General features: G+C 63.9%; 49 protein-coding genes (2 of these 49 running past the window's edge). 34 read left to right on the top strand and 15 right to left on the bottom strand.

The window, feature by feature from the left end; genetic code table 11:
• The 8 genes from pabB to ribA form a co-directional block, all read left to right on the top strand.
• Nucleotides 1-1,012: the 3' portion of an aminodeoxychorismate synthase component I gene (pabB, locus tag D2V17_RS13235; RefSeq protein WP_119593276.1), read on the top strand. The gene continues 788 nt to the left of window position 1, outside the view; only the last 1,012 of its 1,800 coding nucleotides appear in the window; its start codon lies off the left edge, out of view; it ends in the stop codon at nt 1,010-1,012.
• Complete coding sequence (locus tag D2V17_RS13230) at nt 1,009-2,187, top strand: pyridoxal phosphate-dependent aminotransferase (RefSeq protein ID WP_245978712.1); 1,179 nt, start codon at nt 1,009-1,011, stop codon at nt 2,185-2,187. Before pabB ends, D2V17_RS13230 begins: the two co-directional genes overlap by 4 nt.
• Nucleotides 2,188-2,289: 102 nt before the next feature.
• The gene (locus D2V17_RS13225; RefSeq protein WP_119593275.1) at nt 2,290-2,940 is read left to right on the top strand and encodes an RluA family pseudouridine synthase; all 651 of its coding nucleotides are present in this window, start codon (nt 2,290-2,292) and stop codon (nt 2,938-2,940) included.
• 4 nt (nt 2,941-2,944) lie between these two features.
• On the top strand, nt 2,945-3,349 hold the full coding sequence (arfB, locus tag D2V17_RS13220) for an alternative ribosome rescue aminoacyl-tRNA hydrolase ArfB (RefSeq protein ID WP_119593274.1): 405 nt from the start codon (nt 2,945-2,947) through the stop codon (nt 3,347-3,349).
• Nucleotides 3,350-3,485: 136 nt separating this feature from the next.
• Nucleotides 3,486-3,653 carry a 50S ribosomal protein L33 gene (rpmG, locus tag D2V17_RS13215; protein WP_119593273.1) on the top strand — a complete coding sequence of 56 codons (168 nt, stop codon included), beginning with the start codon at nt 3,486-3,488 and terminating at the stop codon, nt 3,651-3,653.
• Nucleotides 3,654-3,731: 78 nt separating this feature from the next.
• Nucleotides 3,732-4,397 (top strand): LolA family protein, encoded by a 666-nt coding sequence (locus tag D2V17_RS13210; protein ID WP_119593272.1) that lies wholly within the window; start codon nt 3,732-3,734, stop codon nt 4,395-4,397.
• A 289-nt stretch (nt 4,398-4,686) separates the two neighbouring features.
• Nucleotides 4,687-5,490 (top strand): exodeoxyribonuclease III, encoded by an 804-nt coding sequence (locus D2V17_RS13205; protein ID WP_119593271.1) that lies wholly within the window; start codon nt 4,687-4,689, stop codon nt 5,488-5,490.
• Nucleotides 5,439-6,551 carry a GTP cyclohydrolase II gene (gene ribA / locus D2V17_RS13200; RefSeq protein WP_119593270.1) on the top strand — a complete coding sequence of 371 codons (1,113 nt, stop codon included), beginning with the start codon at nt 5,439-5,441 and terminating at the stop codon, nt 6,549-6,551. The genes D2V17_RS13205 and ribA overlap by 52 nt, the downstream gene beginning before the upstream one ends.
• Nucleotides 6,552-6,557: 6 nt before the next feature.
• On the opposite strand, the gene D2V17_RS13195 is transcribed toward ribA, so the two are convergent.
• The 5 genes from D2V17_RS13195 to recQ all read right to left on the bottom strand — a co-directional run bounded on the left by D2V17_RS13195 (nt 6,558) and on the right by recQ (nt 11,045).
• The gene (locus D2V17_RS13195) at nt 6,558-6,821 is read right to left on the bottom strand and encodes a DksA/TraR family C4-type zinc finger protein (protein ID WP_119593269.1); all 264 of its coding nucleotides are present in this window, start codon (nt 6,819-6,821) and stop codon (nt 6,558-6,560) included.
• Between the two features lie 204 nt (nt 6,822-7,025).
• Nucleotides 7,026-8,009, bottom strand: a complete 984-nt coding sequence (locus D2V17_RS13190) for a right-handed parallel beta-helix repeat-containing protein (protein WP_119593268.1) — start codon at nt 8,007-8,009, stop codon at nt 7,026-7,028.
• A 67-nt stretch (nt 8,010-8,076) separates the two neighbouring features.
• Entirely contained in the window at nt 8,077-8,271 is a 195-nt protein-coding gene (locus D2V17_RS13185) for a type II toxin-antitoxin system antitoxin (RefSeq protein WP_119593267.1), read from the bottom strand.
• A gap of 4 nt (nt 8,272-8,275) precedes the next feature.
• Nucleotides 8,276-9,181, bottom strand: coding sequence for an SPFH domain-containing protein (locus D2V17_RS13180; protein WP_119593266.1), 906 nt, complete (start codon nt 9,179-9,181; stop codon nt 8,276-8,278).
• Nucleotides 9,182-9,254: 73 nt separating this feature from the next.
• Nucleotides 9,255-11,045 (bottom strand): DNA helicase RecQ, encoded by a 1,791-nt coding sequence (recQ, locus tag D2V17_RS13175; RefSeq protein WP_119593265.1) that lies wholly within the window; start codon nt 11,043-11,045, stop codon nt 9,255-9,257.
• Nucleotides 11,046-11,163: 118 nt separating this feature from the next.
• Here recQ and D2V17_RS13170 point away from each other — a divergent pair, with 118 nt between their 5' ends.
• Both D2V17_RS13170 and D2V17_RS13165 read left to right on the top strand, forming a co-directional pair.
• Nucleotides 11,164-11,481 carry a hypothetical protein gene (locus D2V17_RS13170; protein WP_119593264.1) on the top strand — a complete coding sequence of 106 codons (318 nt, stop codon included), beginning with the start codon at nt 11,164-11,166 and terminating at the stop codon, nt 11,479-11,481.
• Nucleotides 11,481-11,720: a hypothetical protein gene (locus D2V17_RS13165; protein WP_119593263.1), complete on the top strand. Its 240-nt coding sequence runs from the start codon at nt 11,481-11,483 to the stop codon at nt 11,718-11,720. Before D2V17_RS13170 ends, D2V17_RS13165 begins: the two co-directional genes overlap by 1 nt.
• Here the strand turns inward: D2V17_RS13165 and D2V17_RS13160 are convergent.
• The 3 genes from D2V17_RS13160 to D2V17_RS13150 form a co-directional block, all read right to left on the bottom strand.
• A complete protein-coding gene (locus D2V17_RS13160; RefSeq protein ID WP_119593262.1) occupies nt 11,678-12,523 on the bottom strand; it encodes an undecaprenyl-diphosphate phosphatase in 846 nt (281 codons plus the stop codon). The two genes, D2V17_RS13165 and D2V17_RS13160, sit on opposite strands and share 43 nt — an antisense overlap.
• Before the next feature lie 113 nt (nt 12,524-12,636).
• Entirely contained in the window at nt 12,637-14,751 is a 2,115-nt protein-coding gene (locus tag D2V17_RS13155; protein ID WP_119593261.1) for a M13 family metallopeptidase, read from the bottom strand.
• 123 nt (nt 14,752-14,874) lie between these two features.
• Nucleotides 14,875-16,677 carry an ABC transporter transmembrane domain-containing protein gene (locus tag D2V17_RS13150; protein WP_119593260.1) on the bottom strand — a complete coding sequence of 601 codons (1,803 nt, stop codon included), beginning with the start codon at nt 16,675-16,677 and terminating at the stop codon, nt 14,875-14,877.
• A 179-nt stretch (nt 16,678-16,856) separates the two neighbouring features.
• Here D2V17_RS13150 and D2V17_RS13145 point away from each other — a divergent pair, with 179 nt between their 5' ends.
• Complete coding sequence (locus D2V17_RS13145; RefSeq protein WP_119593259.1) at nt 16,857-18,086, top strand: polyhydroxyalkanoate depolymerase; 1,230 nt, start codon at nt 16,857-16,859, stop codon at nt 18,084-18,086.
• An 8-nt stretch (nt 18,087-18,094) separates the two neighbouring features.
• On the opposite strand, the gene D2V17_RS13140 is transcribed toward D2V17_RS13145, so the two are convergent.
• Both D2V17_RS13140 and D2V17_RS13135 read right to left on the bottom strand, forming a co-directional pair.
• Nucleotides 18,095-19,453 carry a putative O-glycosylation ligase, exosortase A system-associated gene (locus D2V17_RS13140; RefSeq protein WP_191229186.1) on the bottom strand — a complete coding sequence of 453 codons (1,359 nt, stop codon included), beginning with the start codon at nt 19,451-19,453 and terminating at the stop codon, nt 18,095-18,097.
• Complete coding sequence (locus D2V17_RS13135) at nt 19,446-19,628, bottom strand: hypothetical protein (RefSeq protein ID WP_119593257.1); 183 nt, start codon at nt 19,626-19,628, stop codon at nt 19,446-19,448. Before D2V17_RS13135 ends, D2V17_RS13140 begins: the two co-directional genes overlap by 8 nt.
• Nucleotides 19,629-19,696: 68 nt before the next feature.
• Between D2V17_RS13135 and D2V17_RS13130 the strand changes: the two genes are divergently transcribed.
• From D2V17_RS13130 to D2V17_RS13115, 4 genes are all read left to right on the top strand, one after another.
• Nucleotides 19,697-20,965, top strand: coding sequence for a TIGR04063 family PEP-CTERM/XrtA system glycosyltransferase (locus D2V17_RS13130; RefSeq protein ID WP_245978711.1), 1,269 nt, complete (start codon nt 19,697-19,699; stop codon nt 20,963-20,965).
• 49 nt (nt 20,966-21,014) lie between these two features.
• Nucleotides 21,015-22,388, top strand: a complete 1,374-nt coding sequence (locus tag D2V17_RS13125; protein ID WP_119593256.1) for a hypothetical protein — start codon at nt 21,015-21,017, stop codon at nt 22,386-22,388.
• Between the two features lie 182 nt (nt 22,389-22,570).
• The gene (gene gltB / locus D2V17_RS13120; protein ID WP_245978710.1) at nt 22,571-27,232 is read left to right on the top strand and encodes a glutamate synthase large subunit; all 4,662 of its coding nucleotides are present in this window, start codon (nt 22,571-22,573) and stop codon (nt 27,230-27,232) included.
• A 12-nt stretch (nt 27,233-27,244) separates the two neighbouring features.
• Nucleotides 27,245-28,681 (top strand): glutamate synthase subunit beta, encoded by a 1,437-nt coding sequence (locus D2V17_RS13115; RefSeq protein ID WP_119593255.1) that lies wholly within the window; start codon nt 27,245-27,247, stop codon nt 28,679-28,681.
• Nucleotides 28,682-29,225: 544 nt separating this feature from the next.
• Here D2V17_RS13115 and ung read toward each other — a convergent pair.
• The gene (gene ung / locus D2V17_RS13110) at nt 29,226-29,918 is read right to left on the bottom strand and encodes a uracil-DNA glycosylase (RefSeq protein WP_119593254.1); all 693 of its coding nucleotides are present in this window, start codon (nt 29,916-29,918) and stop codon (nt 29,226-29,228) included.
• Nucleotides 29,919-29,998: 80 nt separating this feature from the next.
• On the opposite strand from ung, the gene D2V17_RS13105 reads away from it, so the two are divergent.
• The 14 genes from D2V17_RS13105 to D2V17_RS13040 all read left to right on the top strand — a co-directional run bounded on the left by D2V17_RS13105 (nt 29,999) and on the right by D2V17_RS13040 (nt 43,926).
• A complete protein-coding gene (locus D2V17_RS13105; RefSeq protein WP_119593253.1) occupies nt 29,999-30,628 on the top strand; it encodes a ribonuclease D in 630 nt (209 codons plus the stop codon).
• Between the two features lie 24 nt (nt 30,629-30,652).
• On the top strand, nt 30,653-31,309 hold the full coding sequence (locus D2V17_RS13100) for an LPS export ABC transporter periplasmic protein LptC (protein WP_119593252.1): 657 nt from the start codon (nt 30,653-30,655) through the stop codon (nt 31,307-31,309).
• 40 nt (nt 31,310-31,349) lie between these two features.
• On the top strand, nt 31,350-31,898 hold the full coding sequence (locus D2V17_RS13095; RefSeq protein ID WP_119593282.1) for an LptA/OstA family protein: 549 nt from the start codon (nt 31,350-31,352) through the stop codon (nt 31,896-31,898).
• 118 nt (nt 31,899-32,016) lie between these two features.
• Nucleotides 32,017-32,910 (top strand): glucose-1-phosphate thymidylyltransferase RfbA, encoded by an 894-nt coding sequence (gene rfbA, locus D2V17_RS13090; protein ID WP_119593251.1) that lies wholly within the window; start codon nt 32,017-32,019, stop codon nt 32,908-32,910.
• Complete coding sequence (gene rfbC / locus D2V17_RS13085) at nt 32,907-33,452, top strand: dTDP-4-dehydrorhamnose 3,5-epimerase (protein ID WP_119593250.1); 546 nt, start codon at nt 32,907-32,909, stop codon at nt 33,450-33,452. The genes rfbA and rfbC overlap by 4 nt, the downstream gene beginning before the upstream one ends.
• Nucleotides 33,449-34,297, top strand: coding sequence for a dTDP-4-dehydrorhamnose reductase (gene rfbD, locus D2V17_RS13080; RefSeq protein ID WP_119593249.1), 849 nt, complete (start codon nt 33,449-33,451; stop codon nt 34,295-34,297). The genes rfbC and rfbD overlap by 4 nt, the downstream gene beginning before the upstream one ends.
• A complete protein-coding gene (gene rfbB / locus D2V17_RS13075; RefSeq protein WP_119593248.1) occupies nt 34,290-35,345 on the top strand; it encodes a dTDP-glucose 4,6-dehydratase in 1,056 nt (351 codons plus the stop codon). The genes rfbD and rfbB overlap by 8 nt, the downstream gene beginning before the upstream one ends.
• Nucleotides 35,346-35,412: 67 nt before the next feature.
• Nucleotides 35,413-37,086 carry a glycosyltransferase family 2 protein gene (locus D2V17_RS13070; RefSeq protein WP_119593247.1) on the top strand — a complete coding sequence of 558 codons (1,674 nt, stop codon included), beginning with the start codon at nt 35,413-35,415 and terminating at the stop codon, nt 37,084-37,086.
• A 9-nt stretch (nt 37,087-37,095) separates the two neighbouring features.
• On the top strand, nt 37,096-37,896 hold the full coding sequence (locus D2V17_RS13065) for a DUF5672 family protein (RefSeq protein ID WP_245978709.1): 801 nt from the start codon (nt 37,096-37,098) through the stop codon (nt 37,894-37,896).
• 236 nt (nt 37,897-38,132) lie between these two features.
• Nucleotides 38,133-39,296: a KpsE/RkpR family capsule polysaccharide export protein gene (locus tag D2V17_RS13060; RefSeq protein WP_119593245.1), complete on the top strand. Its 1,164-nt coding sequence runs from the start codon at nt 38,133-38,135 to the stop codon at nt 39,294-39,296.
• Nucleotides 39,297-39,299: 3 nt separating this feature from the next.
• Nucleotides 39,300-40,082 carry an ABC transporter permease gene (locus tag D2V17_RS13055; protein ID WP_119593244.1) on the top strand — a complete coding sequence of 261 codons (783 nt, stop codon included), beginning with the start codon at nt 39,300-39,302 and terminating at the stop codon, nt 40,080-40,082.
• A complete protein-coding gene (locus tag D2V17_RS13050) occupies nt 40,079-40,726 on the top strand; it encodes an ABC transporter ATP-binding protein (RefSeq protein WP_119593243.1) in 648 nt (215 codons plus the stop codon). The genes D2V17_RS13055 and D2V17_RS13050 overlap by 4 nt, the downstream gene beginning before the upstream one ends.
• Before the next feature lie 30 nt (nt 40,727-40,756).
• Entirely contained in the window at nt 40,757-41,173 is a 417-nt protein-coding gene (locus tag D2V17_RS13045; RefSeq protein WP_119593242.1) for a hypothetical protein, read from the top strand.
• A 47-nt stretch (nt 41,174-41,220) separates the two neighbouring features.
• Complete coding sequence (locus D2V17_RS13040) at nt 41,221-43,926, top strand: glycosyltransferase (protein WP_191229184.1); 2,706 nt, start codon at nt 41,221-41,223, stop codon at nt 43,924-43,926.
• 10 nt (nt 43,927-43,936) lie between these two features.
• Here the strand turns inward: D2V17_RS13040 and D2V17_RS13035 are convergent, their stop codons facing one another.
• Both D2V17_RS13035 and D2V17_RS13030 read right to left on the bottom strand, forming a co-directional pair.
• Entirely contained in the window at nt 43,937-45,514 is a 1,578-nt protein-coding gene (locus D2V17_RS13035) for a class I SAM-dependent methyltransferase (RefSeq protein ID WP_119593240.1), read from the bottom strand.
• A gap of 109 nt (nt 45,515-45,623) precedes the next feature.
• Nucleotides 45,624-46,238, bottom strand: a complete 615-nt coding sequence (locus D2V17_RS13030; protein WP_191229183.1) for a hypothetical protein — start codon at nt 46,236-46,238, stop codon at nt 45,624-45,626.
• A 243-nt stretch (nt 46,239-46,481) separates the two neighbouring features.
• Here D2V17_RS13030 and D2V17_RS13025 point away from each other — a divergent pair, with 243 nt between their 5' ends.
• Both D2V17_RS13025 and D2V17_RS13020 read left to right on the top strand, forming a co-directional pair.
• The gene (locus tag D2V17_RS13025; RefSeq protein ID WP_119593239.1) at nt 46,482-49,154 is read left to right on the top strand and encodes a glycosyltransferase family protein; all 2,673 of its coding nucleotides are present in this window, start codon (nt 46,482-46,484) and stop codon (nt 49,152-49,154) included.
• Nucleotides 49,155-49,265: 111 nt separating this feature from the next.
• On the top strand, nt 49,266-50,726 hold the full coding sequence (locus D2V17_RS13020) for a hypothetical protein (protein ID WP_119593238.1): 1,461 nt from the start codon (nt 49,266-49,268) through the stop codon (nt 50,724-50,726).
• On the opposite strand, the gene D2V17_RS13015 is transcribed toward D2V17_RS13020, so the two are convergent.
• Complete coding sequence (locus D2V17_RS13015) at nt 50,723-52,411, bottom strand: glycosyltransferase family 4 protein (protein WP_119593237.1); 1,689 nt, start codon at nt 52,409-52,411, stop codon at nt 50,723-50,725. The two genes, D2V17_RS13020 and D2V17_RS13015, sit on opposite strands and share 4 nt — an antisense overlap.
• 10 nt (nt 52,412-52,421) lie before the next feature.
• Between D2V17_RS13015 and wecB the strand changes: the two genes are divergently transcribed.
• Together wecB and wecC are read left to right on the top strand one after the other, a co-directional pair.
• Entirely contained in the window at nt 52,422-53,747 is a 1,326-nt protein-coding gene (gene wecB / locus D2V17_RS13010) for a non-hydrolyzing UDP-N-acetylglucosamine 2-epimerase (protein WP_119593236.1), read from the top strand.
• Nucleotides 53,748-53,771: 24 nt separating this feature from the next.
• Complete coding sequence (wecC, locus tag D2V17_RS13005; RefSeq protein ID WP_119593235.1) at nt 53,772-55,028, top strand: UDP-N-acetyl-D-mannosamine dehydrogenase; 1,257 nt, start codon at nt 53,772-53,774, stop codon at nt 55,026-55,028.
• A gap of 23 nt (nt 55,029-55,051) precedes the next feature.
• On the opposite strand, the gene D2V17_RS13000 is transcribed toward wecC, so the two are convergent.
• A complete protein-coding gene (locus D2V17_RS13000) occupies nt 55,052-56,746 on the bottom strand; it encodes a glycosyltransferase family 2 protein (RefSeq protein WP_220474119.1) in 1,695 nt (564 codons plus the stop codon).
• Nucleotides 56,747-57,006: 260 nt separating this feature from the next.
• Here D2V17_RS13000 and D2V17_RS12995 point away from each other — a divergent pair, with 260 nt between their 5' ends.
• Nucleotides 57,007-57,671: the 5' portion of a polysaccharide biosynthesis/export family protein gene (locus tag D2V17_RS12995; protein ID WP_119593233.1), read on the top strand. The gene runs 457 nt beyond the window's last position; the window shows 665 of its 1,122 coding nt (coding positions 1-665); its start codon is at nt 57,007-57,009; its stop codon lies beyond the right edge, outside the window.

The following is a 57,671-nucleotide window of genomic DNA, read 5'->3' as shown; positions in this document are numbered from 1 at the left end:
CCATCCGTTCGAAATCGAGAGCTATCCGACCGTCCACACCATGGTCTCCACCGTGCATGCGCAGCTGCTGCCGGGCAAGAGCGCCATCGACCTGCTTAACGCCGTCTATCCCTGCGGCTCGATCACCGGCGCGCCGAAGATCCGCGCGATGGAGCTGATTGACGCCGTCGAACGCGACGCGCGCGGGCCTTACTGCGGCGCAATCGGGCGCATCGGGCCCGATGGCGATGCCGCCTTCAACGTCGCCATCCGCACCGTGCGGCTGACCCCCGGCGAAAACCAGCGCCACAAGGCCGTGCTCGGTGTGGGCGGCGCCATCGTCGCCGATAGCGAGGCCATGTCCGAATGGCGCGAATGCCTCGTGAAGGGCGCCTTCGTGCGCGGCCCGGCGGGCGGGCACGATCTGCTCGAATCGATGCACTTCGACCCCGAAAACGGTATCGAATATCTCGACCTGCATATCGAGCGGATCGGAGCCAGCGCCAGGGCGCTCGGCTTCGCGTTCGACCGCCACGAGGCGCGCAACCGCATTCAGGCGCTGTGCTTCGACCTCGATACTCCGGCCAAGCTGCGTATGTTGCTCTCGCGCGGCGGAGCGCTCGCGTTCGAGGCGCAGGCGCTGAGCACCACCGCCCCAGCCGATCCGCAACTGTGCGTGGCGCTGCCGCTGCCCGTGGTGACCGGCGACTGGCGTCTGCGCCACAAGACCACCGACCGCGGCTTCTACGAGGAAGCGCGCCGGGTCGCCGCCACCGCCGGGGCGCACGAGGCGCTGTTCGTGCGTGACGATGGGCTGGTCACCGAAGGCTGCTTCTCCAACATCTTTGTCGAACGCAATGGCCGGTTGCTCACCCCGCCGCTGCACCTCGGTCTGTTGCCCGGTGTCCTGCGCCGCGCGCTGATCGAGCAGGGCCGCGCCAAGGAGGCCGAACTGACGCTCGACGACCTCGCGGATGGATTCCTGCTCGGCAATTCGGTGCGCGGGCTGATGAAAGCACAACTTCACGCATGACCAAGCCCTCGCTCAGCGCCGCGCTTTCGCGGATCGAAGCCTCACCCACCACCGCCATGACCGACCGCGCGATGGAACTGCGCGCCGAGGGCCGGGACATCATCTCGCTCTCGGTGGGCGAGCCCGACTTCGACACCCCCGCCCATGTGATCGCAGCGGCCAAGGCTTCGCTCGATGCGGGCGACACCCGCTACACCGCCGTGATGGGCACCGCCCGCCTGCGCCAGGCCGCCGCGCTGCATTTCGAACGCGACCTCGGCATTGCGACGGATCCGGCGCAGGTGATCGTCAGCGCCGGGGGCAAGCAGGCGCTGTTCGAGGCGATCTGCGCCACCGTTTCGGCAGGCGACGAGGTGATCGTGCCCGCGCCCTGGTGGGTCAGCTATCCGCAGATGGTGCGCTTTGCCGGGGGCACCGTGGTGCCGCTGATGACCTATGCCAAGGACAATTTCTGCTTCCGCCCCGCCCAGCTCGAAGCGCTGATTACCCCGCGCACGAACTGGGTGATCCTTGGTAGTCCGGGCAACCCCACCGGCGCGGTCTATCCCGCCGAGATGTTGCTCGGGATCGCCGAGGTGCTGCGCCGCCACCCGCAGGTGATGGTGCTGAGCGACGATATCTACGCCCCGCTCAACTACACCGGTGAACCCCACGCGACACTTGCCAACCTGTGCCCCGATCTGGCCGAGCGGATCTGCACCATCTCGGGCGTCTCCAAAAGCCACGCAATGACCGGCTTCCGCATCGGCCTTGCGACCGGCCCGAAGTGGCTGATCGACGCAATGGGCAAGCTGCAAAGCAATTCCTCGGGCAACCCCGCTGCGACCAGTCAGGCCGCCGCGGTCGCTGCTCTGGAAGGGCCGCAGGACTTTCTGGCGGACTGGCGCGAAACCTTCCGTCAGCGGCGCGATCTGGTGGTTGCCGCGATCAATGCCATTCCCGGCCTCTCGACCCCGGTGCCCCTTGGCGCGTTCTACTGCTTCATCGACGCGAGCCCGCTGATGGAGCGCTTCGGCGGCGACGACAACGAGCTGGCGCTGCACCTGCTGGAACACGGCGTGGCAGTGGTCTCGGCCAGCGCGTTTGGGGGGAGCAACGGGTTCCGCATCAGCTTTGCCGCCAGCGAAGCGGTGCTGAGCGAAGCCCTGCGGCGGATTGAAGCGGCGCTGGCCTAACCTCCTCCGCCCGTGCTGAGCCTGTCGAAGCCCTGTCCTTTCTTCGCGAATAAGAACGATGCTTCGACAAGCTCGGCATGAGCGGTGTAAGGGGCATCGGATATGAACATCCCCATTCTCTACGAAGACGGCGAGGCGCTCGTCATCGACAAGCCCGCCGGCCTGCCCATCGACATTCCGCGCAAGGGTGGCCACGCGCTGGTCAAAGAGCTGTCGACCCTGCGCCTCGGCTTCCAGCGCGAGCCGAGCCCGGTCCACCGGCTCGACACCGACACCTCGGGCTGCCTGCTGCTGGCGCGCAATGCCAAGGCGCACGTGCGCTTCGCCGCCGCCTTCGAACAGCGGCTGGTCGACAAGGTCTATCTCGGCATTGTCGCGCGCACGCTGGACGAGGAAGAGGGCACCATCGCGCTGTCGCTCTCCAAGATCAGCAGCGCCGAGAAGGGGTGGCGCATGATCGCCGCCAAGAAGGGCAAGCCCGCCGTCACCCACTGGCGCAAGCTGAAGGCGCTCGACGGCGGCCTCACACTGGTCGAGTTCCGCCCCGAGACCGGGCGCACCCACCAGATCCGCGTCCACGCGCAGCTGGGGCTTGGTGCGGCACTGCTGGGCGATCCGGTCTATGGCCATAAGGACGCGCGCGCCCCGCGCACGATGCTCCATGCCAGCGCCCTGACGGTCCAGCGCGAAGGCAAGACGCCGATCACCGCCGAAGCCCCGCTTCCCGCCGACTTCGCGGCGCTAGGGGCCTGACACCATGGGCGCGATCATCGATCGGGCCATGGCGCAGGCGCAGGAAAGCTTCATCGCCGCCTCCGGCCCCGGTGGCCAGAACGTCAACAAGGTGGCGACGGCGGTGCAGCTGCGCGTCAATATCTATGCGCTCGGGCTCACCCCGGCCGTGTTCCACCGACTCAAGGCGCTGGCGGGCAGCCGGATGAGCGCGAGCGGCGATATCATTCTCGACGTGCGCACCCACCGCACGCAGGAGGCCAACCGCCGCGAGGCGCGCGAACGACTCGCGGCGATGATCGAGGAAGCGCTCAAGGAACCCAAGAAGCGCGCCAGGAGCCGGGTCAACCGGGTGGGCAAGATGCAGCGCCTGAAGTCGAAAAAGGCGCATGGCGCGAAGAAGGAATTGCGCGGCAAGATCGACTGGTAAGGCACGCCAATGCGTGACGCCACGCTTGACTCAGGCGCGATTCTCCACCATGGGCGGCGGTCAACGGGCGGCGCGCTGGCGTCGCCTCTTTGTTTTCGGGCCGCCTTGGCCCCATCAAACCTTTGAGAGCAAGACCATGGCGAAGCCTGCAACCATCAAGATCCGCCTGAACTCCACCGCCGGGACCGGCCACTTCTACGTGACCAAGAAGAACCCGCGCAACCACACCGAGAAGTTCACCTTCCGCAAGTACGACCCCGTGGCGAAGAAGCACGTCGAGTACAAGGAAGGCAAGATCAAGTAAGCTGGCCGCTGAACCTTAATGCTGGGGAACCCCAGCAGTTCAGTGACAGTTCAATGCGGGCACACTAGGAAACACCGCATGAACATCTTGATCAAATCCCGACGCAAGCCTCTGGCCGCCGCATTTGCGGCGGCTTTTGCCTGTGCGCTTCCCGCCTCCGCCGTGCTCACTGCGGTTCCTGCCAGCGCCCAGTCGCGACAGGACGATCTCGACCGCGCGGTCTCCGCGCTGCGCGGCATCACCACGATGAAGGCCGATTTCACACAGACGGGCCGCAACGGCCAGACCCTGCGCGGCGAACTCACGCTCAAGAATCCGGGCCGCATCCGCTTCGAATATTCCGACGGGGCCAACATGCTGGTCGTCTCCGATGGCCGCGCGCTGCGGCTGATCGACTACGATGTGCAGCAGGTCGAGGCCTGGCCGATCAGCAATTCGCCGCTGGGCGCGCTGCTCGACCCGAATCGCGATGTGCGCCGCTATGGCAAGCTGCTGCCGACCACCAACAGCAACGTCATCAGCATCGAGGTGAGCGACCCCGGCCGCCCCGAATATGGCACCATGACGCTGGTGTTCGTGCGCAACGGCTCAGCCCCCGGCGGGCTGCAACTGACAAGCTGGGTCGCGCTCGATGCGCAGAACACCCGCACCACCGTGCGTCTCTCCAACCAGCGCTATGGCATGACGGTGAACAATTCCGCCTTCTCCTATCGCGATCCGCGCCCGCGCACCCGTCGCCCGTAACGGGCGCCTCAGGGTCCAGCAGTTGTATAGAAGCGACAGAATGCGCGTTCCGTTCATTGGCGCGACAGGCTGGCGAACCTATATCTGTCAAGGCAAGCACGGCTGATCGGCGGGTTTCTCCCCCCCTGTTGACCCGCCATTCGATTTCCGGCCTGCTTGTCTGCGTGACGAACGCAAGAATGAACCCCCGTCTCACCGCCCCCGGGACGGGGGTTTTTCTTGTCCATCGTCCGGCCAGATCCGGCCTCCGGCTTGTGGCCCGGCCAATGCCGACCTAAAGCCCTTGGTCATGTCTGCCCCTACCCTTTCCGTCGCCAGCTGGAACATCAACTCGGTGCGCCTGCGCATGCCGCAGGTGGCCCGCTTCCTTACCGAGAACGCGCCCGACGTGCTCTGCCTGCAGGAGATCAAGTGCATGGAGCACCTGTTCCCGCGCCAGGCCTTTATCGACCTCGGCTACGAGCACATCGCGCTGACCGGGCAGAAGGGCTATCACGGCGTGGCGACGGTCAGCCGCATCCCCTTGCGCGACTATGCCCGCCACGACTGGCAGGACAACGGCGAGGCACGCCATGTCGGGGTGGAGCTGCTCGGGCCGGGCGAAGGCCTGATCCTCGAAAACGTCTATATCCCCGCCGGCGGCGACGAGCCCGACCGCGAGAAGAACCCCAAGTTCGGCCAGAAGCTCGACTTCCTCGCCCGGATGACCCGCTGGTCCGAAGGGATCGAGCGGCCCACGCTGCTGGTGGGCGATTTCAACATCGCCCCGCTCGATTGCGACGTCTACGACCACAAGGCGCTGCTGAAGGTGGTCAGCCACACACCCATCGAGGTGGAGACGCTGGGCCAATTGCAGGCCGCCCACGGCTGGGTCGACCTTGGCCGCAAGCACATTCCCGCGCCCGAGAGGAACTACACCTGGTGGTCCTACCGCACCTATTGGCAGGGCAAGGATCGCGGGCGGCGGCTCGATCACATGTGGGCCTCGCCCGACCTTGCCGCCAAAAGCGTGAAGCACACCATCGCCGAGCACACCCGCGAATGGGAAAAGCCGAGCGACCATGTGCCGATCATTACGGAGTTCGCGCTCTGAGCGGAGCCTCGCCTTCCCGCCGCGCGGCGCAGGCGGTTGACGCCCTACGCCACGGCTGGCCGATCGCTATCGCCGGTGCGCCGGTGCTGCTGCCGATCGAGACCGGGCTTGCGCCTCAGGCAAAGGCGGCGCGGCTGCTGATCTCGACCGCGCGGGCGGAGACGCTGCGGCTCACCAACCAGCGCGAGGCCGCGCGCGGGAGCGACCCGGTGCTGATTCGCGCGGGCGAGCCGCTCGATCTCGCTGCCGCGCTGCCGGTGGCCGACCCTTCGCTCGATCTGCAAACCCCGCTCAAAGGCCCATTCCTCGCCGAAGCGCTGCCCTGGCGGCAGGAGGCCGAAGTGGCGCTCGAACTCGCGCGAATCGCAGGTATCCTGCCCGCCTTCATGGTCGCGCCCGAGCATGGCGGCGAGCCGGTGGCGCTCGAAGCGGGCGACCTTGCCGAGTTTGCCGACCCCGAAGCGCTCACCATTGCCACCCGCGCACGGTTGCCGATCCACGCCAGCGAGCACGCGCGCATCATCGCCTTCCGCAGCGCCGACGACCTGCGCGAGCATGTCGCGCTGGTCCTCGGCGAGCAGGATTCGGGCAAGGTGCCGCTGGTGCGCCTCCATTCCGAATGCCTGACCGGCGACGTGTTCTCCAGCCTCAAGTGCGACTGCGGCCCGCAACTCGATGCAGCGCTGGTGGCCATGGCCGATGAGGCCGCACAAGGCGGCTGGGGCGCGGTGCTTTACCTGAGGCAAGAGGGGCGCGGCATCGGCATCATCAACAAGCTGCGCGCCTATCACCTGCAGGATGATGGGCACGACACGCTGGAGGCCAACCGCCGCCTCGGCCTGCCCGAAGAGGCGCGCGACTTCCCGGTCGCGGCGCGGATGCTCGAACTGATGGGGGTCAGCGCGGTGCGGCTGATGACCAACAACCCGGAGAAAGTGGCAGCGCTGGAGGCCGCCGGGGTGACAGTGACCGAACGCGTGCCGCACCAGCTCCCGGCCAATCCGCACAACGCCCACTACCTCGATACCAAGCGCGACAAGGCGGGCCACCTGCTGCGCTAGGATGCGTCAGCGGAGCTGGCTGTCCTTCGAGCCGCGCCGGTTGATCGCCGAGTGACGCACGGCGCTGTCACGGCCGGACTGGCAGGCGACGCAGGTGCGCACACCGGGCACGGCCTCGCGCCGTTTCTCGGGGATCGGTTCGGCGCATTCGTCGCAATATTCGGCGCTTGGCCCGCGCGGCATGCGCGCCCGTGCCGCGCTGACCGCGTCGCTTACCGTATCGTCGATCTGATCCTGCACCGCGCCATCGCGCGACCATCCACCGGCCATTGCCGCCTCCTTTTCACCCGCTCAATGTTGGCAGGCGAAGGCGAAATTACAAGGTTTGCGAGCGACTTAGGACCCGATGAGGTTGGCCTGATCCACCTTGCTCCCCTCCCCTTTGGGGAGGGGCTGGGGGTGGGGGCTCGACGCTGGCTGGCGTGCCCCCATCCCAACCCTTCCCCACAGGGGAAGGGCTTATGCCATCCCGCTTTAGCGCTCCTCGAACGGCTTGAGCCCCCGGCCCAGCGTGTTCTCGCCAATGCCCGACAGCTCGCCCGACCAGTCGGCCACGAACACGGTGTTGCGATCCACCCCCGGCGCCAGCCGCGCATCGTTGCCGACCACGGTGAGGCCTGCCGAACTGTGCTCGCGCTGCTCGGCGGCGACCGCGATGAAGGCGGAATAGTTCTCCTTCGACTGGCCTTGCACGAACCAGTTGTTCGAAATCTGCCCGCTGGCGCCAGCGGGGAGGTCGATCATGTAATTGGTGTTGCGACCTTGCGAATCGTCGAAGCTGCACGAGGCGATCTCCACCTCGGCCGCGCGCGATTTCACATAGTGGCCGCCCGCGCCCTGCTCGAACCGGCTGCGGGTGATGCGGACATGGCCATAAGAGCCGGTGTAGATCGAATGGGCGCAGCCGCCCGCACCCTCGCAGGTGCCGAGGCGGGTGAAGGTCGAGCGGTCGATCACGATGCGCGATGCAGCATCTCCCGCCGTCAGAATGCCCTGCTGACTGTCGCGGAACCAGCTGTCGGCCACCGTAAGGTTGCCCTTTTCGAGGCGGATGCCCGCGCCGTTGAAGTCGGGCACTTTCATGTTCTGGAAGATCAGGCCCGAAACCTCGGCCCCGCGCCCGCGCAGCACCAGTGCGGCCTTGCCCTCACAGGTCACCGCGTCGAACACCGCCGCGCCGGGCTCGCTGGCGAGATAGGAGATCTGCCCGCGTTCCTGCACCGCACACTGGGCATAGCGGCCCGGCGCGATGGCAATCGCGCCCTCGCCGTCGCCAATGGCGTTGACCGCGTCCTGCAGCCGGTCGAAGCCCTGCCCGGTCGCGACTACGGTGAAGGCGGCCTCGCGGTCCTGCGCGGTGAGCGTCGCGGCGGGAAGCGCCGCAAGGGCAACAACGCCAAGGATAGCGAGTGGCGCGATCAGGGCGCGCGGCGAAGGGAGGCGTCGAGTCTGGGTCATCAACTGACAAGCTTAGAGCACAAGAGTTAAGCGCAGGAAATGGCGATGCACGGCAAACCTGTGCCCGTCATTCCTCCTTCGCTGGCCGCCCCCGCCGGGGCCGTTCGCTCACGGCGGGACGAATGCCCCGCCGTTCGAGCGCCTCGCGCAGCAGCACCTCGATCTCGGCGTTCACGCTGCGCAGCTCCTGCGCCGCCAATCGCTCGAGGCAATCGTGCAGCGCAGGGTCCAGTCGCAGGGCAAAGGCTTTGCGGGCCGCCATCGCCTTACTGGTACAGCGATCCGGCGTTGACGACCGGGTTCACCTCGCGCTCGCCGCAGAGCACCACCATCAGGTTCGAGACCATGGCCGCGCGGCGCTCGTCGTCGAGTTCGACGATCTCGTCAGCCGAGAGCTTGTCGAGCGCCATCTGCACCATCGTCACCGCGCCCATCACCAGCTTGGCACGCGCGGCGATCACCGCCTCGGCCTGCTGACGGCGCAGCATCGCGCCGGCGATCTCGCTGGCATAGGCGAGGTGAGTCAGCCCCGCCTCATCGACCACGATCCCCGCCGCCGACAGCCGCTCGTTCAGCTCGGTCTGCAGCTCGGAGTTGATGACGTCGGCGCTGCCGCGCAGCGTGGTTTCGTCCTCATCGCTCATATCGTCGTAAGGGTGGCGCGCGCCGACCGTGCGCAGCGCCGCCTCGATCTGGATTTCGACGAACTGGTAATAGTCGTCCACGTCGAACACCGCCTGCGCGGTGTCGCGCACGCGCCAGACCACGTTGCAGGCAATGTCGATCGGGTTGCCCCGCAGATCGTTGATCTTGATCCGCTCGGAATGGATGTTGTGCGCGCGCACGCTGACCTTCTTGCGCATCATCCACGGCAGCACCCAGCGCAGGCCCTCCTTGCGGTCGGTCCCGCGATAGTCGCCGAACAGCGTGATCACCGCGCCCTGATTGGGCTGCACCATGTAAAAGCCCAGAGCGATCAGCACGATTGCGAGCACCGGCAGCAGGATGCAGGCCACGAACAGCAGAACGCTGCCCAGCCCGAACCCGCGCGTCACCACGTTCAGCCCCACGAACACGAGCAGGGCCAGCATCACCAGCAGCATGGTGTAGCCGCTGCGCGTACCCGCCGCGACTTCGCGGCTGCGGATCATCCCCGTCACATGGTTCGACATCGTCATCTCCTCAGAAATTGTGATATCATATTTATATCACCTTCAGGAGAAGCGCAAGCGGGTGATTGCGGTGTCAGTTTTCGGCCACAACCTTGAGGAAAGCCGCGCCATAGGCCTCCAGCTTCTTCGCCCCGACCCCGCCGATTTCGCCCAGTTCGGAACGGGACGCCGGGCGGCGTGCGGCCATCTCGCGCAGCACCGAATCGTGGAAGATCACATAGGGCGGCACCCCGGCCTCGGCGGCAAGATCGCGGCGCAGCGCCCGCAGCGCGTCGAACAGCGGATCGCCGACCGGGTTCGCCGCCTCGTTGCGGCTGCGGCGCTGGCGGCGCTCCGAGCGCGCAGGCGGCTTGGTGATCGAGAGGCCGGCCTCTCCTTTCAAAAGGGCGCGCGCCTCGCCGCCAAGCGCCAGCCCGCCATGCTCGTTGGGCACGAGACACCCGCGTGCCTGCAAGGCCCGGCTCACCGGCTGCAACAGCGCTGCCTCTTCGCCTTCGACAATACCATAGACCGAAAGCCGGTCATGCCCGCGCTCGATCACCCGCGCATCCGAAGCCCCGGTCAGCACCTTCTGCAAATGGCCGAAGCCAAAGCTCTGCCCGGTGCGATAGCAGGCCGAGAGCAGCTTCTGCGCCAGTTCGGTCACTTCCAGCACCTGCGGCGGATTGAGGCAGTTGTCGCAATTGCCGCAAGATTCGGACGGGGTCTCGCCGAAATGGCGCAGCAGGATCGCGCGGCGGCAGGTGGCCGCCTCGACCAGTGCGGCCAAGCCATCGAGCCGCTGGCGCTCACCCATCTGCCGCGCCTCGTCGAGTTCGCCGATCCGCATCCGTGCGGTGGCGAAGTCGCCCGCGCTCCACAGCATCACCGCCTCGGCCGGGTCACCGTCGCGCCCCGCGCGGCCCGTTTCCTGGTAATAGGCCTCGATCGACTTGGGCACCCCGGCATGGGCGACGAAACGCACGTCGGGCTTGTCGATGCCCATGCCGAAGGCGATCGTGGCCACCATCACCATGTCCTCGCTGGCGACGAACTCGGCCTGATTGGCGGCGCGCTGCTCGGCGGGCAGGCCCGCATGGTAGGGCAGCACGGGCCGCCCGGTGCTGCGGGCGAGGCTGGTGGCGAGATCTTCCACCTTCTTGCGCGTGCCGGCATAGACGATGCCCGGCCCCGGCTGCTCGTCCACCAGCCGTTCGAGCTGGCGCGACAGGTTGTCGCGCGGGCGGATCGTGTAGCGAATATTGGGCCGGTCGAAGCCGGAGATGACAAGGCCATCGTCAGGGATACCGAGCTGGCCGAGAATATCGCCGCGTGTGCGCAGGTCCGCCGTGGCGGTGAGCGCCAGCCGAGGGACATCGCCGAACGCGTCCATCAGCGGGCGCAGCTGGCGGTAGTCGGGGCGGAAATCGTGGCCCCATTCGCTCACACAATGCGCCTCGTCGACCGCGAACAGCGCGAGCGGGGCGGCAGAGAGAAAGTCGCGGAACTGCGGCTGGCTGGCCCGTTCGGGCGCGACATAGAGCAGGTCGAGCGCCCCGGCGCGGAAGGCGTCCTGCGTCTCGCGCCAGTCGGCATCGGCGCTGGTGAGGGTGGCCGCGCGAATGCCGTTCGCCCGCGCGCTGCGCAGCTGATCGTGCATCAGCGCGATCAGCGGCGAGATCACCACGCAGGTCCCCTCCAGCATCACGGCGGGCAGCTGATAGGTGAGCGACTTGCCCGCGCCGGTCGGCATCACCGCGAGCGTGGACTGGCCGCCGAGCACGCGGCCCACCACCTGTTCCTGCACCATGCGGAACGATTCGAAACCGAACACTTCGCGCAAGGTGGTGCGGGCGCGCTCAAGGTTTGCGGAGCTTTGAAGCATGCCGCCCCACCTGCCAGATGCGCGCGCGCGCGCCTAGGGGCGCAATTCCCGTTTTGCCCCGGCCCTGCGAACGGCTACACAGCCCCTCATTCGTTTAGCAACCCCAAGGAGAACCCCCATGAAACGGATTGCTCTGCTCGCTCCGGTCGCGCTGCTGGCGCTGTCGGCCTGCGGCAAGTCCACCGACGCTTCGGAAGAGGCCATGGCCGACACGGTCGAAGTCCCCGCCGATGATGCCCTCGACGGCGTGCCCGACCCGGTGGCCGACAGTTCGCTCGCCCTGCCTGACACCGCTTCGGTGGAAGATGCGGTCGATGCCGCAACACAGTCCGCCGAAGACAGCGCCGATGCCGCGCAGGCCGCCGCTGACGACGCGCTGAGCGCCGCCGATGCCGCGGCTGCTGCAGCCGCCGAAGTCAAGGGCGCGACCGAGTAATGGACCGGGCAGCGCATCTGCGGCTGGCGCTTGTCGCCACAGGTGCGCTGCTGGCCTCCGGCTGCGATGCGCCCGAACCGATGAGCGGCCCCGCGCCCGCGAGCAGCAACGAGGCCAGAGCGCTCGAAGATGCCGCCGAGATGCTCGAACTGCGCGATCCGCCCGGCGACAGACCGGCGGCGGAATCAGCTCCGGCTCAGAACAGGACCAGCAGCGCGACGCCCATCGCCACGCGATAGATCACGAAGACCATCATCGAGGCCTTCTTCAGGAAGTTCATCAGGAAGGCCATCGTCGCGAAGGCGGCAATGAAGGTCAGCACACCGGCGATCAGCGCCTCATGCACCAGCTCGGCCCCGGCGTTGAACAGTTCGGGCACGATCAGCACGCCCGCCCCGGCCACTGCCGGGATCGACAGCAGGAACGAGAACCGCGCCGCCTCGAACCGGCCATAGCCCAGCGCGCGCGCCATGGTCATGGTCACGCCCGAGCGGCTGGTGCCGGGAATGATCGCAAAGGCCTGGGCGATGCCCACCAGCAGCCCGTCACGCCAGGTCATGTCCTCGAAGGTCTTGGTCTCGCGTCCGAACCGGTCGGCAAGGCCAAGCAGGATGCCATAGACGATCAGGTTCACCGCGATCAGATGGGTGAAGCGGATCGAGGCCATCAGATCGCCATCGACGATGGTTACCCCGAACAGGCTCGAAACGATCCCGTTGAACACGCCGAGCTTGATCGCGAGGCCGAACAGCACCGCAGGGATCGTACCGAGCAGAATCCACCAGAACAGCTGCCGCTCATGCGGGGCCTTGCCGATGCCCACGGTGGCAAAGCCCCCGCGCGCCAGCATCAGCACGTCCTTGAAGAAATAGGCGATGATGGCGAGCAGCGAGCCGACATGCACCGCGACGTCGATCTGCGGGCCCTGATCGGGGAAGTCGGTCACGAAGGGGATCAGGATCAGGTGGCCTGACGAGGAGATCGGCAGGAATTCCGTCGTCCCCTGAACAACGGCGATCAGCAGCAGCTGGATGAAGGTCATGAACGGCAGGGCCTCGAATTCGCCCGGTGGCAGGCACCGCGCATAATTGAGCGCGATGCCTCCACCAGCGCGTGCGCGAAGTCAAGCATTCGCACACGCAGCATGCCAGAGCGTTACCAGATCGAGACACGATCCTCGGGCGCGAGGTACAGCGCATCGCCCGGCTGGACGTTGAACGCCTTGTACCAGGCATCCATCTGCCGCACCGCATTGTTGAGGCGGAACTGCTCGGGCGGATGCGGGTCGGCCATCATCATGTTGCGCAGGCGCGCCTCGCGGGTCTTGCCGCGCCACACCTGCGCAAAGCCGAGGAAGAAGCGCTGATCGCCGGTCAGCCCGTCGATCACCGGCGCTTCCTTGCCCTCAAGCGAGAGCTGATAGGCGCGATAGGCGATCTGCAGGCCGACCACGTCGCCGATGGTCTCGCCCATGGCGAGATCGCCGCGCAGGCAGAAGGTGCCGTCGTCGAGCGGGCAATACTGCTCGATCAGCTTGCGCAGCATCCCCGTCCGCTCCTCGAAGGCCGTGCGGTCGGCATCCTGCCACCAGTTGCGCAGCGCGCCGGTGGCATCGAAGCGCGAGCCCTGATCGTCGAAGCCGTGGCCGATCTCGTGCCCGATCACCGCGCCGATGGCGCCATAGTTCACCGCCGGATCGGCATCGAGGCCGAAGAACGGCTGCTGCAGGATCGCCGCCGGGAACACGATCTGGTTGAAGTTCGGCGAATAGTAAGCGTTCACCGTCTGCGGCAGCATGCCCCATTCGCTCTTGTCGACCGGGCCGCCGAGCTTGGAAAGCTCGTCCTGCTGGTTCCAGGCGATGGTGCGAATGCGGTTGCCGAGCGGATCGTCGGCCTTGATTTCGAGCCCGTCGTAAGCCTCGAACTCGTCGGGATAGCCGACCATCGGGGTGAAGCCGGCCAGCTTGGTCAGCGCCTCCTCGGTGGTAGCAGGCGTCATCCAGTGGTTTTCGCTGATGCTCTCGCGATAGGCGGCGATGAGGTTGTCGACGAGATGCTCCATCCCGGCCTTGGCTTCGGGCGGGAACTCGCGCTGAACGTAAAGCGCGCCGAGCTGCTCGCCGAGCTGCCCCTCGACCGCCGCGATGGCGCGCTTCCAGCGCGGGCGCTGTTCCTGCTGGCCCGAGATCGTGGTGCCGTAAAAGGCGAAGTTGGCATCGTCGATCGCCTGCGGCAGCACCGAGGCATTCGAGGACAGGAAGCGCACCGCCATATAGGCCTTGAGCGTGGCCAGCGGGGTCTCGCGCAGCAGCTTCATCATCGCGGGCAGGCCGCCGCCCATCATCGCCTGCTGCTCAGGCGTGAGGCCCAATTCGGCGATCCTTTCCGGGGTCGGCGGAAGCTGCGCGGCGTCAAACAGGTCCTGCCCGTCGAAATGGCCCGCCGCCAGCAGCGTGGCCATCGGAAATTCGGGATCGAGCGCGAGCAGCGCCGCGCGGTCCATCGGGTTGTAGGTCAGCTCGGGGATGCGGAACATCCGGCGGTCCCACTCCAGCTCGGCCACCTTGTGCTCGAAAGCATAGACGGCATCGGCCGCACCAGCCGGATCGGCATAGCCCGCCTGCCCGAGCATGAAGCGCAGGAAATCCATGTACTTGGCGCGGATCGCGAGGTTCTCGTCCGTATCGACGAGGTAGTAGTCGCGATCGGGCAGGCCCATGCCGCTGAAGCCGACCGAGACGAGATAGCGCTCGGGGTTCTCGCTATCGACATCGACGCTCGCGCTGATCAGCGCCGGAATGCCCGGCTGCTCGAACAGCGCGACCAGCGCCGAAAGGCTGGGCGCATCGGCGATCTGCGCGAGATAGGGCTGCGCCGGAGCCAGCCCGGCGGCCTCGATCGCGGCGGTATCGACATAGGCGTTGTAGGCATCGACGATGCGCCGCTCGGGCGTGCCCGGTGCCGGGTTCGCGGCGACGAGGTCGCGCATCAGCGTCTGCACGTCGTAGGTCGACTTCTCGGCCAGCATCGCGAACAGGCCATAGCGGCTCTGATCGGCGGGGATCTCGGTCTCGCGCACCCACTTGCCGTTGGCATAGGCGAAGAAGTCGTCGCCGGGCCTGGCCGCCGTGTCGATCTCGCTCGTATCGACGCCCCAGGTGCCGAAGTTCATTTCCGGCGGCGCATCGGCGGCATCCTGCGCCAGCGCAGGTGTTGCGAGAGCAAGGCCAAGGGCGGAAACGGAGGTTGCAAGCAGGCGACGGATCATGAGCGGCTCCGGTTGGAAAGATATGCGGCAAATATGGTGCCGCGCGCGGCGAATACCACGTTTCGTTTCGAATGATACGAGCGCGGCTTAACCCAGCCTTGCCCGTGCCTCAAGAGTCCTGCCTCAGGCGGGAGCTTTGGCGTCGAACTGGAGCGAGGCGAGCCGGGCATAGAGCCCGCCCGAGGCCGAGAGGCTGGCGTGGTCGCCCTGTTCGACGATCTCGCCCTTGTCCATCACCACGATCCGGTCCGCCGCGCGCACGGTGGCGAGGCGGTGCGCGATCACCAGCGTGGTGCGGTTCTGCATCAGCCGTTCGAGCGCCTGCTGCACCAGCTGCTCGCTTTCAGCATCGAGCGCGGAGGTCGCCTCGTCGAGCAGCAGGATCGGCGCATCGCGCAGCACCGCGCGGGCGATGGCCACGCGCTGGCGCTGGCCGCCCGAAAGGCGCGCGCCGCCATCGCCGAGGAAGGTGTCGAGCCCCTGCGGCAGATCGCGCAGGAAGTCTTCCGCATTGGCGGTGCGGGCCGCTTCCCAGATCGCCTCTTCGCTCGCCTGCCAGTTGCCGTAGCGCAGGTTGTCGCGCGCGCTGGCGGCGAACAGGATGCCCTCTTGCGGCACCAGCGCCATGCGGCGGCGGACCTCGGCCGGGTCGGCCTGGGTCAGCGGCACCCCGTCCATCTTCACGCTGCCCGCCTGCGGATCGTAGAATCGCTCGGCCAGCTGGAAGATCGTCGACTTGCCCGCGCCCGAGGGGCCGACAATGGCCACGGTCTCACCCGGCTCTACCGTCAGGGTGAAATCGCGAATCGCGGTGTCGGTCGGGCGGGTGGGATAGGAGAAAGTGACGTTCTGAAACGCAAGGCTGCCGCGCGGCGGCTCGGGCATCGCCTGCGGGCGGGCCGGGGCCTTGATGGCGGGCTGTTCTTCGAGCAGCTCCTTCAGCCGGCTGGCCGCGCCTGCACCGCGCAGCAGGTCGCCATAGACCTCGGTCAGCGAGCCGAACGCGCCCGCCACCAGCACGCCGGTGAGCACGAAAGCGGCTATGGTGCCGCCCGACAGCAGACCCTCGGCCACCTGCACCGCGCCGCGCCACATCAGGAGCACGATCGAACCGAACACGAAAGCGATCCCGCACAGCGTCATCAGCGAACGGGTCAGGATCCGGTGCTTGGCCGTTACGAAAGTCTCCTCGACGAACTTGCCGAAGCGCGCCAGCTCGCGGCCTTCCTGATTGAAGCCCTGCACGATCTTCATTGCGCCGAGCACTTCGGAAGTGGTCGCGGCCACATCTGCCACCCGGTCCTGGCTCGCACGGCTGATCTTGCGCAGGCGCCGACCGAACACCACCAGCGGCACGATCACCGCCGGAACCACCAGCAGCAGCATCACCGTGAGACCGGGCGCCAGCCAGACAAGGTAGACCAGCCCGCCGATGGCCATGATGAGATTGCGCAAGGCCACCGAGATGGTGGTGCCGACTACCGATTCGATCAGCGTGGTATCCGCAGTCATCCGGCTGGAGATTTCCTTCGGGCTGTTCTCCTCGAAGAAACCCGGCGACAGGCGGAGCAGGTTCTGCTGCACGGCAAGCCGGATATCGGCCACCACCCGCTCGCCCAGAATCGACACGAAGTAGAACCGGCAGGCGGTGCCGACGGCAAGGACCACCACCATCCCGAGCAGATAGCGGAACCAGCGGTTGATTTCGCCGGGATCGCTCCCTTCCGAAAAGCCGCGGTCGATGATCTCGCGAAAACCGGCCGGAATTGCCAGCGTGGCCGAAGCCGTGACCACCAGCGCCACGCCCGCGGCCACGATCAGCCCCGGATAGGCGCGCGCGGCGCGGAAGATCATGCCGAGCGGGCCGAGATCGCGGGCCGGTTTGGGTTCTACGGAGTCAGTTTCGGAAGCAGGAGACTTGGCCATAGGCGAGCGCCCTAGACCAGATTTTGCGCCCTTTGAAGCATGGCGCGTCACATCATCCGGGTTTCACGCGAAAACTAATTTTTTGCCGCACTGCACAATCTTCCCTATATAGGGAGCATAACGGAAGCACCGCGCAGGGTGCCGGAAGCACGCAGTTCGCGCAAGAAGGGTCAAGACACTTGCTTTATTCCGCCTACGAAATGCAGAAAGCCTGGCTTTCCAGCGCCAGCCACTGGGCCGAATTCGGCGCCAACATCCTGTCCAATCCGGCGCTGCCGATGGGCTACCTCGGGATGGGCCCGGCCATGGCCAGCGCGCTCAAGGTCTTCGCCCATGTTTACGAGGAGCGCGGCAAGCCCGCCTTCGGGATCGACAGCACCGAGGTGGGCGGCAAGAGCTATCCCGTCGCGCAGACCACCGTGCTCGAAAAGCCGTTCGGCAACCTGATCCGCTTCCGCCGCGAGGGCCTGCCCGAGGACGCGCCCACCATGCTGGTGGTCGCCCCGATGAGCGGGCACTTCGCCACGCTGCTGCGCGGCACGGTCGCGCGGCTGGTCGAGAATCAGGAGGTCTATGTTACCGACTGGGCCGATGCGAAGACCGTCCCGCTGAGCGCGGGCCTGTTCGATCTCGACGACTATATCGACTACCTGATCGAATTCCTCCGGTTCATCGGCCCCAACACCCATGTGCTGGCCGTGTGCCAGCCGTCGGTCCCGGCCTTTGCCGCCACCGCCGTGATGGGAGCCGAGAAGGACCCATGCCGTCCGGCCACGCTCACCATGATGGGCGGCCCGATCGACACCCGCGCCAGCCCGACCGGCGTCAACGATCTGGCGATGAACAAGCCGCTGAGCTGGTTCCAGAACAATGTGATCGCCACCGTGCCGTTCAGCTATCCGGGTGCGGGCCGACGGGTCTATCCGGGCTTTTTGCAGGTGGCGGGCTTCATCTCGATGAATCTCATGAGCCACATGATGAGCCACTACGAGATGTTCAAACATCTGACGGTCGGCGATCAGGAAAGCGCCGACAAGACCAAGCAGTTCTACGATGAGTACCTGTCGCACTGCGACATGACCGCCGAGTTCTACCTCCAGACCATCGAGCACGTGTTCCAGGAACACACCCTGCCCAAGGGCGAATTCGTCCACCGCGGCAAGGCCATCGACCCTGACGCCATTCGCGATACGGCAATGCTGGCGATCGAGGGTGAGAAGGACGATATTTCGGGCATCGGCCAGACCCGCGCCGCGCTCGATCTTGCGCCGCACCTGCCGCTGGCGATGAAGAAGTATCATCTCGCGCGCGACGTGGGCCACTATGGCATCTTCAACGGCAGCAAGTGGCGCACCCGCATCGCTCCGGTGCTGGAGGAATGGATGCGCGCCAATCCGGGCGTGAACTGAGCGTCAGTTCATGCCTGCGCCAGCGGTTCTGCGGGCGGGGCGAAGCGCGGCTGGCGCCCCGTTCCGTCCTGTCGTTTGAGATAGCTGCCGAAGGCGATCTCCATCCCCACGATCAGGAAGCCGAACGGCTGGAAGGCGATGCCCACGAACAGCGCGCCGATCAGGAACACCACGTGCGCCTGTTGCAGCGCGTCGGCCAGTCCGCACTGCCAGCCAAGTTTCTCGCCATCCTTCGGGCGGAAACGGCGGCGCACCAGCTCCATCTGGAGCAAACCGATCCCGTGCAGCAGCAGCCACAACCCCAGCCCCAGCCAACCCTGTTCGCCCAGCATCTCGAAATAGGATGAGTGATAGGCGCGCCCCTCGTCAGTCACCTCGACATAGGTGATCGAGCGCGAGTTGCCCGAACCGGTCACCTGCGGCATCTGATAGGTGAAGCTGTTGGCGCGGTAGGCATCGAAGCCGCCACCGAAGGGGTGCTGCTTCGCGTAGTCGAGCGTCCAGTTCCACACCGCGATCCGGGTCGAGGCCGATTCGTCCTCCTGATGGTCGGTGATCGTGCCCATCCGGTCGAGAAAGCTCTGCGGCAGGAACGGCACCGCCATCACCAGCGCCGCGCCCGCCAGCCCGGCATAGACGAACCGGTTGCGCACCGTGCGCAGCATCATCACCGCCATCACCGCCGCGCAGACGAGCCCGGTGCGGGCATTGGTGCCCACCGGCATCAGCAGGCAGGCGAGCGACAGGCAGGCCACGAACACGGTCACCGTCCAGTGCGGGCGGAACACCGTGCCGAACCGCGCCAGCCACACCGCGATGGGGATGATCGCAATCGCCGCAATCGAGATGATCGAGCTTTCGTAAATGCCCGAGTTCTCGACCACCAGCAGCTTGAGCGTGCCATAGCCGCCGCCGCCGAACACCGTCTTCATCCCGCCCGAGATGCAGATCGCGCCGATGGAGAGCACCATCACCAGCGCCACGGCCTCGATCCTGAGGCGGGTGCGCATGGCCAGCGGCAGGAAGGCGGCGAACAGCAGGTTCTTCCACACCCAGTCCCATTTCTGCCAGGCGCTGTCCTGAAACACGGCGCGGAATGTGGTGAAGGCGCACAGGGCCAGCAGCGCCACGATCAACCCCTGGCGAAAGGTGAAACGGCTCCCCTCCTTGCTGTCGAGCGCCAGCCAGCCGCCGAAGGCCAGCACGAACATCATCAGCGACAGCGGCAACGCCTGAATGAGCCCCCAGCCGATCTTCTGCGGGATCACCAGATCGATATAGATATAGAGCAGCACCCAGACGAACGGGCGCTTCAGCCCCATCGCGGCCATCAGCCCGATGAAGGCGAGCAGGACCAGATCAACCATGGCCGCCTCCAGAACCCTCTCTGGCATCCTCGTCGCGTGCGACAAGCCAAGGCTTGGGCTTGACCTCTTCCTCGCCCACGAGACTGTCGTCGTCGAGATCGGGGCGCGCCAGCAGGCGCCAGACGGCCAGCGCCATCAGGCCGTGCGTCAGGGCAATGGCGAAGTAGTCGATCACGGGTGAGGCGGCCTTTCACACAGGGCCTTAGCGCCAAGCCCTTGACGCGGCGTTAAGCTTGTCGTGCCATGGCGGGCACCATGATCCACGCCTCGCTCTCCCGGCCTGCGGCCCGCATCCTGCACGTGCTCGATCACTCCTTGCCGATCCATTCAGGCTACACCTTCCGTACGCGCGCGATCCTCAAGGCGCAGGAACGCCACGGGCTGGAGGTACGCGGGATCACCGGCCTGCGCCATACCGAGGACGGCCCCGATGTGGAGACCGAGGACGGCCTGACCTTCCACCGCACCCGCGGCACGGCAGGCGGCCCGCCGGGGCTGCGCGAATGGCGCGAGGTCGGCCTGCTCGCCGATGCCATCGTCGCGCTGGCCAGGGACTGGCGGCCCGACATTCTTCACGCCCACTCGCCGTCGCTGTGCGGGATGGCCGCGATCCGCGCCGGGCAGCGGCTCGGCATTCCGGTGGTCTACGAGATCCGCGCCTTCTGGGAGGATGCGGCGGTGGGCAACCTGATGACCACCGAAGGCTCGCTGCGCTACCGCATCACCCGCGCGCTGGAGAACCGGGTGGTCGCCCGTGCCGATGCGGTGATGACGATCTGCCAGGGTCTGCGCGACGACCTGATCGCGCGCGGCCACGATGGCGGGAAGATCGGGGTCATGCCCAATGGGGTCGACCTCGCGCTGTTCGGCACGCCGCCGCCGCGCGATGCGGCGCTGGCGGCGCAGCTCGGCCTCGGCGAAGGGCCGGTGATCGGCTTCATCGGCAGCTTCTACGACTATGAGGGCCTCGACGACCTGATCGCTGCCATGCCCATGCTGCTCCAGCGGGTGCCCGATGCGCGCCTGCTGCTGGTCGGCGGCGGCGAAATGGAGGAGGCGCTGCGTAAGCAGGCCGAGGCCTCCAGCGCCGCCCATGCGATCCATTTCATCGGCCGCGTACCGCACCATGAGGTCGAGCGTTACTATGCGCTGTGCGACGTGATGGCCTATCCGCGCAAACGCAGCCGCCTGACCGATCTCGTCACGCCATTGAAGCCGCTTGAGGCCATGGCCCAGCGCACGCTGGTGGCGGCGAGCGACATCGGCGGCCACCGCGAACTGATCGCAGACGGCAAGACCGGCGTGCTGTTCGCGCCCGACGATCCGCAAGCCTGCGCCGATGCTCTGGCCGGCCTGCTCGGCAACCGCAGCCGCTGGGACACGATCCGCGATGCGGGCCGCAGGCACGTCGCCGACAAGCACGACTGGTTCACCAATGCGGGTCGTTATCTTTCCGTTTACCAAGCGTTGCTAGGCAAACCCTTGGATTGCCGTATATCTACTGCTGCCTGATTCTCTCGGGCTGCAATTCGACTCGGCGTAACGCAAGGACGCAAGGCTGGTGGCAAAAGTCGAGCAGGGTCGCACAGACGGCACGCGCAACACACGGGCAGGCGCGAAGGCGCCGCTGTCCGCGCATCCCGCCTTCGCCGTGATCGTGGCGCTGTGGTTCGCCGCACTGCTCGGCATTGGCAGCCTGATCGTCCCCATCGGCCTGATCGAGAAGCTGGTGGTCGCCACGGGCCTTCCTTCGCTGCTTTCCGCCGCTCAGCCGCCGCTCGGGCTCACCGCCCGCGCCGGAATCGCGCTGATGGCGACACTGGGCGGGGCCGTGATCGGCCTGCTCGTGGCGCGGCAGGTGAAGCGCGCCAACCAGATCGCCATCGCCAACCGTTCGACCAACCCGTCGGATCTGATTCGCCGCCCGCCGGTCAATGCCCATGCCGAGCTTGGCAGCGAAGGCTTCGACGGCAACGGCACCGCGCGCCGCCGCGCGCTGGCGCTCGCCGCGCAGGAGGCAGAAGAGCTGCCAGACGAGACCGAACTCGGCGATGTGCCGGCACTGGAAGACGATACACCAACCGCCGCCGACGAGTTCGCCAATCCCGCGATGCGGTTTGCGCCCCCGGCTGCGGACTTCGCGCCGGAATTCGAGGCGACCGATCCTATCCACGAGGATGACTTCGAGGACGATTACGCCGCCGACAGCGAATACGCAGTCGCCGAGGAAGAGCCCGCACCCGCTCCGTTCGCCCAGCCGGTCGAGGCCGCTGAACCCGCGCCTGAACCAGAGTACGAGCACGCGCCCGAACCGCAGACCTTCTCCGCCCCGCTGCCGCTGACCGACCGCGCGCCCGGCGCGATCCGCGAAGATCTGGCCGAACTCGGTCTGGTGCAGCTGGTGCAGAAGCTCGAAGCGACAATCGAGAAGCACCGCGCCTGGGTGATCGAGCAGAACCAGCGCGCCGCCGCCGCTGCCGCTGCGGCGGAAGCAAGCCTGCCCGATCCCGCTCCGCTCGATACCTCGGAAGCCTTCGGCACCGTTGCCCCCGATGAGGCCGCGCAGGCCCGCGAGGCCTTTTTCGAGAATGCCGCGCCCGCTGTCATCGACGACGGCGAGCAGGAGCAAGCGGCCCGCCCCTCCCCCATCGCCTCGCTCGCGAGCTTCACCGCCGCGCACGCCAACGAAGACGAGGACGAGCAGGAGGCCAGCGCGCTTTCGGCAAGCTTCGCGCTTCCCTTCGTCAGGCCCCGCGCCGCGCCAGCCGAGCAGCAGCACTTCCAGCCTGAGCCCGAGGCCGATGAAGCCGAAGCAGCGCTCGCGTTTCCGGGCAACCGCTCGCAGACCGACGCGGATGGCCTGTCCAGCGACGAGACCGACCGCGCGCTGCGCGAAGCCCTGCGCAACCTCCAGCGCATGGGCCGCGCCAGCTAACCGTCATGACAAAAGCTGTGGTGCCCAAGCGCGCGCCGCACTTGCAAAATTCGCTTCCTGTCGCCATGGGGACGCTTCGCGACATTTTCGTGCGGCCCGGTGCCTGTGAGATTCGCGTTTCGTTGCCGATGTAACCGGTGGCGGGACGCGCCCCAAGGTCGGGTCCAGACAGGAAGACTGACTTGACCAAGCTGACCCAGCGTCCCGATTTTCCCGAGAACCAGGGCCTTTACGACTCACGCAACGAGCATGATAACTGTGGTCTGGGCTTCGTCGCCCATATCAAAGGCGTCAAATCGCATGCGATTGTGTCGCAGGCCTTGCAGATTCTCGAGAATATCGACCACCGCGGTGCGGTCGGTGCGGACCCGCTGCTGGGTGACGGCGCTGGCATCCTTATCCAGATCCCCGACAAGCTCTATCGCAAGTGGGCCGATGCCGAGGGCCTGACCCTGCCGCCTGCGGGCGACTATGCGGTGGCCATGTGCTTCCTGCCCTCGGACACCGAGGCGCGCGACTTCATCACCGGCCAGTTCGAGAAGTTCGTGGCCAAGGAAGGCCAGACGCTGATCGGCTGGCGCGACGTGCCGACCACGCTCGACGGGCTGGGCAAGGCCGTGCTCGATTCGATGCCGGTGATCCGCCAGTGCTTCATCGCGCGCGGCGAGAACTGCCCCGATCAGGACGCGTTCGAGCGCAAGCTGATCGTGATCCGCAAGCAGACCCAGAACCCGCTGAAGGATCTGGCCGAAAAGCACGACATGCCCGGCCTGCTGAAGCTCTACATGCCGAGCTTTTCGAGCCGCACCGTGGTCTACAAGGGCCTGCTGCTGGCGAACCAGGTCCAGTCGTTCTATGACGACCTGCGCGATCCCGATTGCCTTTCGGCACTGGGCCTCGTGCACCAGCGGTTCTCGACCAACACCTTCCCGAGCTGGCGGCTGGCCCAGCCGTTCCGCCTGATCGCGCACAATGGCGAGATCAACACCGTGCGCGGCAACGTCAACTGGATGAACGCGCGCCGCCGCACGATGGAATCGGACCTGCTCGGCGCCGACCTCGACAAGCTGTGGCCGATCGTGCCGCACGGCCAGTCGGACACCGCCTGCCTCGATAACGCGCTCGAACTGCTGCTGCTGGGCGGCTATTCGCTCGCCCACGCGATGATGATGCTGGTGCCGGAAGCCTGGTCGCGCGATCCGGGCATGGACCCCGAGCGCCGCGCTTTCTACGAATATCACGCCGCGCTGATGGAGCCGTGGGACGGCCCCGCCGCGCTCGCCTTCACCGACGGTCGTCAGATCGCCGGTATGCTTGACCGTAACGGCCTGCGCCCGGCGCGCTACTGCCTGACCAAGGACGACATCGTCTGCCTCGCTTCGGAAAGCGGCGTGCTGCCGTTCGCCGAGGAAGACATCGTGCGCAAGTGGCGGCTGCAACCGGGCCGCATGCTGCTGATCGACCTCGAAGAAGGCCGCATCATCGAGGATGAAGAGCTGAAGGCGCAACTCGCCGGGGCTGAGCCCTATGCCGAGTGGCTGCACAAGGCGCAGTACAACCTGAAGGACCTCGAAGCCATCGAGACCGATCAGGACGCCGTGCGCGCGGCGGACGAGACGCTGCTCGATCGCCAGCAGGCCTTCGGCTACACGCAGGAAGACGTCACCCGCTTCCTCGAACCGATGGCCGTCAACGGCGACGATCCGATCGGCTCGATGGGCACCGACACGCCGATTGCGGTGCTCTCGAAGAAGGGCCGCCTGCTCTACGACTACTTCAAGCAGAACTTCGCGCAGGTGACCAACCCGCCGATCGACCCGATCCGCGAGGAACTGGTGATGAGCCTGCTATCGATGATCGGCCCGCGCCCGAACCTGCTCGGCCACGAGGCGGGCACGCACAAGCGTCTGGAAATCGATCAGCCGATCCTCACCAACGCCGATATGGAGAAGATCCGCTCGGTCGAGGCGAGCCTCGATGGCGCGTTCCGCACCGAGACCATCGACATCACCTGGGCCGCCAAGAAGGGCGCCAAGGGCCTGCGCATGGCGATCAAGGAGATGTGCTGGGCCGCCACCGAAGCGGTGTTGCAGGACAAGAACATCCTGATCCTGTCGGACCGCGCGGCGAGTTCCGACCGCATCCCGATGCCCGCGCTGCTGGCGACGGCGGCCGTGCACCACCACCTCGTACGTCAGGGCCTGCGCATGCAGACCGGCCTCGTGGTCGAAACCGGCGAGGCGCGCGAAGTGCACCACTTCTGCGTGCTGGCGGGCTATGGCGCGGAAGCGATCAACCCCTACCTCGCCTTCGAGACGATGGAGCACCTGCGCGCCGAGAAGTTCCCGCACCTGTCTGAAAAGGACGTGCAGAAGAACTACATCAAGGCCATCGGCAAGGGCATCCAGAAGGTCATGTCCAAGATGGGCATCTCGACCTATCAGTCCTATTGCGGGGCGCAGATCTTCGATGCGGTCGGCCTGAACACCGCCTTCATCGACAAGTACTTCACCGGCACTGCCACCACCATCGAGGGCATCGGCCTTGCGCAGGTGGCGGAAGAGACCGTGCAGCGCCACGCGGCGGCCTTCGGCGACAACCCGATCTATCGCAACATGCTCGATGTGGGCGGCATCTACCAGTATCGCCTGCGCGGCGAGGACCATGCCTGGACGCCTGCCAACGTCGCCAACCTCCAGCACGCGGTGCGCGGCAACCAGCCGGCCGAGTACAAGAAGTTCGCCGACTCGATCAACGAGCAGTCCGAACGCCTGCTGACGATCCGCGGCCTGATGGAACTGAAGAAGGCCGACCAGCCGCTCGACATTTCCGAGGTCGAACCGGCGGAAGAAATCGTCAAGCGCTTCGCCACCGGCGCGATGAGCTATGGCTCGATCAGCTGGGAAGCGCACACCACGCTGGCGGCTGCCATGAACACAATCGGCGGCAAGTCGAACACCGGCGAGGGCGGCGAGGATCCGATCCGCTTCAAGCCGCAGGCCGACGGCACCAACCTGCGCTCGGCAATCAAGCAGGTCGCTAGCGGTCGCTTCGGTGTGACCACCGAATATCTGGTCAATGCCGACGACATCCAGATCAAGATGGCGCAGGGCGCGAAGCCCGGTGAAGGCGGCCAGCTGCCCGGCCACAAGGTGGACAAGACCATCGGCGCGACCCGGCACTCGACGCCGGGCGTGGGCCTGATCTCGCCGCCGCCGCACCACGACATCTACTCGATCGAGGATCTGGCCCAGCTGATCCACGACCTGAAGAACACCAACCCCAAGGCGCGCATCTCGGTGAAGCTCGTCTCCGAGGTTGGCGTGGGCACCGTGGCTGCGGGCGTGTCGAAGGCGCGCGCCGACCACATCACGATCTCGGGCTACGAGGGCGGCACCGGCGCTTCGCCGCTGACCAGCCTCACCCATGCGGGCAGCCCCTGGGAGATTGGCCTCGCCGAAACGCAGCAGACGCTGCTGCTCAACGATCTGCGTAGCCGTGTCGCGGTGCAGGTTGACGGCGGCCTGCGCACCGGACGCGACGTCGCCATCGGCGCGCTGCTGGGGGCCGACGAGTTCGGCTTTGCCACGGCTCCGCTGATCGCGGCGGGCTGCATCATGATGCGCAAGTGTCACCTCAACACCTGTCCGGTGGGCGTGGCCACGCAGAACCCCGAGCTGCGCAAGCGCTTCGTCGGCCAGCCCGAGCACGTCATCAACTACTTCTTCTTCGTCGCCGAAGAGCTGCGCCAGATCATGGCCGAGATGGGCTTCCGCACCATCGACGAGATGGTCGGCCGGGTCGACCGGATCGACATGAACCGTGCGATCAACCACTGGAAGGCGAGCGGCGTCGACCTCTCCAAGCTGCTGCACACCGTGGAACTGGAAGAGGGCAAGAGCCTTTATCACACCACCGGTCAGGATCACGGCCTTGAAAAGGCGCTCGACGTGAAGCTGATCGAGGCGGCGGCCCCGGCGATCCACGAGGGCAAGGTGCTGTCGCTCGAATTCCCGATCTGCAACGTCAACCGCACCGTCGGCACGATGCTCTCGGGCGAGATCGCCCGCGCGCATGGCCACAAGGGTCTCGACGTCGACCAGCTGCGCATCACCTTCACCGGCACCGCCGGACAGAGCTTCGCCGCCTGGCTTGCCCATGGCGTCACGCTCGATCTGGTGGGCGACGGCAACGACTATGTCGGCAAGGGCCTGTCGGGTGGCCGCGTGATCGTGCGCCAGCCGGAAGGCACGGGCCGCGTGGCCGCAGAGAACATCATCGTCGGCAACACCGTGCTGTTCGGCGCCATCGCGGGCGAGGCCTATTTCAACGGCGTCGGCGGCGAGCGTTTCGCGGTGCGCAACTCGGGCGCCGTGGCGGTGGTCGAGGGCACGGGCGATCATGGCTGCGAATATATGACCGGCGGCGTGGTCTGCGTGCTCGGCAAGACCGGGCGCAACTTCGCCGCAGGCATGAGCGGCGGCATCGCCTATGTCTACGACGAGGATGGCAAGTTCGCCGAGCGCTGCAACATGGCGCAGGTCGAGCTGGAGCCGATCAGCGCCGCTCCGAGCGAGCAGGAAGGCACCGGGCGCCCCGCCCAGCGGCCGACCAGCGTGACCGACTACGGCATGGGCGACCCGCTCTACCACGATGCCGAGCGGCTGCGCATTCTGCTCGAACGCCACAAGCTCCACACCGGCTCAAGCCGGGCGACCGAGCTGCTCGAAGACTGGGACAATGCTTTGGCCAAGTTCGTGAAGGTGATGCCGGTGGACTACGCCCGCGCGCTGAAGCAACAGGAAGCCGAGCGCTCCGAAGCCGCCAGCGTCGCGGCCGAATAAGGGTTATTGAAGATGGGTAAGGAAACCGGCTTTCTCGAAGTCGACCGTCAGGATCGCACCTATGCCGATCCCAAGGAACGGCTGACGCACTACCGCGAGTTCGTCATCCCGCATGACGAGGACAAGCTGCAGTTGCAGGCCTCGCGCTGCATGAACTGCGGCATTCCCTATTGTCACAACGGCTGTCCGGTGAACAACATCATCCCGGACTGGAACCACCTTGTGTACGAGGGGGACTGGCAGAACGCGCTCGAAGTGCTGCACTCGACCAACAACTTCCCCGAGTTCACCGGCCGTGTCTGCCCCGCCCCGTGCGAGGCGAGCTGCACGCTCAACATCACCAACCAGCCGGTGACGATCAAGTCGATCGAATGCGCGATTGTCGACCGTGGGTGGAAGGAAGGCTGGATTCAGCCGCAACCCGCCGAGAAGAAGACCGGCAAGAGCGTCGCCGTGGTCGGTTCTGGCCCCGCCGGCATGGCCTGCGCGCAGCAACTTGCCCGCGCCGGGCACTCGGTCACGCTATTCGAGAAGTCCGACCGGATCGGCGGCCTGCTCCGCTATGGCATCCCCGACTTCAAGATGGAGAAGTCGCTGATCAACCGCCGCGCGGTGCAGTTCGAGGCCGAGGGCATCACGCTGCGCACTTCGACCGAGGTCGGCGTCGATGTCTCGATGAAGTCGCTGAAAGAAAACTTCGACGCCATCGTGCTGGCAGGCGGCGCGGAAGATGCGCGCCCGTTGCAGATTCCGGGCGCCGAGCTGCCCGGCGTGCGCTTGGCGATGGAGTTCCTCACCCAGCAGAACAAGCGTGTGGCGGGCGACAGCGAAGAGCGCGCCGCCCCGCGCGGCTCGCTCACCGCGACCGGCAAGCACGTGATCGTGATCGGCGGCGGTGACACCGGCTCCGACTGTGTCGGCACCTCGAACCGGCAGGGCGCGGCCTCGGTCACCCAGATCGAGATCATGCCCAAGCCGCCCGAGATGGAAGACAAGCTGCTGACCTGGCCCGACTGGCCGATGAAGCTGCGCACCTCGACCAGCCACGAAGAGGGTGTGGATCGCGACTGGGCCGTGCTGACCAAGGAAGTGGTCGGCGAAGACGGCAAGGTCACCGGGCTGCGCTGTGTTCGGGCCGACTGGTCGAACGGCAAGCTGGAGGAAGTGCCGGACAGCGAGTTCGTGCTGAAGGCGGACCTGATCCTGCTGGCGATGGGCTTTGTCGGCCCGCGTAAGTCGGGCGTGGTCGAGCAGTCGGGCGTGAAGCTGACCGAGCGCGGCAATGTCGATGCGGACACGGTGACCTATCGCACCAGCGACGAGCAGATCTGGGCTTGCGGCGATATGCGGCGCGGTCAGAGCCTCGTGGTCTGGGCGATCCGCGAGGGCCGCCAGTGCGCTGCCAGCGTGGACGAAGCGCTGATGGGCGCGACCGAACTGCCGCGCTGATTTAGCCTCTGACGACATAGCATTGACTCGCAAAACCCTTCCCCTCGGGGAAGGGTTGGGATGAGGGTTCCACGCGAACCAGCGTCGAGCCCCCACCCCCTCCCCAAAGGGAGGGGAGCAAGGTGGATCAGGCTAATGTCATGAGGCTCCAGCGCTCCCGTCATACCCGCACGCGATGCGGGCCCGGGGAACGAAGGTAGCCCAGCCCCGGGTCAAGCCCGGGGCGACGATGGGCAGGAGGCGAAGGCAACACGTGGCCTTCGACAAGCTCAGGCTGAGCGGAGGTTGGGATGGGATCGCAAACCCGCCATAATCCCCGTTCGTCCTGAGGAGGGCACGAAGCCGCAGGCTGAGCGCCCGTCTCGAAGGACCCGTGTAATGGCGTTTTCCTACAAACGTTGCGTCGGTGCACTATCCGCCCATGACCCAACGCCTGCGCGCCAACGTTCTATTTCTTCAGAGTGTCAACTTTGGCAATAAGAACCAAAGCCATACAATAACGCCATTTTTCTGCATTTTCGAGGCTGACAGACTGTCAACTTCGTCAACTTCCGGGCAAACGCCAGTCCACCGCCCCGCGCCCGTGCTCCACCAGAAATGCGTTCGCCCGGCTAAACGGCTTCGAGCCGAAAAACCCGCGATAGGCCGAGAGCGGGCTCGGATGCGGGCTCTTGATCAACAGGTGCGGTCCGCCCTCGCGCAGCGCCGCGATCCGCGCCGCCTTGCCCTGCGCATGGCTGCCCCACAGGATGAACACGCAGGGTTCGTCACGCTCGGCGACGGCAGCGACACAGGCGTCGGTGATCGCCTCCCAGCCCTTGCCCGCATGGCTGCCCGCCTTGCTATTCTCCACCGTCAGCGTGTTGTTAAGCAACAACACCCCCTGCCGCGCCCAGCTCTCAAGGTTGCCGCCCGCAGCCGGAGCAATCCCGCAATCCTCGGCCAACTCCGCAAAAATGTTCTTGAGCGAGGGCGGCAGGGCCACCCCGTCCTGCACCGAGAAGCACAGCCCATGCGCCTGTCCCGGCCCGTGGTAAGGGTCTTGCCCGAGGATCACCACCTTGACCGCCTCCAGCGGGGTCAGTTCCAAAGCACGCAAACGGGTGCCGCGCGGCGGGTAGATCGCCTTGCCCGCCTCCTCCTCGGCGCGCAGCCAGCCGCCGAGCTTGCGCGCGGCGGGCTGCGAAAGGACCGGATCGAGCACCTTGGCCCAGCTTGCGGGAACTGTATCGGACATACAACGCAGCCTAGGCAAGCAGCCAGCCCACCGCCAGCGGCTCTTTCCCTCTATCCCCGATGCGCCTAAGGGCCCTAGCCATGACTGTCTATTTCCACGAGGAAGACCTGCCGGACGGCACCTTTGCCGATCTTGCGCCCGACCACCCGCTCGCCGTCGATACCGAGACGATGGGCCTCGTCACCGCGCGCGACCGCCTGTGCGTGGTCCAGATCAGCGATGGCAAGGGCGACGAGCACCTCGTCCGCTTCAAAAACGGCAGCAGCTACGATGCACCCAACCTCAAGCGCGTGCTGGCCGACCGCAACCGGGTGAAGATCTACCACTTCGCCCGCTTCGACCTCGCCGCCATCGAGCACTATCTGGGCGTGGAGGCCGGCCCGGTGTTCTGCACCAAGATCGCCTCCAAGCTGACCCGCACCTACACCGACCGGCATGGCCTGAAGAACCTCGTCAACGAGCTGCTCGGCGAGGATATGTCGAAGCAGCAGCAGAGTTCGGACTGGGGCGCGGACACCATCACCGACGCCCAGCGCGAGTATGCGGCCTCGGATGTGCGCTTCCTTCACCGCATGCGCGAGATCCTGATTACGCGGCTCGAACGCGAGGGCAGGCTTGAAATGGCGCAGGCGGCATACGATTTCCTGCCTACGCGCGCCCGTCTCGATCTGGCCGGTTGGGCGGACAAGGACATCTTCAGCCACGAGTAAGGCGCCCGCTACGCACCAACCGTCATGACCAGCAGAGCCGACCGTATCCGCACCCGCCGCCAGGCCTTCGCCACGCCCGGCTCACCGCTCGACAAGATCGTGCGGGTGCTGGCGCTGGGCCTGCCTGCGCTGGTGGGCATGATCGCGGCGATGATGCTGATCACCCCGCTTTCCCCGCGCGGAGAGGTGAGCTTCCTGCTTGACCGCAACAAGGTCGCTATTGCCGAGGACCGGCTGCGGGTGAACGACGCGATGTACCGCGGCGAAGATGACGAGGGCCGTCCGTTCTCGCTGATGGCGGGCAGCGCGGTGCAGCAGAGCAATTCGCTGCCGCTGGTGCAGCTGCGCGATCTGACCGCGCGGATCGTCCTGCCCGAAGGCCCGGCCGTGCTCAGCGCGCCCGGCGCGCACTACGATATCGACGACGAGGTGGTGTCGGTTCCCGGCATCGTCCGTTTCACCGCCGCCGACGGCTACGAGATGAGCGCGCGCAATGTCGCGATCGACCTGTCCAAGCGGGTGATGACCGGCACGGGCCGCGTAAGCGGCGTGGTCCCGGCGGGCAATTTCAGCGCCGACCAGATTCGCGCCGACCTTGCCGCACGCACCCTGATGCTCTCGGGCAATGCGCGGATGCGGATGGTGCCGGGCAAGCTGCGTCTTCCGAGCGCAGTGCGATGAGGAGTTGCCAATGGCGCAAGATGGCTTATCGAACCCGGTCATGACCAAGATGCGTCCATCCTTGCGCAAGCTGGCGCTGCAGGGCCTCGCTGCCGGGGCAATTGCGGGCGCCGCCGGTGCGCTGGCCTTTTCCTCGATTGCCGGGGCGCAATCGCTCGGCTCGTTCGATTCGAACCAGCCGGTGAACTTCGGTGCCGACCGGATCGAGTTACAGGACCGGCAGAACCGCGTGGTGCTGTCAGGTTCGGTCGATATCCGCCAGGGCGACCTGCGGCTGACCGCGCAGCGCACCACCATCGCCTATACCGATGCGGGCCAGCTCACGATCCAGCGCCTCGATGCGAGTGGCAACGTGGAGGTCACACGCGGCAACGAGCGCGCGCGCGGCGATGCCGGGGTTTACGACTTCAAGCGCAAGACGATCGTGCTGTCGGGCAATGTCGGCCTTAATCGCGGTGCCGATCGGCTCAACGGCGGGCGACTGGTGATCGATCTCAACTCGGGCCTGTCGAGCGTGGATGGCAGCGGCGCGGCGACCAGCGGGCGGCCCGGCGGACGGGTGTCGGGGACATTTGCCGTTCCGGATTGATTGCTCAGTAGGTTAATCGAGCTTTCAGACCGGCGACATCTCTTGGCCCGAGGCGAAACTTCTGTACTGAACTGAAGCCAGCCCGCTCCATCCTGGAGCAGGACGGCTGAAGCAGGGAATGATGGACATCGCGCGCAGAGGAATAATTCTCGCCGGAGGCTCGGGAACGCGGCTCTATCCGCTGACACGCGGCGTTTCGAAGCAATTGATGCCGGTCTTCGACAAGCCGATGATTTACTATCCGCTGTCCACACTGATGATGGCGGGCATTCGCGATATTCTGATCATCACCACTCCCGAAGATCAGGAGCAGTTCCGCCGGGTGCTGGGCGATGGGTCGGATTTCGGCGTGGTGCTCAGCTACGCGGTGCAACCGGAGCCCGAAGGCCTCGCTCAGGCCTTCCACATCGGGGCCGACTTCTTGGGCAATCATCCGAGCGCGCTCGTGCTGGGCGATAACATCTTCTACGGTCACGGGCTTCCCGAACTGCTCGGCAATGCCGCCGCACGCACCAGCGGAGCCAGCGTCTTTGCCTACCGGGTTAACGACCCAACCGCCTATGGCGTGGTCGATTTCGATGGGAACGGGGTCGCCTCGTCGCTGGAGGAAAAGCCCGCGCAACCGAAGTCGAACTATGCGGTTACCGGCCTCTACTTCTACGACAACACCGTGGTCGACCGCGCCCGCGACCTGAAGCCCTCGCCGCGCGGGGAGCTTGAGATCACCGACCTCAACCGCCTCTATCTCGACGACGGCGCGCTGTCGGTCGAGATCATGGGGCGAGGCTTTGCCTGGCTCGACACCGGCACCCATGGCTCGCTGCTCGATGCCGCCAGCTATGTCCGCATCACCGAGGAGCGGCAGGGCCTCAAGATCTGCTGCCCCGAGGAGATTGCCTGGCGGCAGGGCTTCATCGACGATGCCAGGCTGGAGGCGATTGCCGCGCCGCTGAGAAAGTCGGGCTACGGCGAATACCTGATGGCGCTGCTGCACGACGGGCGGGGCCGATGATTGTCACCGAATGCGACATCCCCGGCCCGCTGATTATCGAGCCGAAGGTGTTCGGCGACGAACGCGGCTTCTTCATGGAAAGCTGGAACGCCGCGCAGTTCGCCGAAGCGGGGCTCGACATCGCCTTCGTGCAGGACAACCACTCGCGCTCGCAAAAGGGGGTGCTGCGGGGCATGCACTTCCAGAATCCCGGTCCGCAGGGCAAACTGGTGCGGGTCGTCAGCGGCGCTGTGTTTGATGTGGCGGTGGACCTCAGGCGCTCATCCCCCACCTTCGGGCACTGGACCGGGGTGGAACTCTCGGCCGAGAACAAGCGCATGTTCTGGGTGCCGCAGGGCTTTGCCCACGGGTTCCTCACGCTCGAGGACGACACCGACTTCCTCTACAAGTGCGATGCCCCCTATGCCCCGCAGCACGAACACTCGCTGGCCTGGGACGACCCTGATGTCGCCATCGCATGGCCGCTCGATGGCATCGCGGTGCAGCTTTCGACGAAAGACGCCAAGGGCACGCCCCTGAGCGATGTGGAGGCCTTTGCGTGAAAGTCCTGATTACCGGCGCCAACGGCCAGCTGGGGCGCGGCCTGATCGCCACGGCCCCCGCCGAGGCTGACCTGCACCCGGTCACGCGCAACGACTGCGACCTTGCCGATGCCAGCGCCGTCGCCGCGCTGGTGGAGCAGGTCGCCCCCGATCTAGTGATCAACGCCGCCGCCTATACCGCCGTCGACAAGGCCGAAAGCGACGAGGACACCGCGCGCGCCATCAATGCCCGGGCGGTCGCCGCGCTGGTCGCCGCGCTTCGGGGCAAGCTGGTCCACGTCTCGACCGACTTCGTGTTCGACGGCACGGCGAGCCGCGCCTACCGCCCCGACGACAGCCGCAACCCGATCTCCGCCTATGGCCGCAGCAAGGCCGAGGGTGAGGACCACCTGCGCGACAGCGACCTGCTCGTGCGCACGGCCTGGGTCTACACCGCAGGCGGCGCGAACTTCGTGCGCACCATGCTGCGGCTGATGGCGGAAAAGCCAGCCCTGAGCGTGGTGGCCGACCAGATCGGCGCACCGACATGGGCACCGGGCCTCGCCCGCACCATCTGGGGATTGGTCGCCAAGGACGCCTCCGGCACCTTCCACCACAGCGATGCGGGCGTCGCCAGCTGGTACGACTTCGCCGTCGCCATTCAGGAAGAGGCGCTGGCGCTCGGCCTGCTGGAGGAGGCGATCCCGATCACTCCCATTCCCACCAGCGCCTATCCCACACCCGCCGCGCGCCCCGCCTTCTCGCTGCTCGACTGCAGCAAGACGCGCGAGCTGCTGGGCGATGGCCACACCCATTGGCGCAGCAATCTGCGCACCCTGCTCAAAGAGGAAGCGTCGCATGTCTGAGATTCTCGTCACCGGCGGTGCGGGTTTTATCGGCGCGAACTTCGTGCATCACTGGCGCAAGGCGCACCCTGACGACACCGTCTGCGTGCTCGACCTGCTGACCTATGCCGGCAACCCCGCCAATCTCGATGGGCTCGACGGCGTCGATCTGGTGGTAGGCGACATCCGCGACACCGCGCTGGTGGAAAGCCTGCTGCGCGATCGAAAGATCGACCGGCTCGTCCACTTCGCCGCCGAAAGCCATGTCGACCGCTCGATCAGCGGGCCGGACGCCTTCATCAGCACCAATGTCGATGGCACCCATTCGCTGCTCAAGGCCGCGCGGATGGTGTGGCTTGGCGAAGGCTCGGGCCGCCCGCACCGGTTCCACCACGTCTCGACCGACGAGGTCTATGGCTCGCTCGGCCCCGGTGACCCGGCCTTCAGCGAAACCACGCCCTATGCTCCCAACTCGCCCTATTCGGCGAGCAAGGCCGCGAGCGACCATCTCGTGCGCGCCTACCACCACACCTTCGGGCTTGAGACCACGACGAGCAATTGCTCGAACAACTACGGTCCCTATCAATTCCCCGAAAAGCTGATCCCGCTGTTTCTGATCAACTGCCTCGAAGGGCGCAGCCTGCCGATCTATGGCGACGGCATGAACGTGCGCGACTGGCTGCACGTGGAGGACCATTGCCGCGGCATCGAACTGGTGCTGGAAAAGGGCAAGCCGGGCGAGGTCTACAACATCGGCGGCGGCGAGGAGCTGCCCAACATGACCGTGATCGACGCGATCTGCGCGGCAGTGGACCGCGCCTTCGTGGAGGTGGAGGGGCTTGCCGCGCGCTACCCCGATGCCCCCGCCGCCAGCGGCAAGGCAACGGGCGAGCTCAAGACCTTCGTCACCGACCGCGCGGGGCATGACCGGCGCTATGCCATCGATTGCAGCAAGATCGAGCGCGAGCTAGGCTACCACCCGCACAACAGCTTTGCCGAGGGGTTTGCGGCGACGCTGGCGTGGTATCTCGCCAACGAGGACTGGTGGCAGGCGCTGTTGCAGCGGTGATCAGCGCGTGCCGGGTACAGATGGAGCCGCATTGCCAAGGCCCGGCGGAATTGGCACGGGAGTGGTCATGACGGCGGAATTGCCTCACCACGCTCAAACGGTTTCCCGAGGTGGCAGCCATGCGCTGTTGCGGCTGGCAGTTCATGCCGATGCCCTGCGGCTGAGCCCCGCGCGCTATTTGCGCGGCCTGTGGTGGAGGCTCTGCGGCAAGCGCCTGCGCGCCCGGCTCACCATCGCCCCCTTGCTCGGAAAATCGCCGCGCGCCTATCGCCTGTGGCTGGCACAGGAAGCGGACATGGGCACGGCGCAAACCCGCAACGAGATTGCCGCTCCGCCCGTCGTCGCGCTGGTCCGCAGCGGTGCCGGGGAGGAGGCCACGCTGGCCAGCCTCGCCGCCGAGGGTATCGAGGCCCACCTTGTGCCCTCACGCCCCGACTCCACGCTGCAAACGGTCTTGCGGGAGGCGCAAGGAGCATGGGTGCTGCCGATCTACGGCGGCGACCTTCTCGCCAGGGGCGCGGGTGCAGCATTGCGCACGGCATTGGCCGATGCCGCTGACTCGACCCACCTCATCTACGCCGACGACGATCTGCTGGACGATAAAGGCCGCCGCTGCGATCCGCATTTCAAGCCGGACTGGAACGCTGAGTTGTCGCGCCATTTCGACTATCTTGCAGGCACCGCATTGGTGCGGCTGGCAGACGCAGATCTCACCGTCCCGCTCGCTGACGACTGGCCCGCCGACCTTGCCCGTCGGACCGCCACTCGGACCGCATCACAAGGCGCACCACCTTTGCACCTGCGCGAGGTACTCTACCACCGGCGCACGCGGCCCAAGCCTCAGCGCCCCGCCCCGCTGGCGCTCAGCGCCGAGGAGCACGGCAGGCTGCCGAGTGTCAGTGTTATCGTCCCCACCCGCAACCGTGCCGACCTGCTGCGCACCTGCCTCGATGGCCTCGCCACCACAGACTATCCCGGCGACACGGAGATCATCGTGATCGACAACGGGAGCGACGAGCCCGAAACCTTGCGCTTCCTTGCCGGTCTCGCCCCGGACTTTGCCCGTGTGCTGCGCGACGACGGGCCGTTCAATTTCGCCGCGCTCAACAACCGCGCTGTCGCCGAAGCCTCGGGCGAACTGCTGTGCTTCCTCAACAACGATATCGAAATCACCGATCCGCACTGGCTGACAGTGATGGCACATCAGGCCATGCGCGCAGAGGTGGGCGCGGTGGGTGCGCAGTTGCTCTATCCCGACGGGCGGATTCAGCATGCCGGCGTAGTCGTCGGCATCGGCGGCGGGGCTGCGCATGCCCACCGCTTGCTCAGGCCGGAGGAGGTGGGCTACTTCCACCGCCATGCCCTGCCGCAGTTCACCTCCGCCGTCACCGCTGCCTGCATGGTGCTGCGCAAGAGCAGCTTTCTTGCCGTGGGCGGCTTTGACGCGGATCACTTTGCCGTGTCGTTCAACGATGTGGATCTGTGCCTGAGGCTGAATGCGCGCGGCTGGCAGAGCCTTTACGAACCGCGAGCCCGGCTGGTGCATCACGAGTCGGTGTCGCGCGGGTTCGATCGCGATTCGGTCGGAGCGGAGCGTGCAGCCAGAGAGGTTTCCTTCTTGCGCGACCGCTGGGGCCTGCGCGAACCTCGCCCGGAGGACGACTGGCGCAGCTGGCCGGCGGACCCGTTCCACCATCCCGCGCTCAGCCCGGTCAGCGAGCAGTTCATGGTGCGGATTTAGGATAGGCCGATGTCTGACGATGGATTGATGGCTCCTGCGCCAGGCAAGCGCCTACACCTGCCAAGCATCACGCTGTGCGCGGTCAGCTCGACCAACCTGCCCGCCACGATCGAGGCCTTGCGGATCTGCATGCAATATGTGGACTTCGCCGATGTGATCCTGTGTACACATGATGTGGGCGCTGCGGGTGATGCTGAGGGCGCAATCCGGGTGGTGCCGATTGAACGGCTGACTTCGGCCCGGGCCTATTCGCAGTTCATGCTCACCCGGCTGGTCGACCACATCGCCACCGAGCATTGCCTTGTGGTGCAATGGGACGGGCACGTGATCGATCCCGCTCACTGGCAACCAGAGTTTCTCGATTACGACTATGTCGGCGCGAGCTGGCCGCAGTTCGATGATGGCCGCGAGGTCGGTAATGGCGGGTTTTCTTTGCGCAGCAAGCGGTTGATGGAGGCCTGCCGTACCACCGAGTTCGAGGCTCACCACCCGGAGGACGTTGCGATATGTCGCACGAACCGCGCGCTGTTGGAGCAGCAGGGGATGCGCTTCGCTCCGGTCGATGTGGCCGATGCCTTTGCGGCGGAACGTGCGGGCGATCCGACTTCAAGCTTTGGCTACCATGGCGTGTTCCTGATGCCACAGGTGCTGGGGGTGGAGCGGTTTTGGCGTATGTATTGCGCGCTGGATGAACGCGGCAGCTTGCGCCCCGATTTCTGGGATTTGCTGCGCACGGTATGGCGAGGAAATCGCAGGACAGCGCGCTTTCTCCGCATGCTGTCGGACGGGATCGCCGACACCGTTCGGTGATCGCGATGGCGACCGGCGCGACGAAACAGCTGAAAAAAACGTGTGTTTCGCGGAGCATTGCGTTAACGGCGTCGTGCAGAAAGCCTATGGCTAAATCTCAAGCTCGCTGCTTGCCATATACAGGATTGTTTGTGAGAGCCTCATCCAGCGATTTCCATCAGACGCTGACTTGAGATTCGCCAGCCAAAATGAGTGCGCACTGCTTGCTCATCCGTGATTGAGTTGATTTTTTGCCAATGCACCATGATCCAGACCTTCAACGCCAAGCTGGCGAAACGGCCACCAAAAATAAAGCCCTCGCTATGTTGAAGCGATGGCGCTGGTTTGGCCTTTTCGTAATCTTGCCATCGCTGATCGGCGTTCTCTATTTTGGCTTCATTGCGGCGGACGTCTATGTCTCGCAATCGAGTTTCGTCATCAAGGCGCCAAGCAAGCAGTCGGCAAACCTCACCTCGATCGGCAGCCTTCTCCAGCGAACCGGGCTCGGGAGCGGGCAGGAGCAGTCGAATGAGGTCGTCGGTTACATGCAATCACGCGATGCCCTTGCCGACCTTTCCCGCAAAGTAGACGTCCGCGCTGTCTACTCATCCACTGAAGCCGATGTATTCAGTCGCTTCCCCCAGCCTTGGCATGACGATTCGTTCGAGGATCTATTCTCATTTTACCGCTCGAAGGTTTCCGTCATGCCCGACCCGGTCAGCGGCCTTAGTGAATTGAAAGTCCAGGCATTTACTCCGAAAGAGGCGCAAGCGATCAACCTCGGACTGCTCGATTTGAGCGAAGACCTGGTCAACAGGCTCAATGAGCGGATCAACGAGCAGTCTATCACTGAAGCCGAGGAGCGGGTGGAAACAGCGCAGAAGCGCGTGCGCGAGGCGCGCATTCGTCTCGGTGCCTATCGCAACTCCACCCGGATTCTCGATCCGCAGCAGGAAGGTATGGGCGTGATGGCGGTCTCCAATGAGCTGATCACACAGGAAGCCGCGCTGCGGGCGCAGCTTTCCCAATTGCAGCGCATGGCCCCCAACCATCCTTCGATCCCTGCCCTTCGGGAGCGCATCGCAGCAACCCGGCAGCAGATTGATTCACAAACGAGTCGCGCGGTCGGGACCACCGATGGCCTTGCGTCTCGCTTGTCCGAATATGAGAATCTCCTAGTAGAACAGGAGTTTGCAACACAGCTGTTAAATGCAGCCAATGCCTCTCTGGAACAGGCGCGTGTCGAGGCCGAGCAGCAGCAGTACTATCTTGAGCGGGTGGTCGAACCCAATCTCCCTGATGCCCCGACACTTCCAAACCGAATGAAGAGCATCCTGGCGGTGATTTTTGCCTCCCTGTGCCTCTATCTGGTCGGCTGGATGCTCGCCGTCGGCATTCGCGAGCACGCCCCGGAAAGTTAGGCGATGGCGAGTTTCTCCCAAGGCCTTCGTATCCAGATCAAGGTCGTGAAGGCCCTGATGATCCGTGAGCTGTTGACGCGCTTCGGGCGCGACAACATCGGATTCCTGTGGATCATGGCCGAACCACTGCTGTTTGCGGGGCTCGTCGGTCTCGTGTGGACCTTCGCGCGTGGGCCGGAGTATCACGGAGTCAACGTGATTGCTTTCGTAGTCACCGGCTATATCCCGCTCACCTTCCTGCGCCACTCGTTCGGTCGTTCAGCAAAGATCTTCCAGTCCAACAGCTCGTTGCTGTATCATCGGCAGGTAAAGGTGCTCGACTTCATTGTCGTACGCGTCACCATCGAAATCGTAGGGGCTATGATGGCCTATGTGTTCGCTGGAACCGTTTTGATATTCCTGGGCTACTTCCCTCTGCCTCACGATGTCGGCATGCTAATTGCCGGATGGGCGATCTATGTCTTTTTCGTGATGGCTGTTTCCATGGTGCTCGCCCCACTCTCTGAGATGTCGGAGGTGGTCGAAAAACTGGTGCCGATCAGCGTCTACATTGCCATTCCCTTTTCCGGCGTGTTCAACATGGCCTCATGGCTGACGCCCAGCTTGCGTGAACCGCTTATGTGGTCACCGATGGTTAGTGGGATGGAGATGATGCGCTACGGTGTATTCGGCAACCTGGTCACCCCCTATTACGACATTCCGAAGGCACTCAGCGTTTCGCTAATATGCCTGCTCGTCGGGCTGATCCTGGTGCGCGTTGTGCGCCGGACGATGACCGTATCATGATCGAGTGCCGCGATATCCGCAAAGAATACCGTGTCGGCCACATCAGGAAGACGGTACTGAAGGGCGTGGACTTTAATATCAATCCGCGCGACCGGATCGGGCTTCTCGGGCGTAACGGTGCCGGCAAATCGACTTTGATCCGCCTGATTGGCGGCGTAGAAATGCCGACGTCTGGCAAGATCATCCGCAAGATGAGCTGTTCCTGGCCGCTTGGTTTTTCTGGCGGCTTCCAGGGCAGCCTGACAGGATACGACAACGCCCGCTTCATCGCCCGTATCTATGACAAGCCCTACGCTGAAATGCGTGCCTTCGTGGAAGAATTTACCGAGCTCGGCCACAACCTGCGCATGCCGGTGAAACAGTATTCTTCGGGTATGCGCGCGCGGCTGGCTTTCGCTTTATCTTTGGGAATTGAGTTCGATTGCTACCTGATCGACGAGGTCATTATGGTGGGCGACAAGAACTTTCGCGACAAGTGCCAGTCCGCGTTTTTCGAGGACCGCGAAGATCGCGCCTTGCTGCTGGCTTCGCACAGTCTGACAACTGTGAAGCAATACTGTAATCGAGCGATTGTTCTGAACGACGGGGTTGCCACCGTATACGAGGACGTGGACGAGGCCATCTCGATCTATGAGGATTTGTAAGGTAGAAGTGGTCCGATGGACATAAATAGCTTGAGCACCCGGGCCGAACAAAGCGACCTGGAAATCCAGGCTGTCCTGCGTGCCGAGATCAGGGACCTGCAATTCCGGCATGAGGTGGAAATCGCCTTGCTCCACGCGACCTATGCGCTGATCCTGAATGGACCGGCTGAAGGGCTTCCTACGCTGGCGGAGCAGACGAGGCTGACGCTCGATAGCGTCCTGTTCGATACCGACTGGTACCTGGAAACCTATTCCGACGTAGCCCAAAGCGGCATGGTTCCTGCTGAACACTATGTCCGCGCAGGCGCATTCGAAGGGCGCGATCCGGGCCCGAAATTCGCTACTATGGCCTATTATTTCGCCAATCCCGACGTAGCCGAAGCCGGGTGGCCGGCGCTGGTGCACTACGTGCACAGCGGAAAGACTGAAGGTCGCCCCTTGGCCTGATGCAGGGGATGGTAATCGTGCAATCACCACCACACACTGGCGAGAACATGTCTTCAGCCTCCTTCGACTGGCTGAAACCCGACCGGTCTTTTCCGTCCGGCATCCCCCCCAAGCCGCACGCACTCGAACTCGATATGATGTTGTGGCGCGGATTCGATCAGCTTGTTTTGCCTCGTCTGCACGCATTGCTGGACCATGGACCACCTGCCGAGATGGCAAGTGCAGGCTGGGTTCTCGCTCGCTGGTACTTGGCACAAGGTGACATGGCCCGCGCGCGCAAGGCCATCATCACATTCCATAGCCATCCTGAAGGAACGAAAGCCGTACCGCATCCGGGTCCATTCCTGCTCGCCGTACGGCTTTGCCTTACCGCCGACGACCAAGATGACGCGCGCAACATCCTGCAAAAGGGGACTGCACGCTTTGGCGAGCTGCCAGACTTTGCGCTCGCCCGGTTGCTCATTGCCAAGGCGAGGGGCGTTCCAGAGCGTGAACTCTCCGCGATCCTGCGGCAGGTCTATAGAGACTCCAGCCTTACCGAAGTAGACCTTGCCGAAGGCGATGGCGATCTGTTCGACCGTTTGCGGGCCGGTTCGGTGCCCAGCCCGCAGGAGCCATCCGACAACCTGCCTCTGGTAAGCGTGATCGTGCCGGTCTTCAACGCAGCCGACCTCCTGCCCACGGCCTTGCGCGGATTGCAGGCCCAAAGCTGGTCCAACCTGGAAATCCTGGTCGTGGACGATGGATCTACCGACAATAGCGTAGCCATGGCGCAAGCCGCTGCCACACAGGACACGCGCATCCGCGTGCTGCCCCTTGGTTGCAACCAAGGGGCCTATCCAGCACGTAACGCCGCCTTTGCTACTGCACGCGGCACCTTCGTGACAGTGCACGATGCCGACGACTGGTCGCACCCGCAGAAGATCGAGCAGCAAGCGCGTGCCCTAATGGACGATCCAGCGCTCAAGGCCTCTGTCTCGCACTGGGTTCGCGCGGGTAATGCACTTGAGATGACGCTCTGGCGCATGGAAGAAAGCTGGGTCCACCGCAATGTCTCCTCGCTCATGATCCGCACCAGCTTGCGCGACGAACTCGGATACTGGGACCGCACCCGCATCAATGCCGACACAGAGTATTACTACCGCATCCTTCATGTCTACGGGCCCGGAGCAATCCGCGAGGTGTCTCCTGGCCTGCCGCTTGCGTTCGGGCGCACCCTACCGCAATCGCTCACCAATCGCAGCGCCACCCACCTACGCACCCAGTACCATGGCATCCGCCGCGATTACATGGAGGCGGCTCACGCATGGCATGCGCGCGCCACACAAACTCAGGATCTATACCTACCACAGCATCCCGCGAACCGCTCTTTCCACGCGCCTGAAGACATTGCCCTCGACGACCAGAGTACCCAACAAACCGAATATGATCTGCTTGCCGGATCGGATCTGCTCGACGAGGCGTGGTATCTGCTCGCCAACCCTGACGTCATGCAATCCGACCTGGGCGCGGTTCGCCATTACCTTACTGTTGGCGCACGTGAGAACCGCGATCCGGGGCCGCGCTTCAGCACTGGCGGCTATCGCCGTACTCACAAGCTTGACCCAGACGAAAACCCCTTGCTCCACTTCCTGCGTCAAGGCAGCGAGGATAGAAGTGAATGCCTACCCTCTTTCCTGGGGCGACTGGACAGGGATACACAAGCTGCTGACTGCGTGCTGGTGTTTGCTCATACATCGGGTGCAACCTTGTTCGGTGCAGAACGCAGTTTACTCGACGTGGTCAAGCGTCTCGGACGCTCAGGGTTGCGCCCGGTCGTGGTGCTGCCATCACTGCGCAACCCCGCTTACCTTGAACGCTTGCTCGAGATCAGCGCGGTGGTGGAAACGCTCCCTCAGGCATGGCGCCACGGCCTGCTGACGCCGGATACCGAAACGATAGAAGCGGCGCGGGCCCTGATCCGCAAGCATCGACCAGTCGAGATTCACGTAAACACCATTGTGCTGGATGCCCCTCTACTGGCAGCACGTGCAGAAAACGTGCCAAGCGTTGTCTATGTCCGCGAGATGCCGCCAGAGGATCGCGCGATCTGCCGATTGCTTGGGATGGGGCCAGAAGCCGTGCGAGCCCAGCTTCTGGCGCAGGCGGACCGCTTTATCATGCCTTCACAGGTCGTGGCGGACTGGCTTGCCTCTGCTGAACGCTGCACCGTTCGGCCAAATGCGGTGGACGAGGCCCTGTTCGACCTGCCGTTTGTGCCGGGAGCGGTGCTCAAGGCGGCGCTGATCAGCAGCAATATCGTCAAGAAGGGCATAAACGACTTCGTCACTGCCGCGCACCTAGTTGCCGCCACCGGATGGCCCGTGCACTTCCTGCTGATCGGGCCGAAGACCGGCGACCTTGCCGCCCTGCACACGTTGCCACCGAACGTGGCCCTGCGCAGCTACGCCGCGACGCCTGCAGAGGCCATTGCACAGGCCGATATAGTGCTCAGCCTCTCCCACTTCGCCGAAAGTTTCGGGCGCACCGTGGTCGAGGCCATGGCCGCCGGCAGGCCTGTCATTTGCTATGACCGGGGCGCTCCACCATCGCTCGTGATAAGCGGCAAGACCGGATTCGTCGTCCCGGCGGATTCCCCCAAAAGCGTTGCCGATGCTGTGCTTGCACTGGATGCGGCGAGGCTGCAACTCGACAAGATGAGCCGTGCAGCCAGAAAGCGCGCCCGCGAAATCCAGGACCAGGCCCTGGCGTGACCGTCTGCAGTCAGCCCCGCTCCCCAACCGGAAAGGCCTGCCGGTTCTCTGCCCGACCATTACGGACATAGTGGATGAAGCCAGCCATGCGTGCGGCCGTCACATCCGCGTGGGCCTTGTGGTATTTGAAGGAATCGAACCTCGGCCCGGGGTTGCGAAGCTCATAGGCTCCATTGGTCACAAAATGGCGAGCCGGTTCACAACCGGCCTCCGCAACATCCGGGTAGAAGGCCAGATACCATTCTGCGTCAAACAGATCGGATGCCTCGACCAGCCGGATATCTTCCGCCAGCCTGTTCATGGCGCGCTTATTCGGGCGCAGGAACTGCTTACGGCTCAGGGCTGCATGCAAATCAGCCCACGCCCCTGCCAGCTGCGCCTGAATGTGCCGTCGCAATTCGGCCTCTTCACGCTGCGCGCGCAACTGCCTGATTTCCTTGTCCTGACGCGCTATATTGTGGCCCAGTTCCGCAATGTCGGCAAGACGCTCCCAGTACTTTGCCTTAAACTCGCCCAATTCCTGCGCCTCGGCAGCCAGTGCGCTCCGCAATCGCACCGCCTCCCGCGCTTCCACTTGCGCAGTGGCAAGCCGGGCATCGAGATCGGCTCGGTCAGCCTCGGCTTTTGCCACCGCAGCATCTGCCTCAGACAATCGGGCCTGCAAGCCCCTGAGTTCGACCTCCAGATCGAAATGGTTGGCTTGAACACTCGCGAGTTTCCGATGAGCGGTTTCTTCCTCTCTGTGGGCTTCGTCTAGTTCGTTGCGCGTGCGTTCGAGTTGCTGGAGCGCCTCTGCCAGAGACTTGCGATCGGCCTCAAGTTCGGCCTGGCGAACGCTTACAGCGAGGCTTTCCCCTTGCCTTTGGAACACCTCGCGAGCCTCGCGATAGCCGGCGCCCCCCATTTCAAGATCAGCGAGCCGCGCAATTCGGCCATCCTGCCTTGGTCCTACAGTGAGGACCAGAAGTCCGTCGCCCTGCTCCAACTCAATAGCCTGACAGGTCGCCAGCAAAGGGTCCAGCCATGTAGCAGCACCCTCTTCGTCCCTCCTGCGCTTGCAATCGAAAATCACGATCACCGCGCGATCCGAAAGGCGCTCAGCCCACTCTCGGCCTAGTACTTCCGCGCTTTCCGAGTTGAGCGGCATATTGATCAGCAACAGGTCGATGCTGCCCTTGCTGAAGTGCCGGTGTGCGGTCGCCAGCTTCTCAGTCGTAAGGATCGAGAACGCGCCATATAAGGAATCGTTGTTGGCGATGGCATCGGGGTTTGCCTCCTGCTTGCCGGGCAACGAGATCCCCGTGCAAACGGCATCCAAACCCAACTTGTCGATGGCCTGACAAACGGCCTGATAAGCCACACCATCATCGACCCCGAGTTGAACCACGCGCGTTGGCGCATGGGCCTCGACGAGCCAGAACAGAAAGGGTACATGAACGAGCGCAGAGGAAGCCGCCAGGAAATGCGGCTTCCAGAACAGGCTCCAGCTCGTCACCGAATTGAGGATGTCCTTCCCCATGACGTCGAGCGACTGGCTGCGGAATTCGTCCTGTCCCTTAGGCAAATTCGGCTCTGCAGGCTGCGACATTCTGTTCCTTTCCCGACTAAGCGCCGCGAGGGCCGACTGCGATCAGCCACCCCTGAATTTCAAAGTTATTACAAGCGGAAAGACACGAAGCAACGCAACTGCCTCAGCACTATCGCACTGTCCCGCCGGCGTTTGCGGGCAGCCTATAGGACTCTTCTCCCTCTCCGTGAACAGTAATCTGGAAGTACTGCTCCACGAGAAAGCCGATATCATCCCTCGTATAGGCACCAGGTGTCACCAGGAATTCGGCCAGACGTCCGGATATGCTGTGCGGCTGAATGATCCTTTCGACAAGCCGGTATCTTTCGCGAACACCGTAGTCGTCGAACAGCACCTTGACCGGACGCTTTGCATGCAAGATCACCGCCGCAAAGCATGCGTTCCGAAACCGGCCATCAATGAGCACGGTGTCCGGCTGCCGGAACCAAGGCTGCTCCCACACCGAGTTCGGGTATCTGTGGTAGGTCCGCCAATGAGCATGGGAAAGTGGACGACCCCATGGCCCCACCGGCCCGATATCGACGTGCTGAAGGATAACCGGGGAAGCCGCGGTGACCAGATCACGGCGAAGCTTGCGCATCCAGTCCAGATCGGATTCTACACTCATTACGAACTTGCCGGGCATATCGGCAGCAACGCGGGTGGACCCGCCGGAACCATATTCCAGAATTATGCGCGCGTCTGCATAAGCCCGCTTCAGGTGCTCCACCTCGGCTTCTGGCATGAATGGCTCGTTATTCAATCGCTATTCCCACTGTTTGCAGAGCCGGGCAGACACGATTTCCGCTAGGACTGAAAGTCGTCGACTCTACCTAGGAGCGGTTGGCAGATCAAGGCGAAGTACTTTAGCATTCAGCCCTATGGCATTGCCATTATGATGATTTTACAGCCTCCCTCCGGTCGGAAGTCGTTAAGCGGCGCCATATCGTTTGCTCGTGCGAGACGAACACGATAGAGGCGCTGCGTTATGAAAAAGGTCGTATTGCCCAAGCCGATTTCAGGCCAAATCTCCCATCGCGACCAATCGGAATCGCTGATCTTCGCGGCCAGGTTACTTAAGGATGCTGGCCGCGGCGGATCAGAATTCGAACTGATCCGTACTGCATTCGAATTGCACGCTTCGAAGGCAAGCTGGACAGCCTATTTCTGGGCCGCCATGGGCCGCCTCGACATCGCGATCGCAGCAGAATGCGAAGCGCTGCTGGAGACACTGGCAGGGTCGGACCCTCAGCGCTGGGGGTGGATTGCCAAAGCCCACGGCAACCGGGCGAAATTCCAGGAAACGCTGGGAAAGCGGCGTCAGCAATCCCGGATCCGGCCAGAGGTCGCCCCTGAGGCACCTATCGACAGCACGCGCGCCTTGGCACGCCTGGCGCTCGATCCCGATGCGATGGTCGTTGGCTTCTGGGCCGGACCAAGCTCCATACAGCAGAAGCGCGAGATTATCGCCGCCTGCGAGATACTTCGCGACGAAGGCCAAAACGTGCAACTTCTGATGTTGCACACTCCGCACGATGATCCCACGGACAAGACCCCCTATGTCGGCCGCGACTGGGTGATCGAAGCGAGCTTCGACGGGCTTGGTAGAACCTCCGGGCTGGTCGAACGGATGGACGCGATGGTGTGGCTCCCGAGCAACCCGGCAGCGCCGGTTTCCACGGGTCATTTGCGGCTGAACATGGCGCATGCCTATGGCAAGCCGACCCTTGTTCCAGACGTTGCAGCGGGTTCTGCCGTCGCCTGCGACAGCCGTCTCGTCCTCCCGTTCGAAGCCGGCTATCCGAAGAGCCTGGCGAGCGTCCTGAACAAGGCCATGGCAAGCAACCACGTCGAACCGGCCGGGCCGCTGAACTGGCATCAGCATGCAGAGGCCGTCACCACCGCACTGCAAACCCTGCCCAGCGCCAATGACCCGGCGACGCCGGCTTTCGGCAGCTCTGAGTCCAGCGATCTGCGCGCCATTTCGATCTTGGACGAGATTTCCGCAGAATGCTGGCGCCATGAATTGACGCTCTATCCCATAAGTCGCTCCAACTATGCCAACCAGGTCGCCAGTTCGCGGGCGGACTTCTGCTTTCTGGAAAGCTGCTGGAAGGGCAACGGCGGGAAATGGGAATATGCCTTCACCTCGCCCGGCCTGAAACATGCCAACGCCCAAGCGTTGCTCGACCTGATCCCCAAGGTCAAGAAGACGATGCCGCTGGTGTTCTGGAACAAAGAAGACCCGATGCACTATGATCGGTTCCTGCCGATTGCGAAGCAAGCGAACATCATCTTCACTACCGATTCCAACAAGGTGCCCGACTACAAAAGAGATGTGCCTGATGCTGATGTCTATGCCGTGCCGTTTGCGGCGCAGCAGAAGATCTGCAACCCGGCAGATCGCTTTCGCAAGGAAGCGGAAACAGTGTGTTTCGCAGGGTCCTACTACAGCGTCGGACACGACGAGCGCAAACGACAGATGGATGCGCTACTGCCCTCGATCATCCCCTTTAAAGGGGCGATCTACGACAGGATGTCGAAGGTCGATTCCGATCGCTACAAGTTTCCCGAACAGTATACGCCGTTCATCCGCGATGCGGTTCCTTTCACTGAGGTTGTGGAGCTCTACAAAAGCTTCAAGGTGTTCCTCAACGTGAACACCATCATCGATTCGCCAACCATGATGTCGCGACGCGTGTATGAATTGCTTGCTTGCGGCACACCAGTGGTCTCGACCCCGTCACGCGCGATCGAGGAACAGTTCGATGGTATCGTACAGGTGGCGCGAGACGCGAACGAGGCAAATTCAATCATCGAACGCCTGCTCACCGACGAGCATTTCTGGGCCAAGACGTCGCATGCCGGGTATCGCGAGGTGATGACCAAGCACACCTATTCCATGCGCATGAACGACGTGGCAAGAGCGCTAGGCTTTACCGCCAAAACCCCGGAGCCCTTGGTCAGCATCGTCACCTGCACGCGTCGGCCGCACATGACCGATCGCATCGTGGAGAACATGGCGCGGCAGACGCACGCGAACTGCGAACTGCTGTTGGTGCTGCAGGACTTCACGCCGGAGCAGCGCGAAGAACTGCTCGGCAAGCTGCAAGCAAAGGCAGGCAATCTCAAGCGCATCGAGGTGATCGTCAACGACAGTCCCGACATCACGCTGGGCGAGCGCTTCAATTCCGCCGCCGCCAAAGCCGCCGGCGAATATATCGCCAAGATGGACGACGACGATTTCTATTTCGAGAATTACCTCTCCGACATGCTGATCCCCTTCACCTTCGGCGATTATGCCATGGTTGGGAAGCAGGAATTGTTCATGTACCTGTCGGGTTCCAACAAGCTGATAAAGCGCTTTTCCGAAATGCAGCACCGTGAAGTTGACTTCGTCGCCGGACCAACTTTCATAGTTAAGACTGCTGTATTCCGCCAGATCGGCTTTAGAAAAAGAAATACTGGAGAAGATAGCAATTTTCTGAAAGATTTGCGGCAGGAAGGACATAAGATTTATGCCGCTGATCCCTACAATTTCATTCAGTATCGCGCCGACCCATCGAACCACACTTGGGGTATTTCCGATCAGGAGATCATACAGGCCGAGAAGACAAGTATTGTCGCCGATGGCTTTAAATCCGATCTTGTCCGTATTTAAACTTTGCCTCGAATTGTGTTAAGCACGCACAGGGCAAGCCGAACCGGGTTTTAAGTGAACAAAGTGTCACACTCGTAAAGGCGAGTTGCGCACAGACGGGGGAACCGCTTTATGGATACGCCTTCCAACCAAGGCGGCGCTGACGAGCAGCAAGCTCACAACGCCGCGTCCAGCGCTGTTCTCGACGCCTTCATCAGAGGCTACGCCGTTCTCCCCGGGCAACATGAATTCACGCTTCCATGGCAACGCCTGACGCTCGGTCGTCATTTCTGCGTCCACGCTCATCCGAAGACAGAGATTCTTGCCGTTACGAGCGGGCCTGCGACCCTGTGCCTCGTCGGCCGCGCATACGATCTTGATACCGGCGTAACCACTGCCGCCTGCGCAAGAACAGCGCTTAACGAGTTCCAGCATGGCGGTATCGAAGCGGCACTGAAATACATCGCATACCTGGGCGGACGCTTCGCTGTTTTCATCGCCGAAAACGATATCCTGCACGCCATCCCGGATTGTCACGCAACCTACGCCATCTACAGTTTCCCATTGAACGGTGCGCGAGCCTTCTGCTCACACTGGATGCTCGCCAGCGAGATCGCCGGATTGGCACCCTCGGCAGAGATCGCCGAGTTCATGAACCACCCTGACTATGTCGAAACCGGAGGCAAATACTATCCTGCACTCTGGACACCCTTTGCCAATGTCACCTGCGTTTTTCCCAACTGCCATGCGACATTTGATGCAGCAGCCCAGAACTTCTCACACCAGCGGTTCTACCCCTTCGAAGAACTTCCCACGCGCTCCGTTGCCAGCGCCTACCCTGAATTCGCCGATCTCCTGACCCGCTCTGTCAACCTTGCGGCGACAGGCCGGGTCGCCTTGTCGCTAACGAATGGTGGCGACAGCCGTACGGTGCTGGCTGCACTATCTCGCCCCTATGCAGACGATGCGTTTTCGTTCACCTACGGTCGGCTGGAAGCTCTGGACGAGGGCTCACGCGATGACCTGCTCGGTGGCAATGCGGTCGCTTTCCAGGCAAGAATCCCACACCGGATATTTGACCTACTCAAGGTTGATTATAGTTGCGATTTTCACAAGCTCTATTCGCGTTCATTCAAAAATGGCGCAAGATTTCCATCCTTGGCGCGCCTTTATTTCGATGAATTGCCACACGACTGCACCATAATAATCTCGACCGTCGGAGAAACCGGCACCGTTTTCTACAAAAAGCGCGACAAATTGACGCCATCACCCCTCTCACTCGCGGAGAAGTTTACAAATTCATCAGCAAAAAATCATTCTTTTATATTGGATCAATTTGAAAGTTATATAGATTATTTGGAGTTCTTTCCGGAAAATATTTATAATTTTGACTGGCATGATCTTTTTTACTGGGAGCACAGAAACGCAAAGTGGGCTGCCGCATGGTATGCTGAAGTCGATATGACCGGCTTTCCCATTGCTCCTTACAACTGTCGTCGCCTGATAGAAGTGATGCTCTCGGTCTCTAAAGAAGAGCGAGAAGCCAGGACACTGCAACGCATGTTCGTCCAGGAGAAGGGGCTGGCTGGCTAGCCGAAGCCAACCTCCGCGTTACCAGCAAGCGGCGCGCCATTTTTGTCACCCCTCACACACGCAGCCGGTAATCCTGCCATCAGGGGCTGCAGCGCATCGAGCAGATTGCCCGCAGAATGCCGCCAGCTTCGCTGCTCGACGATCCACGCCCTCGCCGCCTTACCCAACTGCTGCCGCAAGGCTTCGTCTTCCAGCAAACGGCGCAGAGCATCTTCCAGAGCCCGCACGTTGCCTTTCGCAAAAACCAGCCCCGTTTGACCATCGCGCACAATTTCACGCATCCCCCCAACCGACGAGGCCACCACCGCCTTCTCCATCGCCATCGCTTCCAGCGGTTTCAGCGGGGACACCAGCTCGGCCACCGGCTGCGACTTGCGTGGGAACGGCGCGATATCGATCAGCGAATACCAGTCGGCCACCTCATCGTGCGGCACCCGGCCAGGCATGATCAACCAGTCTGCCAGCCCCTCGCGCGCCGCGAGCTCGCGAACGCGCCCGGTCACCTCGCAGAGGCCGTCCGGCCCGGGCGTACCGCTACCCACCAACAAAAGGCGAAACGCAACCCCGGCTCGCCGCAGTGCGGCGCAGGCACTCGTCAGGTCGTCCAGCCCTTCATATTGCGTGAACGAGCCGACATAACCGATCACCGGCACTTCTGCTCCCAGACCGATCCGCTCAGCCAGAATCGCATTGCGCGCTGACGGTCGGAAACGCTCAGGATCGCAGGCATTGGGCGCCAGCGAAATACGTTCGCGCTCGACACCCCGTTCCTCCAGTTCGTCACGCATGGCACCGGTCAGGGTGATCACCGCCTCGGCTGCCCGTGCTGTGGCCACCTCGAGAAACCTCTCTTGGCGACCAGTCACGCTGTGGAGGAAAGCCGGTTCGCGTGAGCCGCGAGTAATCTCCCAGAAGCCGCGCACTTCATAGGCGAAAGGCAAACCAAGCGAGTGTGCAGCAAGACATGCAGGCACAGCAGTCGAAAGATTGGACGCCGCAACGACGCACGCCGGACGATGACGCCGCATCTCGTCGACAAGCCGCGCGGCCGCCTGTTCCAGATATGCGAACGAGGCATAATCCATGTATTCACTGGGCTCAGGCTGGAAATCGCTGCGCCTGGGAAAGGGCAGGCGGCGATAGTCCACACCGTCTACCGTCTCGATCGCTTCGTCCGCCACTGCCGCGCTCTTGCCCACAAGGAAATCCCAAGGGAAGCCGGGCCGCGTCACGCACACCAGATCGGCACCGTTATCCAACATCCCCTGCGCCATGCCGTGACTGCGCGTAGAATAGCCATCGCTCGCATGCGGCAAAGACTTATACAACACGTAGAGGATACGGCCCGGCACCGGAACGATACTCAAGGGTCGCCGGTCTTCCATCCTGCGCGCCAGCGCAACTGCTGCCAGCGGGCCGGAGCGCAGGTCAGCGATCAACCTGGCCAGCTTGTCATTTTCACCGGCATGCGGCTCGGCCCAGGCAACCGCCTCCTCGATTGCTGTGGTGTCGTACAGGGCAAGCGCCGCTCTGCAAAAGGCTGCAAACGTGCCGGGCTCTGCACACAGGCCCACAGCCTCGCGCGCCAAGTCGAGCCCGGATGGCTTTCCGTTGGCCGCCAGATGCAAGGCTGCACCGGCCAGGCCGCGCGCAACTTTCCACTTTTGGTGGCGTTCGCCTGTCATCGTCGTACAAATGTTCCTGAACCGGGCTCTGGCTCAACAGCCCCAATGGCATTTCCTGGCGCCTGTGGGACAGCTTTTGCATGTGTATGGGCAAGGCTATGGGAACACAACTGCCTCACTCGGAAGGCCACCTGTCGACATCCACGTCACAGGGGGTTGTCGCCAGTGCCAATATCTGGATAGCGCCTCCAAACCGGAAAGCCTACGGGAAGGACCCTTTGTGAAAGTACTTATAGTATTCGGCACCCGCCCAGAGGCAATCAAGATGGCTCCGGTGGTGCAAAAACTGAAAGAGACGCCAGGGCTGGACGTACACGTCTGCGTTACAGCTCAGCACCGTGAGATGCTCGATCAGGTTCTGTCACTGTTCGACATCGTGCCCGATATCGATCTCGACATCATGAAGCCGGGTCAGGATCTGACCGATATCACCGCCAACATTATTCTCGCCTTGCGCGATGTCCTGAAAGAGGGAGCATACGACCGCCTGCTCGTCCATGGCGATACGACCACGACGATGGCCGGTGCATTGGCGGCCTTCTATGCGCAGGTTCCCGTCGGTCATGTCGAAGCAGGCCTACGCACGGGCAACCTCTATGCACCCTGGCCGGAAGAGGCCAACCGCATGATCGTTGGCCGTCTCGCCGACATGCATTTCGCCCCGACGCAAACTGCACGGCAAAGCCTTCTGGCCGAAAACGTTGCCGACGCGAACATCGTCGTCACCGGCAACACCGTGATCGACGCGCTGCACCAGGTGGTGGCGCGGCTCGACAGCGATACGGCACTCGATGCGCAGATGCAGGCACGCTTCCCCTTCCTCTCCCCCGATCGCCGCATGATTCTGGTAACCGGCCATCGCCGCGAGAACTTTGGCGAAGGGTTCGAAAACATCTGCCGCGCCCTGCGCGATATCAGCGAACAGGGCGATGCGCAGATCGTCTACCCCGTGCACCTGAATCCCAACGTGCAGGCGCCGGTAAACCGCATTCTCGGCGATACACCGGATGTTCACCTGATCGAACCGCAGGAATACCTGCCGTTCGTCTGGCTGATGCGCCGTTCGCACTTCATCATCACCGACTCCGGCGGCGTGCAGGAAGAGGCACCTTCGCTCGGCAAGCCGGTGCTGGTGATGCGCAACACGACCGAGCGGCCTGAGGCCGTCGATGCGGGGACAGTGCGACTGGTAGGCACCGATGCGGAAAAGATCCGCTCTGCAGCGTTATCGCTAATGAACGATCCCGAAGCCTACGACGAAATGGCGCGCGCGCTCAATCCCTACGGCGACGGCAAGGCATCCGCACGGATTGCCGCAACCCTGACCGCCGGCTGACAATAAATAAAGGGCAACCTACTGATGTTTGAACGTATTTCGATGGTCGGGCTGGGCTATATCGGCCTGCCTACCGCCGCGCTGTTTGCCGCGCATGGCACCCGGGTAATCGGTGTGGATGTGTCCGCGCATGTGGTCGAGACCATCAACGCCGGCAAGATCCATCTTGTCGAACCCGATCTCGATGGCGTCGTCCACAAGGTCGTGACCAACGGCAGCCTCCATGCAACGCTTGAGCCGGAACCGGCCGATGCGTTCATCATCGCCGTGCCCACGCCGTTCAAGGACAACTACGAGCCCGATCTGTCCTATATTGCCTCGGCCGCCCGCATGATCGCCCCGGTGCTGGCGTCGGGCAATCTGGTCGTGCTGGAAAGCACATCTCCAATCGGTGCGACCGAGCAGCTGGCGACGTGGCTCGCAGAGGCCCGCCCTGACCTCACCTTCCCGCAGACCGCTGGCGACGATGCCGATATCCAGATTGCGCACTGCCCGGAGCGAGTGCTGCCCGGCCATGTGCTGAGCGAACTGATCGAGAACGACCGCATTATCGGCGGGATGACCCGGCGCGCCAGCGAAATGGCCGTGGCGATGTACAAGAAGGTTGTCCGCGGAGACTGCGTGATCACCGATGCGCGTACGGCAGAAATGTGCAAGCTGACCGAGAACAGCTCGCGCGATGTTCAGATCGCCTTCGCGAACGAGCTGAGCACGATTTGCGATCGCTTCAACATCGATGTGTGGGAATTGATCTCGCTCGCCAATCGCCATCCGCGTGTGAATATCCTGCAACCCGGAGCCGGTGTCGGCGGGCATTGCATCGCGGTTGACCCCTGGTTCATCGTTTCGTCCGCGCCGGAAGAATCCAAACTGATCCGCACTGCGCGCGAAGTGAACGACGCCAAGCCCGACTGGGTGCTGCAGAAAGGCAAAGAGGCCGTGCTTGCCGCGCTTTCGGCCGATACTTCGCGCAGCATGGCGGACATCAAGGTCGCGTGCATGGGCCTTGCCTTCAAACCGAACATCGACGACCTGCGCGAAAGCCCGGCGCTGCAGATCACCGAGAAGTTTGCCGAGCTGGGATGCCAGGTCCTGGCCGTTGAACCGCATATCAATGAATTGCCCGCAAGCCTGACAGACAAGCCTGTAGTGCTGGCCACCATCGATGAGGCATTGGCTCAGGCAGATGTCATCTGCGTTCTGGTACGCCACTCCGACTTCGCTGGCCTTGCCGGCAAGGTGCCAGACACTGCCAGCCTGATTGATGTTGTCGGTTTGTAGGAGCGGGCGGCCACGGCGCCGCTTCAGTTGAACACTTCACTCTGCCGGTTCAGCTGCGGGTGGTGCCACGGATCGACCGCTTCCGTGGTGCCCCACCGCTGCTGAAACACGGCCAGCTCGCGCATGTAGCGTTCCAGATGCTCGGGAGCGAAATCGAGCCCGCGCGACTTGCTCTCGTGATGGATCAACGTGGCGAGCGGGGTGTAGATATTGGCCAGCCCGCGCTGCCGCAGCTTCAGGCATAGGTCCACGTCGTTATAGGCCACGGCGAGAGCCACTTCGTCGAGGCCGCCAACGGCATCGAAATGCCGCTTGGCCACCACCAGACAGGCCGCCGTAACCGCGCTTGCACCCCGCACCACATGCGTCTGCGCGAAGTAGCCCGCATCATCCACGGGCAAGCCGCGATGGGCATGACCTGCCGCGTTTCCGATTCCAAGGGCTACGCCTGCGTGCTGGATAGTCCGGTCTGGATAGAGCAGGCGCGCGCCGACCGCGCCCACACCCGGCTGCACGGCTTCGCGCACCATCTCTTCCAGCCACTGCGGCTCCAGCACTTCGATATCGTTGTTGAGCAGACACAGGTATTCACCCGATGCGTGTCCGGCAGCGAAATTGTTGATCGCAGAGTAGTTGAACGGGTGCGGCCAGTGCACCACGCGCACACGTGGGTCTTCGGCAATCTCGTCCATATATCGCAGCGTTTCCGGCTCGCGGCTGTCGTTGTCGGCAACGATCAGCTCGAAGTTTGGATAGGCTGTCTCTTCCAAGAGCCCCTGCACACAGGTGCGCAGCAGATCCACCCGGTCGCGGGTGGCGACGAGGATACTCACCTTGGGAGCAGGCGCGGGTAGCGGATATTGCAGCCGAACGGTCCCGAAGGGGCCCGGCCTCGCAAGAGTTGCGATCGGTGCGAACTGCTCCACCTGCGCAAGTCGGCCCGGGCCCTCGTCCTGCCAGGCATCAACGGGTCGGCAGCAGGTAATGCGGGCGACATGCGTCACCGCCAAAGATGGTGCGCGTACCAACATGGAAAGAGCCCATCCATAGATAGACGGCGGCGTGACACCGCCATTATCCGCAACAGCCGCAAGCGCTGCATCGACCGACACGAGGCAGGCACCGCTGACATAGTCCTGCGACCACGCCATGCGCGCGTCCCATTCCGGCTTCAGCCAGGCTTCGCAAATTCGGCCTTGCCCTGACATCATGAGTTCATCGCCAAAAAGCAGCGCCGGTTTGTTTCGCTCGCCATCCCATTGCAGAAGGTGAGCCACATAGGCAGCAAGCGCATGCTGCGGGAGCTGCGCCCGGCCTGCGAGCGGCAGCATATACGGAATCTGCAAGTCCCGGGCGGCCTCAAGAACAGCCCGCAAACCGAGACTTTGCGAGGCATATGCGCCGGCTAGCAAGGTCATTGGATCGTCAAGCTGCAGCCCCTCGGCATCGGTTGGGTCTTCCGCCGTTACGAGCACCGTTCTGGCTCTGACACTCTGCCTCTGAACCGAGCTTACCGCCGAGCGAATGGCCTGTTTCGATGTGCCATGTGCAATGTGCAGGTGGACCCCGATGGCCAGGAATTTCTTACTGTCCGCGCACCGGGCAATCGTGCGCAGGTCTTCCCTGCCAGCATCCGTCATCCACCGTTGGCGGGCGAAAGGAAGCGCGGCGAACGCAGCCTCGAGGCGATAGCGAGCGCGCAGGCGCTTGCCGACCACCCGCCACCACCCACAAGCGACAAGCTTGTCAGGCCGGGTCACGATGAGCAATACCACATCGCGAACCAGACTTAGGCCGCTGCGCCTCGGACCTCTCACCATCATCGTCTACGCACGATTCCGCCGCAAACGGCAGCCATCGACGAAATTACGCGCCACAATAGACGGGGACGAAACGAGAATTTGCGGCATCGGGCTAGGCTTTGACCGGGTTTGACTGTAGGGACGCCATCCATAGAGAAGTCTCGCAAGAATCCGCAATGAATCTAAGATCCTCATATCTGGCGCTCGCGCTCACACTGGTGAGTGCCTGCTCCACCCTTCCGTCGAGCGGGCCGACCGGCAGCCAGATCCAGGCGAGCGTCAGCGATCCAGACCTCACCGATCTCGGCATCACGCTGGTGCCGGTGGACAACATGGCTGCCGTCCCCCCGGTGGTCGAGCCGATCGCCTTGCAGATTCCGCAGTACGAACCGCCGCCAACCGACATGGTGGGCCAAGGCGATGTGCTTTCGATCACGATTTTCGAGGCAGGCGTCGCGCTGTTTGGCGGGAACGGGCAAACCGCTCCGAGTGGCGGGTTCGATCCCTCTGTCCGCGCCCACGAACTGCCCCCGCGTCGGGTCGACGATGATGGCATGATCGACGTGCCCTATGTCGGGCGGCTGCGCGTCATGGGCAATACCGTCGCCGAAGTGCAGGACAAGATCCGCGCCGGCCTGCGCAACCTCTCGCAAGACCCGCAGGTGCTGGTCAGCCGCCAGGAAGTGATCGGCAACTCCATCATCGTCAGCGGGGATGTCAACCAGCCAGGCAGGCTGGTGCTGCAAACCAACAACGAGACGCTCGCCGATGCGATCGCCCTGGCTGGGGGTTATCGCGGTGACGCCAAGGATCTCGTCATGCTGTTCGAGCGCGGCCAGAA

Source organism: Aurantiacibacter xanthus, assembly GCF_003584015.1.
Lineage (GTDB): Bacteria > Pseudomonadota > Alphaproteobacteria > Sphingomonadales > Sphingomonadaceae > Alteraurantiacibacter > Alteraurantiacibacter xanthus.
The sequence above is the reverse complement of the archived record's forward strand: the minus strand, read 5'-3'. Positions and strand labels throughout refer to the sequence as shown.

Bases quoted from the DNA above. Each gene is read 5' to 3' on its own strand.
- D2V17_RS13230 (WP_245978712.1), top strand. From the start codon at position 1,009: ATGACCAAGCCCTCGCTCAGCGCCGCGCTTTCGCGGATCGAAGCCTCA.
- D2V17_RS13225 (WP_119593275.1), top strand. From the start codon at position 2,290: ATGAACATCCCCATTCTCTACGAAGACGGCGAGGCGCTCGTCATCGAC.
- arfB (WP_119593274.1), top strand. From the start codon at position 2,945: ATGGGCGCGATCATCGATCGGGCCATGGCGCAGGCGCAGGAAAGCTTC.
- rpmG (WP_119593273.1), top strand. From the start codon at position 3,486: ATGGCGAAGCCTGCAACCATCAAGATCCGCCTGAACTCCACCGCCGGG.
- D2V17_RS13210 (WP_119593272.1), top strand. From the start codon at position 3,732: ATGAACATCTTGATCAAATCCCGACGCAAGCCTCTGGCCGCCGCATTT.
- D2V17_RS13205 (WP_119593271.1), top strand. From the start codon at position 4,687: ATGTCTGCCCCTACCCTTTCCGTCGCCAGCTGGAACATCAACTCGGTG.
- ribA (WP_119593270.1), top strand. From the start codon at position 5,439: ATGGGAAAAGCCGAGCGACCATGTGCCGATCATTACGGAGTTCGCGCT.
- D2V17_RS13195 (WP_119593269.1), bottom strand. From the start codon at position 6,821: ATGGCCGGTGGATGGTCGCGCGATGGCGCGGTGCAGGATCAGATCGAC.
- D2V17_RS13190 (WP_119593268.1), bottom strand. From the start codon at position 8,009: ATGACCCAGACTCGACGCCTCCCTTCGCCGCGCGCCCTGATCGCGCCA.
- D2V17_RS13185 (WP_119593267.1), bottom strand. From the start codon at position 8,271: ATGGCGGCCCGCAAAGCCTTTGCCCTGCGACTGGACCCTGCGCTGCAC.
- D2V17_RS13180 (WP_119593266.1), bottom strand. From the start codon at position 9,181: ATGTCGAACCATGTGACGGGGATGATCCGCAGCCGCGAAGTCGCGGCG.
- recQ (WP_119593265.1), bottom strand. From the start codon at position 11,045: ATGCTTCAAAGCTCCGCAAACCTTGAGCGCGCCCGCACCACCTTGCGC.
- D2V17_RS13170 (WP_119593264.1), top strand. From the start codon at position 11,164: ATGAAACGGATTGCTCTGCTCGCTCCGGTCGCGCTGCTGGCGCTGTCG.
- D2V17_RS13165 (WP_119593263.1), top strand. From the start codon at position 11,481: ATGGACCGGGCAGCGCATCTGCGGCTGGCGCTTGTCGCCACAGGTGCG.
- D2V17_RS13160 (WP_119593262.1), bottom strand. From the start codon at position 12,523: ATGACCTTCATCCAGCTGCTGCTGATCGCCGTTGTTCAGGGGACGACG.
- D2V17_RS13155 (WP_119593261.1), bottom strand. From the start codon at position 14,751: ATGATCCGTCGCCTGCTTGCAACCTCCGTTTCCGCCCTTGGCCTTGCT.
- D2V17_RS13150 (WP_119593260.1), bottom strand. From the start codon at position 16,677: ATGGCCAAGTCTCCTGCTTCCGAAACTGACTCCGTAGAACCCAAACCG.
- D2V17_RS13140 (WP_191229186.1), bottom strand. From the start codon at position 19,453: ATGGTTGATCTGGTCCTGCTCGCCTTCATCGGGCTGATGGCCGCGATG.
- D2V17_RS13130 (WP_245978711.1), top strand. From the start codon at position 19,697: ATGGCGGGCACCATGATCCACGCCTCGCTCTCCCGGCCTGCGGCCCGC.
- D2V17_RS13115 (WP_119593255.1), top strand. From the start codon at position 27,245: ATGGGTAAGGAAACCGGCTTTCTCGAAGTCGACCGTCAGGATCGCACC.
- ung (WP_119593254.1), bottom strand. From the start codon at position 29,918: ATGTCCGATACAGTTCCCGCAAGCTGGGCCAAGGTGCTCGATCCGGTC.
- D2V17_RS13105 (WP_119593253.1), top strand. From the start codon at position 29,999: ATGACTGTCTATTTCCACGAGGAAGACCTGCCGGACGGCACCTTTGCC.
- D2V17_RS13100 (WP_119593252.1), top strand. From the start codon at position 30,653: ATGACCAGCAGAGCCGACCGTATCCGCACCCGCCGCCAGGCCTTCGCC.
- D2V17_RS13095 (WP_119593282.1), top strand. From the start codon at position 31,350: ATGACCAAGATGCGTCCATCCTTGCGCAAGCTGGCGCTGCAGGGCCTC.
- rfbA (WP_119593251.1), top strand. From the start codon at position 32,017: ATGATGGACATCGCGCGCAGAGGAATAATTCTCGCCGGAGGCTCGGGA.
- rfbC (WP_119593250.1), top strand. From the start codon at position 32,907: ATGATTGTCACCGAATGCGACATCCCCGGCCCGCTGATTATCGAGCCG.
- rfbB (WP_119593248.1), top strand. From the start codon at position 34,290: ATGTCTGAGATTCTCGTCACCGGCGGTGCGGGTTTTATCGGCGCGAAC.
- D2V17_RS13070 (WP_119593247.1), top strand. From the start codon at position 35,413: ATGACGGCGGAATTGCCTCACCACGCTCAAACGGTTTCCCGAGGTGGC.
- D2V17_RS13065 (WP_245978709.1), top strand. From the start codon at position 37,096: ATGTCTGACGATGGATTGATGGCTCCTGCGCCAGGCAAGCGCCTACAC.
- D2V17_RS13060 (WP_119593245.1), top strand. From the start codon at position 38,133: ATGCACCATGATCCAGACCTTCAACGCCAAGCTGGCGAAACGGCCACC.
- D2V17_RS13055 (WP_119593244.1), top strand. From the start codon at position 39,300: ATGGCGAGTTTCTCCCAAGGCCTTCGTATCCAGATCAAGGTCGTGAAG.
- D2V17_RS13050 (WP_119593243.1), top strand. From the start codon at position 40,079: ATGATCGAGTGCCGCGATATCCGCAAAGAATACCGTGTCGGCCACATC.
- D2V17_RS13040 (WP_191229184.1), top strand. From the start codon at position 41,221: ATGTCTTCAGCCTCCTTCGACTGGCTGAAACCCGACCGGTCTTTTCCG.
- D2V17_RS13035 (WP_119593240.1), bottom strand. From the start codon at position 45,514: ATGTCGCAGCCTGCAGAGCCGAATTTGCCTAAGGGACAGGACGAATTC.
- D2V17_RS13030 (WP_191229183.1), bottom strand. From the start codon at position 46,238: ATGCCAGAAGCCGAGGTGGAGCACCTGAAGCGGGCTTATGCAGACGCG.
- D2V17_RS13025 (WP_119593239.1), top strand. From the start codon at position 46,482: ATGAAAAAGGTCGTATTGCCCAAGCCGATTTCAGGCCAAATCTCCCAT.
- D2V17_RS13020 (WP_119593238.1), top strand. From the start codon at position 49,266: ATGGATACGCCTTCCAACCAAGGCGGCGCTGACGAGCAGCAAGCTCAC.
- D2V17_RS13015 (WP_119593237.1), bottom strand. From the start codon at position 52,411: ATGACAGGCGAACGCCACCAAAAGTGGAAAGTTGCGCGCGGCCTGGCC.
- wecB (WP_119593236.1), top strand. From the start codon at position 52,422: ATGTTCCTGAACCGGGCTCTGGCTCAACAGCCCCAATGGCATTTCCTG.
- wecC (WP_119593235.1), top strand. From the start codon at position 53,772: ATGTTTGAACGTATTTCGATGGTCGGGCTGGGCTATATCGGCCTGCCT.